The 57,671-nt window shown below is 38.5% G+C and carries 61 protein-coding genes and 2 riboswitches (2 of these 63 running past the window's edge); of the genes, 7 read left to right on the top strand and 54 right to left on the bottom strand.

Annotation, left to right across the window (positions count from 1 at the left end):
• The 12 genes from B1NLA3E_RS02390 to B1NLA3E_RS02335 form a co-directional block, all read right to left on the bottom strand.
• On the bottom strand, positions 1–469 hold the 5' portion of the coding sequence (locus B1NLA3E_RS02390) for an ABC transporter permease (protein WP_083935039.1). The gene continues 296 nt to the left of window position 1, outside the view; only the first 469 of its 765 coding nucleotides appear in the window; the start codon lies at positions 467–469; its stop codon lies off the left edge, out of view.
• Positions 423–1,142: an ABC transporter ATP-binding protein gene (locus B1NLA3E_RS02385; protein ID WP_015592267.1), complete on the bottom strand. Its 720-nt coding sequence runs from the start codon at positions 1,140–1,142 to the stop codon at positions 423–425. Before B1NLA3E_RS02385 ends, B1NLA3E_RS02390 begins: the two co-directional genes overlap by 47 nt.
• A gap of 182 nt (positions 1,143–1,324) precedes the next feature.
• Entirely contained in the window at positions 1,325–2,176 is an 852-nt protein-coding gene (locus B1NLA3E_RS02380; protein ID WP_015592266.1) for a hypothetical protein, read from the bottom strand.
• A 742-nt stretch (positions 2,177–2,918) separates the two neighbouring features.
• Positions 2,919–3,359, bottom strand: coding sequence for a threonine/serine exporter family protein (locus B1NLA3E_RS02375; protein ID WP_015592265.1), 441 nt, complete (start codon positions 3,357–3,359; stop codon positions 2,919–2,921).
• A gap of 21 nt (positions 3,360–3,380) precedes the next feature.
• Positions 3,381–4,142 carry a threonine/serine exporter family protein gene (locus tag B1NLA3E_RS02370; protein ID WP_015592264.1) on the bottom strand — a complete coding sequence of 254 codons (762 nt, stop codon included), beginning with the start codon at positions 4,140–4,142 and terminating at the stop codon, positions 3,381–3,383.
• Between the two features lie 201 nt (positions 4,143–4,343).
• A complete protein-coding gene (locus B1NLA3E_RS02365) occupies positions 4,344–5,531 on the bottom strand; it encodes a CaiB/BaiF CoA transferase family protein (RefSeq protein WP_015592263.1) in 1,188 nt (395 codons plus the stop codon).
• Positions 5,532–6,054: 523 nt separating this feature from the next.
• Positions 6,055–6,978, bottom strand: coding sequence for a ketopantoate reductase family protein (locus tag B1NLA3E_RS02360; protein ID WP_015592262.1), 924 nt, complete (start codon positions 6,976–6,978; stop codon positions 6,055–6,057).
• Positions 6,979–7,190: 212 nt separating this feature from the next.
• Positions 7,191–8,528 (bottom strand): hypothetical protein, encoded by a 1,338-nt coding sequence (locus tag B1NLA3E_RS02355; RefSeq protein ID WP_015592261.1) that lies wholly within the window; start codon positions 8,526–8,528, stop codon positions 7,191–7,193.
• Positions 8,529–8,858: 330 nt separating this feature from the next.
• Positions 8,859–9,581 carry an amino acid ABC transporter ATP-binding protein gene (locus tag B1NLA3E_RS02350; RefSeq protein WP_015592260.1) on the bottom strand — a complete coding sequence of 241 codons (723 nt, stop codon included), beginning with the start codon at positions 9,579–9,581 and terminating at the stop codon, positions 8,859–8,861.
• Positions 9,578–10,234 (bottom strand): amino acid ABC transporter permease, encoded by a 657-nt coding sequence (locus B1NLA3E_RS02345; protein ID WP_015592259.1) that lies wholly within the window; start codon positions 10,232–10,234, stop codon positions 9,578–9,580. The genes B1NLA3E_RS02350 and B1NLA3E_RS02345 overlap by 4 nt, the downstream gene beginning before the upstream one ends.
• An 86-nt stretch (positions 10,235–10,320) precedes the next feature.
• Positions 10,321–11,145, bottom strand: a complete 825-nt coding sequence (locus B1NLA3E_RS02340) for a basic amino acid ABC transporter substrate-binding protein (RefSeq protein WP_015592258.1) — start codon at positions 11,143–11,145, stop codon at positions 10,321–10,323.
• Positions 11,146–11,474: 329 nt separating this feature from the next.
• Positions 11,475–11,801, bottom strand: coding sequence for a MerR family transcriptional regulator (locus B1NLA3E_RS02335; protein WP_015592257.1), 327 nt, complete (start codon positions 11,799–11,801; stop codon positions 11,475–11,477).
• Positions 11,802–11,986: 185 nt separating this feature from the next.
• Here B1NLA3E_RS02335 and B1NLA3E_RS23490 point away from each other — a divergent pair, with 185 nt between their 5' ends.
• Both B1NLA3E_RS23490 and B1NLA3E_RS25135 read left to right on the top strand, forming a co-directional pair.
• A complete protein-coding gene (locus B1NLA3E_RS23490) occupies positions 11,987–12,148 on the top strand; it encodes a Fur-regulated basic protein FbpA (RefSeq protein WP_015592256.1) in 162 nt (53 codons plus the stop codon).
• 79 nt (positions 12,149–12,227) lie between these two features.
• On the top strand, positions 12,228–12,365 hold the full coding sequence (locus tag B1NLA3E_RS25135) for a hypothetical protein (RefSeq protein ID WP_015592255.1): 138 nt from the start codon (positions 12,228–12,230) through the stop codon (positions 12,363–12,365).
• A gap of 93 nt (positions 12,366–12,458) precedes the next feature.
• Here the strand turns inward: B1NLA3E_RS25135 and B1NLA3E_RS02330 are convergent, their stop codons facing one another.
• Together B1NLA3E_RS02330 and B1NLA3E_RS02325 are read right to left on the bottom strand one after the other, a co-directional pair.
• Positions 12,459–13,826, bottom strand: coding sequence for an HD-GYP domain-containing protein (locus tag B1NLA3E_RS02330; RefSeq protein WP_015592254.1), 1,368 nt, complete (start codon positions 13,824–13,826; stop codon positions 12,459–12,461).
• 198 nt (positions 13,827–14,024) lie between these two features.
• A complete protein-coding gene (locus tag B1NLA3E_RS02325; protein WP_015592253.1) occupies positions 14,025–15,500 on the bottom strand; it encodes a S8 family peptidase in 1,476 nt (491 codons plus the stop codon).
• A 479-nt stretch (positions 15,501–15,979) separates the two neighbouring features.
• On the opposite strand from B1NLA3E_RS02325, the gene B1NLA3E_RS02320 reads away from it, so the two are divergent.
• Positions 15,980–16,999, top strand: coding sequence for a DUF5667 domain-containing protein (locus tag B1NLA3E_RS02320; protein ID WP_015592252.1), 1,020 nt, complete (start codon positions 15,980–15,982; stop codon positions 16,997–16,999).
• A 55-nt stretch (positions 17,000–17,054) separates the two neighbouring features.
• Here the strand turns inward: B1NLA3E_RS02320 and B1NLA3E_RS02315 are convergent, their stop codons facing one another.
• The 3 genes from B1NLA3E_RS02315 to B1NLA3E_RS25130 form a co-directional block, all read right to left on the bottom strand.
• The gene (locus tag B1NLA3E_RS02315) at positions 17,055–19,760 is read right to left on the bottom strand and encodes a tetratricopeptide repeat protein (RefSeq protein ID WP_015592251.1); all 2,706 of its coding nucleotides are present in this window, start codon (positions 19,758–19,760) and stop codon (positions 17,055–17,057) included.
• Between the two features lie 328 nt (positions 19,761–20,088).
• Positions 20,089–21,021 carry a dipeptidase gene (locus tag B1NLA3E_RS02310; protein WP_015592250.1) on the bottom strand — a complete coding sequence of 311 codons (933 nt, stop codon included), beginning with the start codon at positions 21,019–21,021 and terminating at the stop codon, positions 20,089–20,091.
• Between the two features lie 127 nt (positions 21,022–21,148).
• Complete coding sequence (locus B1NLA3E_RS25130; protein ID WP_187292143.1) at positions 21,149–21,310, bottom strand: hypothetical protein; 162 nt, start codon at positions 21,308–21,310, stop codon at positions 21,149–21,151.
• Between the two features lie 433 nt (positions 21,311–21,743).
• On the opposite strand from B1NLA3E_RS25130, the gene B1NLA3E_RS02300 reads away from it, so the two are divergent.
• On the top strand, positions 21,744–22,115 hold the full coding sequence (locus B1NLA3E_RS02300; protein ID WP_015592248.1) for a hypothetical protein: 372 nt from the start codon (positions 21,744–21,746) through the stop codon (positions 22,113–22,115).
• A 75-nt stretch (positions 22,116–22,190) separates the two neighbouring features.
• Here B1NLA3E_RS02300 and B1NLA3E_RS02295 read toward each other — a convergent pair whose 3' ends face one another.
• From B1NLA3E_RS02295 to B1NLA3E_RS02170, 26 genes are all read right to left on the bottom strand, one after another.
• Positions 22,191–23,039 carry a GHMP family kinase ATP-binding protein gene (locus B1NLA3E_RS02295; protein WP_051120115.1) on the bottom strand — a complete coding sequence of 283 codons (849 nt, stop codon included), beginning with the start codon at positions 23,037–23,039 and terminating at the stop codon, positions 22,191–22,193.
• A 24-nt stretch (positions 23,040–23,063) separates the two neighbouring features.
• Entirely contained in the window at positions 23,064–24,038 is a 975-nt protein-coding gene (gene cbiB, locus B1NLA3E_RS02290; RefSeq protein ID WP_015592246.1) for an adenosylcobinamide-phosphate synthase CbiB, read from the bottom strand.
• Positions 24,039–24,046: 8 nt separating this feature from the next.
• On the bottom strand, positions 24,047–24,748 hold the full coding sequence (locus B1NLA3E_RS02285) for an adenosylcobinamide amidohydrolase (RefSeq protein ID WP_015592245.1): 702 nt from the start codon (positions 24,746–24,748) through the stop codon (positions 24,047–24,049).
• A gap of 26 nt (positions 24,749–24,774) precedes the next feature.
• Positions 24,775–25,386, bottom strand: coding sequence for a histidine phosphatase family protein (locus B1NLA3E_RS02280; protein WP_015592244.1), 612 nt, complete (start codon positions 25,384–25,386; stop codon positions 24,775–24,777).
• On the bottom strand, positions 25,386–26,126 hold the full coding sequence (gene cobS, locus B1NLA3E_RS02275) for an adenosylcobinamide-GDP ribazoletransferase (RefSeq protein ID WP_015592243.1): 741 nt from the start codon (positions 26,124–26,126) through the stop codon (positions 25,386–25,388). The genes B1NLA3E_RS02280 and cobS overlap by 1 nt, the downstream gene beginning before the upstream one ends.
• On the bottom strand, positions 26,123–26,662 hold the full coding sequence (gene cobU / locus B1NLA3E_RS02270; RefSeq protein ID WP_015592242.1) for a bifunctional adenosylcobinamide kinase/adenosylcobinamide-phosphate guanylyltransferase: 540 nt from the start codon (positions 26,660–26,662) through the stop codon (positions 26,123–26,125). The genes cobS and cobU overlap by 4 nt, the downstream gene beginning before the upstream one ends.
• On the bottom strand, positions 26,653–27,765 hold the full coding sequence (gene cobD, locus B1NLA3E_RS02265) for a threonine-phosphate decarboxylase CobD (RefSeq protein ID WP_015592241.1): 1,113 nt from the start codon (positions 27,763–27,765) through the stop codon (positions 26,653–26,655). The genes cobU and cobD overlap by 10 nt, the downstream gene beginning before the upstream one ends.
• Entirely contained in the window at positions 27,765–28,313 is a 549-nt protein-coding gene (gene cobO / locus B1NLA3E_RS02260; protein WP_015592240.1) for a cob(I)yrinic acid a,c-diamide adenosyltransferase, read from the bottom strand. The genes cobD and cobO overlap by 1 nt, the downstream gene beginning before the upstream one ends.
• A 23-nt stretch (positions 28,314–28,336) precedes the next feature.
• Positions 28,337–29,095 carry a uroporphyrinogen-III C-methyltransferase gene (gene cobA, locus B1NLA3E_RS02255; protein ID WP_015592239.1) on the bottom strand — a complete coding sequence of 253 codons (759 nt, stop codon included), beginning with the start codon at positions 29,093–29,095 and terminating at the stop codon, positions 28,337–28,339.
• 27 nt (positions 29,096–29,122) lie between these two features.
• Positions 29,123–30,166 (bottom strand): nicotinate-nucleotide--dimethylbenzimidazole phosphoribosyltransferase, encoded by a 1,044-nt coding sequence (gene cobT, locus B1NLA3E_RS02250; protein ID WP_015592238.1) that lies wholly within the window; start codon positions 30,164–30,166, stop codon positions 29,123–29,125.
• The gene (locus B1NLA3E_RS02245; protein WP_015592237.1) at positions 30,147–31,682 is read right to left on the bottom strand and encodes a cobyric acid synthase; all 1,536 of its coding nucleotides are present in this window, start codon (positions 31,680–31,682) and stop codon (positions 30,147–30,149) included. Before B1NLA3E_RS02245 ends, cobT begins: the two co-directional genes overlap by 20 nt.
• A complete protein-coding gene (locus tag B1NLA3E_RS02240; protein WP_015592236.1) occupies positions 31,675–33,045 on the bottom strand; it encodes a cobyrinate a,c-diamide synthase in 1,371 nt (456 codons plus the stop codon). The genes B1NLA3E_RS02245 and B1NLA3E_RS02240 overlap by 8 nt, the downstream gene beginning before the upstream one ends.
• A gap of 33 nt (positions 33,046–33,078) precedes the next feature.
• Positions 33,079–34,200 (bottom strand): cobalt-precorrin 5A hydrolase, encoded by a 1,122-nt coding sequence (locus tag B1NLA3E_RS02235; protein WP_015592235.1) that lies wholly within the window; start codon positions 34,198–34,200, stop codon positions 33,079–33,081.
• Positions 34,197–34,973, bottom strand: coding sequence for a precorrin-4 C(11)-methyltransferase (gene cobM / locus B1NLA3E_RS02230; RefSeq protein WP_015592234.1), 777 nt, complete (start codon positions 34,971–34,973; stop codon positions 34,197–34,199). The genes B1NLA3E_RS02235 and cobM overlap by 4 nt, the downstream gene beginning before the upstream one ends.
• A gap of 1 nt (position 34,974) precedes the next feature.
• Positions 34,975–35,676 carry a precorrin-2 C(20)-methyltransferase gene (gene cobI / locus B1NLA3E_RS02225; RefSeq protein WP_015592233.1) on the bottom strand — a complete coding sequence of 234 codons (702 nt, stop codon included), beginning with the start codon at positions 35,674–35,676 and terminating at the stop codon, positions 34,975–34,977.
• 5 nt (positions 35,677–35,681) lie between these two features.
• A complete protein-coding gene (gene cbiE, locus B1NLA3E_RS02220; RefSeq protein ID WP_015592232.1) occupies positions 35,682–36,887 on the bottom strand; it encodes a precorrin-6y C5,15-methyltransferase (decarboxylating) subunit CbiE in 1,206 nt (401 codons plus the stop codon).
• A complete protein-coding gene (locus tag B1NLA3E_RS02215; protein ID WP_015592231.1) occupies positions 36,871–37,989 on the bottom strand; it encodes a cobalt-precorrin-5B (C(1))-methyltransferase in 1,119 nt (372 codons plus the stop codon). The genes cbiE and B1NLA3E_RS02215 overlap by 17 nt, the downstream gene beginning before the upstream one ends.
• A gap of 248 nt (positions 37,990–38,237) precedes the next feature.
• Positions 38,238–38,885: a precorrin-8X methylmutase gene (locus B1NLA3E_RS02210; protein WP_015592230.1), complete on the bottom strand. Its 648-nt coding sequence runs from the start codon at positions 38,883–38,885 to the stop codon at positions 38,238–38,240.
• 223 nt (positions 38,886–39,108) lie between these two features.
• Positions 39,109–39,882 carry a precorrin-6A reductase gene (gene cobK, locus B1NLA3E_RS02205; protein ID WP_015592228.1) on the bottom strand — a complete coding sequence of 258 codons (774 nt, stop codon included), beginning with the start codon at positions 39,880–39,882 and terminating at the stop codon, positions 39,109–39,111.
• Positions 39,879–40,802: a sirohydrochlorin chelatase gene (locus B1NLA3E_RS02200; protein ID WP_015592227.1), complete on the bottom strand. Its 924-nt coding sequence runs from the start codon at positions 40,800–40,802 to the stop codon at positions 39,879–39,881. The genes cobK and B1NLA3E_RS02200 overlap by 4 nt, the downstream gene beginning before the upstream one ends.
• A 45-nt stretch (positions 40,803–40,847) precedes the next feature.
• Positions 40,848–42,497 (bottom strand): precorrin-3B C(17)-methyltransferase, encoded by a 1,650-nt coding sequence (cobJ, locus tag B1NLA3E_RS02195; protein ID WP_015592226.1) that lies wholly within the window; start codon positions 42,495–42,497, stop codon positions 40,848–40,850.
• Between the two features lies 1 nt (position 42,498).
• Positions 42,499–43,212, bottom strand: coding sequence for a HoxN/HupN/NixA family nickel/cobalt transporter (locus tag B1NLA3E_RS02190; protein ID WP_015592225.1), 714 nt, complete (start codon positions 43,210–43,212; stop codon positions 42,499–42,501).
• Between the two features lie 128 nt (positions 43,213–43,340).
• Positions 43,341–43,531, bottom strand: a riboswitch (cobalamin riboswitch).
• Positions 43,532–43,647: 116 nt separating this feature from the next.
• Positions 43,648–43,848: riboswitch (cobalamin riboswitch) on the bottom strand.
• A gap of 111 nt (positions 43,849–43,959) precedes the next feature.
• A complete protein-coding gene (locus tag B1NLA3E_RS02185; protein ID WP_187292142.1) occupies positions 43,960–44,583 on the bottom strand; it encodes an exonuclease domain-containing protein in 624 nt (207 codons plus the stop codon).
• A gap of 237 nt (positions 44,584–44,820) precedes the next feature.
• A complete protein-coding gene (locus B1NLA3E_RS02180) occupies positions 44,821–45,222 on the bottom strand; it encodes a DUF3147 family protein (protein WP_041580228.1) in 402 nt (133 codons plus the stop codon).
• 12 nt (positions 45,223–45,234) lie between these two features.
• Complete coding sequence (locus B1NLA3E_RS02175) at positions 45,235–45,600, bottom strand: DUF3147 family protein (protein ID WP_015592222.1); 366 nt, start codon at positions 45,598–45,600, stop codon at positions 45,235–45,237.
• A complete protein-coding gene (locus B1NLA3E_RS02170) occupies positions 45,600–46,430 on the bottom strand; it encodes a formate/nitrite transporter family protein (protein WP_015592221.1) in 831 nt (276 codons plus the stop codon). Before B1NLA3E_RS02170 ends, B1NLA3E_RS02175 begins: the two co-directional genes overlap by 1 nt.
• 311 nt (positions 46,431–46,741) lie before the next feature.
• On the opposite strand from B1NLA3E_RS02170, the gene B1NLA3E_RS02165 reads away from it, so the two are divergent.
• Positions 46,742–47,686, top strand: coding sequence for a DMT family transporter (locus B1NLA3E_RS02165; RefSeq protein WP_442852649.1), 945 nt, complete (start codon positions 46,742–46,744; stop codon positions 47,684–47,686).
• 99 nt (positions 47,687–47,785) lie between these two features.
• Here the strand turns inward: B1NLA3E_RS02165 and B1NLA3E_RS02160 are convergent, their stop codons facing one another.
• Positions 47,786–48,373, bottom strand: a complete 588-nt coding sequence (locus B1NLA3E_RS02160; protein ID WP_015592219.1) for a hypothetical protein — start codon at positions 48,371–48,373, stop codon at positions 47,786–47,788.
• The gene (locus B1NLA3E_RS02155) at positions 48,354–48,794 is read right to left on the bottom strand and encodes a helix-turn-helix transcriptional regulator (RefSeq protein WP_015592218.1); all 441 of its coding nucleotides are present in this window, start codon (positions 48,792–48,794) and stop codon (positions 48,354–48,356) included. The genes B1NLA3E_RS02160 and B1NLA3E_RS02155 overlap by 20 nt, the downstream gene beginning before the upstream one ends.
• A gap of 160 nt (positions 48,795–48,954) precedes the next feature.
• Between B1NLA3E_RS02155 and B1NLA3E_RS02150 the strand changes: the two genes are divergently transcribed.
• On the top strand, positions 48,955–49,743 hold the full coding sequence (locus tag B1NLA3E_RS02150; protein WP_015592217.1) for an alpha/beta fold hydrolase: 789 nt from the start codon (positions 48,955–48,957) through the stop codon (positions 49,741–49,743).
• Positions 49,744–49,819: 76 nt separating this feature from the next.
• Here B1NLA3E_RS02150 and B1NLA3E_RS02145 read toward each other — a convergent pair whose 3' ends face one another.
• Both B1NLA3E_RS02145 and B1NLA3E_RS02140 read right to left on the bottom strand, forming a co-directional pair.
• Positions 49,820–50,392 carry a hypothetical protein gene (locus tag B1NLA3E_RS02145; RefSeq protein WP_015592216.1) on the bottom strand — a complete coding sequence of 191 codons (573 nt, stop codon included), beginning with the start codon at positions 50,390–50,392 and terminating at the stop codon, positions 49,820–49,822.
• Positions 50,393–50,415: 23 nt separating this feature from the next.
• Complete coding sequence (locus tag B1NLA3E_RS02140; protein WP_015592215.1) at positions 50,416–51,084, bottom strand: hypothetical protein; 669 nt, start codon at positions 51,082–51,084, stop codon at positions 50,416–50,418.
• A gap of 553 nt (positions 51,085–51,637) precedes the next feature.
• Between B1NLA3E_RS02140 and liaG the strand changes: the two genes are divergently transcribed.
• The gene (liaG, locus tag B1NLA3E_RS02135; RefSeq protein ID WP_015592214.1) at positions 51,638–52,495 is read left to right on the top strand and encodes a LiaG family protein; all 858 of its coding nucleotides are present in this window, start codon (positions 51,638–51,640) and stop codon (positions 52,493–52,495) included.
• Between the two features lie 112 nt (positions 52,496–52,607).
• Here liaG and B1NLA3E_RS02130 read toward each other — a convergent pair whose 3' ends face one another.
• The 7 genes from B1NLA3E_RS02130 to B1NLA3E_RS02105 all read right to left on the bottom strand — a co-directional run.
• A complete protein-coding gene (locus B1NLA3E_RS02130; RefSeq protein ID WP_015592213.1) occupies positions 52,608–53,546 on the bottom strand; it encodes a magnesium transporter CorA family protein in 939 nt (312 codons plus the stop codon).
• 15 nt (positions 53,547–53,561) lie between these two features.
• Positions 53,562–53,696, bottom strand: coding sequence for a hypothetical protein (locus B1NLA3E_RS25775; RefSeq protein ID WP_268870649.1), 135 nt, complete (start codon positions 53,694–53,696; stop codon positions 53,562–53,564).
• An 86-nt stretch (positions 53,697–53,782) separates the two neighbouring features.
• On the bottom strand, positions 53,783–54,052 hold the full coding sequence (locus B1NLA3E_RS02125; RefSeq protein WP_015592212.1) for a hypothetical protein: 270 nt from the start codon (positions 54,050–54,052) through the stop codon (positions 53,783–53,785).
• Between the two features lie 154 nt (positions 54,053–54,206).
• A complete protein-coding gene (locus B1NLA3E_RS02120) occupies positions 54,207–54,770 on the bottom strand; it encodes a ferric reductase-like transmembrane domain-containing protein (protein ID WP_015592211.1) in 564 nt (187 codons plus the stop codon).
• A complete protein-coding gene (locus B1NLA3E_RS02115) occupies positions 54,767–55,684 on the bottom strand; it encodes an FAD:protein FMN transferase (protein ID WP_015592210.1) in 918 nt (305 codons plus the stop codon). Before B1NLA3E_RS02115 ends, B1NLA3E_RS02120 begins: the two co-directional genes overlap by 4 nt.
• Positions 55,685–55,699: 15 nt before the next feature.
• On the bottom strand, positions 55,700–56,110 hold the full coding sequence (locus B1NLA3E_RS02110) for a hypothetical protein (RefSeq protein ID WP_015592209.1): 411 nt from the start codon (positions 56,108–56,110) through the stop codon (positions 55,700–55,702).
• 182 nt (positions 56,111–56,292) lie between these two features.
• A protein-coding gene (locus B1NLA3E_RS02105) for an amino acid permease (protein ID WP_015592208.1) crosses the window boundary here: on the bottom strand, positions 56,293–57,671 show its 3' portion. The gene runs 58 nt beyond the window's last position; only the last 1,379 of its 1,437 coding nucleotides appear in the window; its start codon lies off the right edge, out of view; the stop codon is at positions 56,293–56,295.

Here is a 57,671-nt window from a genome sequence, read left to right as displayed (position 1 = left end):
TCAGAAATGCTGCTAAGCTTGAAAAAATAGAATCGTACTGGAAAGTACTATCAAAGACCATGCTACTGATCGTTACACCTAACCACCCAAGTATGAGCTGGCTTCCGATAATAATAACAATCGCCGCCATTTTGGATATAAAAAGTTCGATTCGACTAATTGGACGAACAGGTAATAGAGTACCTCTTTCCCCCTCTCCGGTAAAAAGTTCCGCTGCGGCTAGAAAACAGAATAGAGGGAGTAGCACTTTTACCTGGAGATCAAGAATCGTGTAATTAATATTTTCGGAAGGGAGAGCCATCCAATCCGTGATAAACAGTTTATTTATCACCAACTTAAGAATAAATGGCAAAATCCCTGCCACAAGCAGAAGGAATTTCGTGATCCGCTTTGCTACCAGCTTTTCAACTTCATTACAGATATTAGCTAGCACTGGATTCATAACTGGCTTCCCCAATTTTTTTGACATAGGTTTCCTCTAATGATTGGTGGCTCGTGTCGGTTAAGGAAATTTTACCCCCAATTAAAAAGCAGAATCTATTACACAGTTTTTCCATTTCTGAAATGTGGTGGCTGGAAATCACAAAGGTTACTCCAGTGTTGTTAGCGAGTTGTTGAATTGTATTTCTAAATAGAAGCAAACCATCAATATCAAGTCCATTTGTCGGTTCATCTAAAATAACTAAGCGCGGTTTAGAAATAAGTGCTGAAGCAATTCCAAATCGCTGTTTCATCCCCGTTGAAAAAGAGGATATCTTTTCATATTTATAGGAATACAGCCCTGTTAACTCTAGCACTTCATCAATAGATGAACTTGGTAAATGAGGGTAGAAACGCAATACCATTTTCAAGTTTTGGTAGGGTGTCATATTTTCATAAGCAATTCCTTGCCCAACAACGGCACCAACAGGTCGAATCGCTTGCTTGAAATTCTTTTCAATATCGATTCCGAACAATTCTACCTTCCCACTGTCAGGTTTTACTTGACCAGTCATACATTTTAGTAGCGTTGTTTTGCCTGCTCCATTCGGACCCAGAATACCCAGAACATCTCCTTGATTAATCGATAAATCAATATTTTTAATGCCTCGTCCATTAGAATATAGCTTCGTCATTCCGGAGACTTCCATTGCTTTTTCCAAAACGTCACCCTCTGTGGAAATTTGTGTTGTTTTTGGCTGTTTTTTCGTAAACTATGTTGCTATTTTTCAAAAACGAAGTGTGGTTGATTTCCGCTCCAATCAACTTCTTTGTTACTGGTTTGATTTTCTCAAAACCTATTTAAAAGTCACCAATCTTTTGGAATTAAGCTTTTTTTAACTAGTTATTGTCCATGATTCATCTTAAGAACTTCAACTTTTTCAGTTGGGATCTGGACAGGTGCTACGGTTGTATGATTGTATTCAGATACGTCCAACTTAAGCCTTAACACGATTTCATGTGCCTGATCCTGCTTATCCTTACCAGTTACAACCATTTTTACTGTTTGTTGGTCAACATAATTTGCTTTATTCACCATGGCTGAAATATTAATTTGTTTTACCGTAATATCATGATCCAATTCAGGTATTGTTGGTTTAATGTGAAACTCTGAAACTTCTTGATTTCCACTATCCTGTAACAACACCGCATGTTTAATCAAAAGAGAGCTTAATGCATTTGCTGTTAGTGGGATTTCCTTACCCGTTAAATCAAGTTCAATGGTTTGACCACCTTTTTTGTTCTCATCTACGGTAATTTGCTGTTGAAGATTTTTGGTCATCACATCAATCAAGTTCTCTAAATCGTCTTGAAGCTCAAGATTGCCTTTTCCATGGATTTTTTTGGATGAATCCATTTTAAAAAAGATATCGTTCCCCTCTTTTTTAACAAACCAGTCTCCATCCTGTTTGAACAGGTTCATGTGGCTAGTTTCTGTTTCATTTGCAAGATCAGTTGAAATCGAACTAACCTGTTGTTCTACATCAGCTTTCATTAGAGAATTCATGGAAAATAGTGGTTTTTCGTTATCCTCAAGTGTAAAGCTGATTTTCATGGTTGTACTGTCGGCTTTATGAGTTTCCTTTAACGCTGACTTATATAGTTCATAACCAGATGTGTTTGCTGAGATAGAGTAAACACTTCCTAATAGTATTGCTCCACTTAGCCCGATAACAGCCAGATTTTTCTTGTTCATGTATTCGCTCCTCCAATCAATGGGATTCACTTACATGAACAGCCTAACCCTTATTTATAAATGTTATCTAAACAGATTCTTAAATATTTCTTAAATCTAAGAAATATGAATTTTGTCATATATAGAAAATAAAACAAGCAGGGAATTTAAGTTCAATCCCTGCTTGTTTTTATGATGTATTGGACTAGGATGTATCAAAGTTTTTAAGCTTTGGAATAGAGGAGAACCATAAATATCACGAGACTTTTCTCTATGATGCGATCGTGAAGGTTCGCGATGATTTTTCCTGATGATAAATCTGGTTGTTGTTTCATGCTGTTTACTTGATGACTTTTCATGATGGTTTCATGTTGTTTTACTTGATGATGTTTCTTGTTGTTTTACTTGATGATGTTTCTTGTAGTTTTTGCTTGTTGTTTTTGCTTGTTGTAATCCTGTTGTTTTTCTTGATGATTCTTGGTGTCATTCGTTGCTATATCTTGGTGTTTTCTTGATGTCTCAAAAGTTGATTTAAGCTATGATATTCATGAGATGCATTGAACTTGAGATGTTTGAATTACTAATTCTCTCTACATTTACAATATACAACTGTTGAAAATTCAAAACAATGCTTTTCACAGTTTTTTCACATTCAAATAGTGTTAATTATGAATAAGATGTGAACATCAAAATCACAACATTATCCCTGGACCTTTATCTCATTAACCTTTTAGCCAAAATCCATTTAATCGAAAAGTAATTGCTACCTTTTTGAATTTAGCTTTGAATTTCGAATGGTTTGGTTAACGACTTCTGAAAACACCAAGCCGATCGCGATTGCACCTGAAATCAAGGTTGCCTTTGCAGCTAAAGCCACTGCTAAATTATAGTTATTTTCCACAAAGTTGCGCATAGCGTCATAGGCCAGTCCCCCTGGTACAAGCGGAATAATTCCTGCTACGCTAAAAATAATTACGGGACTTTTATACCTTTTCGCAAATATTTGGCTGATTACAGCAATGAAAAAGGAGGCAGCTAGCGTTGCCATCACTACGTTTAATCCATTGTCTTCTAGCAGGATATAAACGACCCATCCAAACATCCCAACAAGACCACATTTAATCAAAGATTGCTTTGGTACATTAAAAAGAATTCCAAACGCCGCTGTAGAAATAAAGCTGGTAACCATCTGTTCAACTATCATGTTCCAAATTCCTTTCCGATTCTACATAAATGACAACACTACGGCAATTCCAGAACCAATTGCAAATGCTGTTAATACAGCCTCCGCCCCTTTGGACAAACCTGACACTAAGTGACCTGCCATTAAATCTCTAACCGCATTCGTGATTAAAAGTCCAGGAACTAAAGGCATGACTGAACCGATAATAATTTTATCCAGCTCATTTCCTATCCCTGTCTTTATAAATAAAAAAGCTACTAACCCGATGATGAACGAAGCTAAAAACTCAGCAAAAAACTTGATTGGAACCAATTTATGAAAAGCAACTACACTTAAATAGCCCAATCCTCCCGAAATCATCGACGGTAGGAAATCTGTCCAACCGCCTTGAAACATTATCGTAAAGCATCCACTTGCTACAGCCGCAGCAAGAATTCGAGCGCCTTGGGAAAAGGATAATTCTGAGGCTTCTATGTTCTTTAATAGGCGAACGGCTTCTTGAATATCCACATCACCACTGCTAATTCTTCTTGATACGGCGTTCACCAATGTCACCTTTTCTAAATCTGTTGTTCGATCTATTATTCGGATAAGCCTTGTTTTGGTTGGCTCTTTTCCTTCTGCCGAAAAAATAATTCCCGTTGGGGTTACATAGCTATGTGTCTCTTCAACTCCGAATGATTTGGCTATCCGCATCATCGTATCTTCGACTCGATAGGTTTCGGCACCGCTTTGCAGCATGATTTTTCCTGCAAGTAAGCAAATTTCCATTATTTCATAGGTTTGATTGATTTGGTTTTCCATTTTATCTCTCCACAATCTGGTATATTACAATAATATTACTAGTGTAGCCGAGTTTCAATGGTTCAACAACAACCAAGTACACAACTGATTGGTGCTCCACTTTTTTTTCATAAAAAAAATACTGTCGATAAATCAATCGACAGTCCAAGGTTTTGATTGTTCAGATCGTGCTTGCTTATGATAAGATAACAACTTCCTCGTTTATATAATTCCCTTTCCCCTTAATTTTTCCACTTGATCATCTGTTATATTTAATAACTCCTTTAAAATATTAACGTTATGTTCACCTAAAAGAGGTGGAGCAGTTTGAGCCGTTCGTTTTAGAGTTTGTTGTGAGGATTGTCTGTGTTCCTGCTGAACATTCTGCTCGTGGTCCGAGGTCAGATCGCCATGCATCAAAATTTGCTCATCACCCCAAGAAGAAGTATACACAAGGTCATTTATGTATCCTTTTACCTCACTTACTTCCAAGACAGGTGCAAGACAACAATCTACATCCCGGCTAAATATAATCCATTCTTCAAGTGTCTTTTGTTGAAATAATTCCTTGAGCTCTAGATAGACGGAATTACTATCATCAGTTCTGGAAAAATGGGCAGCAACCCAATCCTCTCGGTGGACTGCTAGGCAGAAATTGTGCCAAAACTTAAGTTCCAATGCTCCTAAACTCACATATCGCTGATCCTTTGTTCTATAAAGTGCATAGGAGATGATGTTACCGTTTAATACTGAAAGTCCATTTTGATAACCAGTCTCCGCTGCGACGATTGCATGATTTCCCATTAGAGAAGTCATCACATCTGTAATAGAGATAGAATGATAGCTTCCTTTTCCGGTAAGATTTTTCGAGACCAAACCGGCTAGGATTCTTTCATTTGCGGCAAATGAACCAAAATAGTCTGCGAATGTAATCGTTGGATGGGTAGGAGCACCACTTTCTCCTTTTAATTGAGCTAGAACGCCACTTAATGCCAAATAATTAATATCATGACTACCTAATTTACTCAAGTATCCTTGCTGGCCATACCCGGAAATCGAACAGTATACCAGATCAGGTTTTATCCCTTTTACAGTTTCATAACCTAGGCCAAACTTCTCCATTACACCAGGACGGAAGCTTTCAATCAGCACATCTGATTTTTTTATTAATTGGATGGCAATTTCTCTACCTGCTTTTTTCTTTAAATTTATGGAAATGCTTCTTTTTCCACGGTTCATCGCTCTAAATACTGGACCAACTTCACCCGCCTCGACTCCAGTTGTTCGCGCCGGATCCCCTGCTAATGACTCTACTTTTATGACATCTGCACCTAACTCTGCTAATCTTAGGGTTGCAAAAGGACCCGGAATATAGTTTGTAAAGTCTAATATTCTTACACCTGATAACATTGGCTTTTGTCTCCCTTTGTATAAAAGTTCTTCTATCTGCTTGGAAAGGATGAAAGGTAGATTCCATGATTACGATGATTAACTACCCTCCATTTAGCCAAAGATAGCGCTTACTGTTTATTGTACATTAAATAAGACTGATTTTTTAGAAAACTTTAGATATAAACATCGACAGTACTTGACACTTTTTTTCAAAAGACTGTTTTCTAAAAGATTGTGTTTTTGAACGAGTTTTGAATGCATACTATTAAAATGAAGCTGATTGGAGCGGAAGGTGCTCGACTCCTGCGGGAGTAGCGGGACAGGTGAGACCCCGCAGGCGTAACGCCGAGGAGGCTCACCGCCCGCCCCGCGGAAAGCGAGCACCTGGAGCGGAAATCCGCCCCTCCTCAAATAAATAAATAGCAACAAAGTTTACGAAAACAGCCTTTCAAAAAAAAAAAAGCTGTTCACAGAAAACAGCCTTTTCTCGTAATAGTTGGTTCATATTATGATCGTACCCTCGAGTCAGCCACTTTGCTTGTTATTCTTGACCTAACTGACTCTCGTATATTTTCAAATTTGCATAAACAACTTCTAAAACTGGTACTTGAATCTCATATTCTTTTGCCAGCTTAAGTAAGTAACCCTGTAAATGATCTGCTTCAATCGGCATTTTCTTTTCCATATCCCTTTGCATGGAGGATTTCATCGAATAACCCAACCCGTTCATTTTTTCCAATTGAATTGCTTCAATACTTTCAGCGATAGGTGCTTTAATTTTGAGCATAATTTTTGTAATCTCATTTAAAAGATTTGAGATGGTCTTCTGACCACCTGTTTCATCTCGAATTGGTCCGATTGGTGCCCGCATCAACGTTGTAATTCCAGACACCGCGGTAATGAACATATATTTATGCCACATATCTTGGATAATGGTATGACTTAAACGGATATTAGCCTTTGTTCCACTGAGCGTTTTTTCTAGTTTCCTCACACGCTCTGTTACTTCTCCATTGCGTTCCCCAAACATTAAGTCATGTGCTGGACTAGTCTGAATGACTTTTCCATTGCTATTAAGAGTGGTTTCAATAAAACATAAACCGCCGAGAACTTTTTCTGAACCAAATTCTTCAATTAATTTTTCAATATGATTAATGCCATTTAGAAGGGGAACGATCATCGTCTCGTCTCCAACAAATGGACGAATATTATCGATGGCACCCTGTAAATGGTAGGCCTTTGTTGAAAGAAAGATGACATCGAAATGGCCTGCATCATCCCTCGCGTCGACAGTTTTTACCTGAAGATTGATATTTCCATTTACACTCTCAACAATAAGCCCCGTTTCCTCAAGCTGTTGTTTCCTCTTTGCTCTCACAAGGAATGTGACATCCTCACCCTTTTCCATTAAACGGCCGCCAAAATAGCCGCCAATTGCCCCTGCACCAACAACTAAAATTCTCATTCAACATTCCCTCCTGCATCAATAGGTCCTTGTAATTATCATCCAAAAAAGTTCCGTTTGTCAGTTTCAGCAAACTCCGAACTCCTTTTTCCACTTCATAATATTATTATAAAATACTTTTAGAAGAAATTGTAAACAGGTCCTCATTTATCAATACATTTTTATTTTTCCAAAAAAAATACCCACACATATCATGTGGGTATCTATTAATATTAATTTGTCATTTTCTTAAATCCAATATATTTTATGGCTAACCCTAGTAAAAGTGTTAATAAACCAACTAGAGCAATATTACCTAAATTGGTACCAGTAATTGGTAGAATATTCCCTAATCCACCAATCACACTATCTGATTTTGTATCTAAATTTCCACCGGACTTACCAGGTTGATTTGAATTCTCACCTGAACTTCCATTTCCATCATTACTTCCGCCACCATTATTACCGTTGTCCCCAGTACCATTTCCTCCAGTGCAAGCACCTTTTACAAACTCAACTGGTACATGGAGTGAAGCAGCTTGTGATTCTAATACTGAAACGTCAATAAATGCATTAGACGTATAAGCATTAAAGGTATACTCATTGTCTGCAGCACAAGGTAACTTATCTAGTGCAATCTGTAACTTAAAATTAAATGCGGTCGGTGATAATACTGCTACAGAAAGAAGATCTTTATAATTCATGTAAACACTATTGGTAGCTGTATCAACATGAATTTCCTTAGCAGAAAAAGTTCCTTTACTTTCTAATACAGGTATTCCAAGTACTGTTAACCCTGGAGCATTATAAGATGCGGTTAATGACTTTTTAAAGTTTGGATCATTTAATAAATCTTTAAATTCTTCTGGCATTTTAAATACAACTTTTAAATCTCCCAGTACATCCAGGTTTAAGGTTGCATCAGCACTATAATTTAAGGTGATTTCTTTTGATTTTGAATCCAATTTTGATGGTGACCCAGTTAATTTTTGATTACTTATTACAGTTGCATTTACAAGACCTGAAGTCCCAGCTTGACCACCCGTGCCGTTTGGTAGGATTTCAACTTTAACTCCAGGATTTAATACTTCAACATTCCCTACTGGCGTTGTCACAGACACTCCCGGATTTAAAACACCAACATTTCCCACAGGTGTTGTTACTTTAACGCCTGTACCATCTGGTTGCACAGATACAGGTAAACCTCCTGGTACTACTGAATCCACAGTCGAAGTTACACCTGATACTACGCCACCTACAGCCTGTACTGCTGGTTGCGTTACACTAGTAACTGTTCCAACCGGATTTGTTACTGCACTCGCTACCGTACCAACTGGATTTGTCACTGCACTTGATACAACACCTGATACAGCCCCCACTGTACCTGATACTGCTCCAGTCACCTGAGATACTGTTCCAGTAAGTTCAGACGTTAAACCTCCACCTAATAATGAAGCCGATGTGTTTATTGGCGCAAGGGCCAAAGTTGTTGTTGCGAGAAGGGCAATGACTTTCATTGCCATAAAACTTCTCCGTTTTGCCGTTTTCTTTTTAAAAAATTGTTTGTTCACTTTACAAAACCCTCCCAAGTTCTGAATTTAGTGATATTTATCACTCAAATCAAATGATAGTTGTAGGATTCTGTCTAATCAAGCAATTCTTTGAAATCAAAAAATATTTTTATCCAATAATTGTATTAAAATTCTAAAATATGTCACAATTAGTTCCTTCCACTCAAATAATTTACATATTTTTACTGGAGTTTTAAACACTTCCTCCTATTTCCACAGTTATTTCCTTGTTAATCAAGAGCTTTTCCTTATCTCCATCTATAAAAAAAAGAGACTGGCGTCATTCACCAATCCCTTCATTTAAAAATAAAATTGATATGTCTAAATAATTTACAATACCTTGCTCAAGAAGGCCTTTGTTCTTTCCTGCTGTGGATTTTCAAATAATTCATTTGGTACATTTTCTTCAACAATATATCCGCCATCCATAAAGAGGACACGGTCCCCCACCTCACGAGCAAAACCCATTTCATGGGTAACAACGACCATTGTCATGCCTGTTTTAGCAAGCTTTTTCATAACATCAAGAACTTCTCCTACCATTTCTGGATCAAGTGCAGACGTAGGTTCGTCAAACAGCATAATTTTTGGTTCCATTGCCAAGGCTCTTGCTATGGCAACACGTTGTTTTTGACCACCAGATAGTGAATCTGGAAAGGCTTTTTCTTTATCTTCCAATCCAACTTTTTTAAGAAGTTCCATCCCTTTTTCATGTGCCTGTTCTTTAGATAAATTTCTTACCTTCATTGGTGAAAGCGTAATATTATCAATTACACTTTTATGAGGGAATAAGTTAAATTGTTGGAAAACCATTCCTACATCTGTGCGTACTTTATTAATGTCCGTTTTCTTGTCTGCTAGATCGACACCGTTAATAAATATATGTCCACCTGTAATTGACTCAAGCAAGTTAATACATCTAAGAAAAGTAGATTTTCCCGATCCAGATGGTCCAATAACCACCACCACTTCTCTCTCCTTAATTGTTACATTTATATCTTTTAAAACCTCATTATTTCCAAAGGATTTCTTTAAATTTTCCACCTTAATCATTCTGTATTCAACCTTCTTTCAACCCGGTTTAGCAAGAAACTTAAGGATAGAGTTAATACTAAGTATATCAAGGCTGCCATCAGGTACGGCTCCCACACTCGATAATACTGACCAGCCATTGCACGGCCCCAATACATTAATTCTGGTGCAGCAATAACAGCAGCAAGTGATGATTCTTTAATTAATGTGACAAACTCATTTCCAAGTGGCGGAATCATTCTTTTTATCGCTTGAGGCAATATCACATATCTCATCGCTTGAACATGGGTCATACCCAATGAGCGTGCCGCTTCCATTTGGCCATTATCAATAGATTGGATTCCAGCACGGAATATTTCCGAAATATAGGCAGCTGAATTTAAAGATAAGGCAAGAATGGCCGCAACTACAGCGTTTGTTTGCCCTGTGAAAATAGGAACAACCCCGAAATGAATCAATAATATTTGAACAAATAATGGCGTCCCGCGAAAAAAAGTTATGTAAAGATTAAACGGGAATGCTAGAATTTGATTTTTCATCATCTTCCCTAACCCAATGATTAAGCCTAAAACCGTTCCAATAAATATCCCCGCCAATGAAAATCCGATTGTTAGAAGCGTTCCTTTAAAAAAGAAAGGAGCATATTCTACAATGATGTCTGTTCTAAAATCCATTTTCCACCCTCCTTTTAGCGCAAAATTGCGCAACACCTATTAAGAGTTACGCAATTTTTGTTAACCTTTAAATTATTGACGTATTCTTATTTTTGAGCTTGTAGTTTTTCTAAATCTGGTTCAGTTCCAAACCATTGTTTATAGATTTTTGTATAAGTTCCATTATCAAAAACGGCTTTTATCGCATCATCAATTTCAGTTTTTAATTTGCTACCCTTTGGTAACATAAGACCATAAAATTCTGCGGCAAATGCATCAGGATCCTCCACTACCACTAGCTTGTCCTTTGGATTGTTCTTTGCATATTCCTCAACAACCGTATTATCTGCTACAACTGCATCAGCACCACCGCTGTTCAATTCCATTATAGCCAAGTTATTATTTTCGAATTTCTTTAAGTTTGTATTATTTTTCCCTAAAATCGATTCAGCTGCTTCTTGTCCAGTTGTTCCATTCTGTACGGCCACTCTTTTATCTTTTAAATCCGCAGCTTTTTTAATATCACTACCTTGTTTCACCAAAATCTTATTTGTTGATAAAAAGTAGGGCGATGAAAAGTCGTAACTTTGCTTTCTTTCATCATTTATAGTAATAGCGGAAACAGCGAAATCTGCACGTTTACCCTCTATTTCCACAAAAATAGGGTCCCAGCCAACGTGTTCGATATTTACCTTATACCCTGCTTCTTTTGTAACTGCATTAACGAAATCAACATCAAAACCAACAATTTTACCCTTGTCCATATATTCAAAAGGTGCGTAGGCAGCGTCTGTTACAACACGGAGGGTTTTCTTTGTCTTTGTAGCTCCATTCCCTTTGTCATCCGTTTTGTCTTTACTTGTTCCACAAGCTGATAGAATTAACGAAAATGAAAATAACATGACAATCATGAGCACTAATTTTTTTCTCATTTGTAAAATCCCCCTAATTTCTTTTGTATCCCCACACCCAATTACTGAATATTTTAATTAATTATTCATTTTATATTCGACATAGTTTATTATAATTCCTCCTGTTTATTTATTCAATATATCGCATAAAAAAACTTTACTAATCTACTATTCCAAAATAAAAACCATCAGGATTCCCCCTAAATCCCCATGGTTTATTTACCTAAATCTCTAAAAATAAACTATTATATTACTTGATATAATAGTATTTACCTTAATTTCCTGTGATTTATTATTGGGGGTCAATTCCCTGTATTTAATATACTGTGATAATTTTTCCAATTTTCAATTTATTCTTTTTGTATTCCAAAACGAGCATTAATTTGTCCTTTTATCATTTGTTTACGTATCTTTCTATTTTCTTCTTTTTTCATTTCTCTTATCATTTCCTGTCTGATTTCATTCGTCTGAATTCCTTCCTCGCGTTTATTGGCAATATCAATTAATTTCTCAACATCATCAAAGGAATATTTTCGATTTCCCCGTTCAGACCTTTCTGGAAAAATCAACTTTCGTTCCTCGTAATATCTAATTTGCCGCTCAGATAAACCTGTTAATTCGCTAACTACACCAATTGTTATGACTTTTCTATTTTTATACGAAGGTTCCATGGTCATGGTTGATCTCACCCCAGATAACTGTTTTTTACCAAATTATAACTGAATGTTCACAAAATTAACACCTCTATGTTATATTTCCTAACAAAAAATAAAAACCCCGTTAGGATATTTAACAAATTAACTGCGTTTACATTGGTATTTCGATACAATGCACTTAATAATCCAAAAGGGAAGTGTTGATTATGCCTCTTTTACGTGACGCAGTGGAAAATGTGCGAAATATATTTATTAAAAGGCTAATCCAAGCAGGTGCCTTTAAGCAGTCAGACCAAGTTCTTCAGAAACTAACATTAACTGAGTTAATCCATGAATATAAAAACTTTCAAAATGAATGTAAAAAATGATTTGTTTTAAAAGCACATTTCGCTTTTTTCTAATCAAATCTTGAATGTAATCTAAATATAAAGAAGGGAGTTAATTAAGATGATTACGAAAGAGGCCATCGACCTTGCAAAAAAAATAATTGAGATTGATATTTTGCGAGATGAAATCTGGGAGAACTTGGCGGTATTAGCTGGTGATAAGGCTCATGAGCTTTTAAGGAGTATTCAAAATAGCTAGTCTTACACGCAAACAAAAATCCCCTAAAACTAGAGGATTTTTGTTTTGTTAAATTACTGGATTATTTTATTGTATGTTGGAAATGCAGGGGAGCTAATCGACTTCTTTAGCGTGTCTTATTAAAAGGTTTTTCAAAACCCTGTCATGATCAAACTCAGCTGAATTTTTGAAAAAGCCTGCACCTTTTTCGTTTGCGATTTCAATAAAGGCCTCTGCAACCTGTGGGTCGAAGTGGGTTCCACTACATTTTTGTACCTCTTTCATTACTTCTTCTAGGCTCCAACCCTTTTTATACGACCTGGTCGAAAGCATGGTATCGACTGAATCACAAAGAGTAACAATTCTTGATTCTAACAATATCTCCTCCCCTTTTAGTTTACGAGGGTATCCTTCTCCATTGTAATGTTCATGATGTTGTCCGATTATAACGGCAACTTTTTCCATACCTTTTGTTTGCTTCATGATTCTTTCACCGATTAGAGTGTGAGTTTTAATAATTTTGAACTCCATATCCGACAAGGGACCAGGTTTTTGAAGAATTTTTTCACTAATCGCCAGCTTTCCAATATCGTGGATAAGTGCTCCCCTTTTTAAATCGTGAAGATCTTCTTCTGGGACCCCTAATCGTTTCCCAATTTCCAGGGCATACTTGGAAACACTTGCTGAGTGACCAAACAAGCTGTTATCCCTTGCATCGATAACCTGCGATAAGGTAAGTAACAACTGTTCATTATTTTCTTTGAGAAGATCATTAAAGCCCTTGAGTTGATCAACTTGCTTTTCCTTTTCTTTACTAAACAAATACATGTTATAACGCATTAAGAATAATGGCAAAACAAAACCGATTAGTCCGTAAATATAAAATAGGTCATAAACGACCGCAAGTAAGAGACCGATAAATGCCACCAACCCATAGCTTACAATGACCCAATCCAAGGAACCTTTGAGCACATTTCTAAATTTTTCACCTGTAGCAAAGGATATTACAGCCCCTATTGTTATAAGATCTAGGAAAACAAAGGTAAACATAGTTAACAACAATGGACCGATGTTTTCAGGGTTTAACAGATTGGTATTTTCTACATGGAGGTTAGCCCAGACTAAATAACTTAAATATGTAATGTTTACTGTTTGGCTGATATTAAATACAAATTTATATAAGTCTTTGACAAGAGGAAATATAATAATTACCAGGCCATAAAAGAAGGAAAAAACAATTATTTCTAGAGGGTTAAATAAAATTATCCCTGCTAAAATAACCGCTGACCCTGCTGAAATATTTACTTCTTGGCCTTTAATAGAAAAAGCAATTAAACTTTTACCTTCAAGAAAACAACCAAAAACAAATAAGGGCAAAATTTTAATAAAAGAAAAAGAAAAGTCTCGGAACATAACATTGGTGAATATTAATATAGTTAATATAATATGAGCAAAAATATATAACTTTGCTTTAAGTGTCATGCTCCCATTCCCTTCAGAAATTGAATTATTTTAGGTAGAACGATATTCTATCTAAAATAACAAAATTCGACTTTATTCTTATACTATCACTAATAGTAACTACTTTTTATAATAATTATAAAAGAAAATTCGACATTATCAAGATAATTATTCAATAAAAAAACTGTCAGAAGAATTCTGACAGCTTTTCAAAACATTTTAGTTATTAAGAGATTGACCTATTGAATCCCATTGAGATTTCCATGACAGTTTTGCCCAGTCTACATTATGCCAACTTAATTTAAGCCATTCTAAACTATGCCAACTTAATTTTGAATAATCGACTGTATTTCCAGAAGGATTAATATATTGAGATTGTTCAAAATTATTATAATTACTAAGGTTTAAATTATTTAAGTAATCTTTATTCTTTGCTAACCCAATTGCTTTTTCCACATCAATAATATTCGAACCAGCTGTTGCAGTCGGTTGGGCAGTTTGAGTAAGCAAGTATTTTATTTGGTTTGGTGTTAAATCTGGATTTGCTTCCAGTAACAACGCGATAGCCCCAGTTATGACTGGTGCTGCCATTGAAGTACCACTCATTTCAATATAATTGTTATTATATACAGCTTCTGGATGTTCTTTCGCAAGGATGGCTGTTTCTGATGATAGGTAAGAAACAATATCCACTCCAGGAGCGTTTAATTCTGGTTTAGTAACACCCTCTGGGGTAACTCCAAATTTCGACCATGAAGCCAACTTAGTTAAACTAGCTGAATATTCGCCTTCTCCATCCAATGCTCCAACAGTTATAACAAACGGGTCATTTGCTGGAGCGTAGTTAATATCACTTTGATTATATTGGTCATTTCCTGCTGCTGTAACAACAATTACCCCATTTAACCATAATTGTTCAACTGCTGCGCTAATAGGGTTATCTAAGTAAGATTGAGAGATGGTTGAAGAAACTGATAAATTAACGACTTTAATATTATACTCATCTTTATAATCAAAAACCCATTGTAATCCTAATAGTAGATCCACTTCGTCGACATATCCACCATCAGTGCCAAGCTTAACACTGATAATATTTGTGTTAGGGGCAACTCCTGTATGGATACTATCACCGGAAATAATTCCAGCAACGTGTGTTCCATGCCCGTACAAATCAGTAGTCGTTGTCGCATCTGGATTAATAGCAACAGATTTCGTAACATTTAGTTCGTTGATAGCTCCAACACCACTATCTAAAACAGCTACTGTTACACCAGTTCCGGTATATTGGACATTAGTTGCCTTAATTAATTCATTATGAGTGTTTCTTTGACCAAGTGCTTTCCCGATGACATTGTCTTCCCCAATTTTTTGGGTGGTTGATTCCACTCGGTGACTTTCACTTACATTCGTAATCCCATTCTGTGCCTTAACTTGATCAAGCCGATCTGCCGGAACCCTTGCTATGTAGCCATTGATCAAATCAACTTCCTGTTCAATTGAACCGCCAATCGATTTAATATAATCTTTTGCATCAAAACCTGATTTTGCTTGGAAAATGATTTCTTTTGAGGCGGATTCTGCATGAACCGCTTTCTGGTTTATAGGTAGATTCGTAGAAGTAGTGACACCATATAATAATCCTGTAGACATTGCCACTGCTGCGCTCATCGACAACAGTTTATAAGAAAGTTTCATTCAATTCCCCTCCTTTTTTAAATAATTGGTCCATAACATTTCAAATAACCTCTCGCCCAACTCCTTTCAAGAGTTTTCAAATTATGTATTCTTTTATAAAAAAATCTATTTTAAAAGAATATTTTAATTTGTGCAGGATCATTTTAACCTACTTTTCCAACGTTTGTTGATAACAATATCGAAATTTTTAGCAAATTTGGAAGGTTTTTGTTTTTACCTATAGTTTATATATTTAACTTCTTTATTTTAGTAATTTGGTAGTATCTATTTTTGGATGGTTATGAGGTAATCTTCCATTTCGACTAAGTGTTTTAAAATGTCATTTCCTGGGGAATAAGGTGGTTTTATAGGGTTTCTCAGACTTGACCCTTTTCAGATTATTTATTAATTATTTTGCTTGCCCCCCCAAAAATTAAATGGGCTTCGTAATCATTTAGTGGAAGTTGCGATCGCAAAAATAACTTATGAGGTGAGTAAAAATGAAAATAATATCTAGCCAAGAAATTAAAAAAGTTGTTAAAGGGGCCTTAGCTATAGTCCTAGCCAGCACCTTCACTTTTTCCTCATTAGCATTTGCTGATGACAATAATACGGATCCAGCAACATACGATACCGTTGATTTACAAGCAGTACAAACACAACTAGAAAGTACACAAACTGAAACCCCTTCTGTAATTCCTGGAGATTTCTTTTATTTTGCTAAAATTGCTTTTGAGAAAATTAAATTAGCAGTTACTTTTGATAACTCAAAGGAAGCTGAACTTATGGCCACATATGCATCTGAGCGTCTTGCAGAGGCTGGTGCTTTATATGGTGAAGGGAAAGAAGCTGAAGCACTTAAAGTTATTCAGGCAGCTATCGAATACATTGAAAGTTCACAAAGTATCGTAGATGAAACGAATCCTGCGGAAACAATTGACCAAGACTCTAAAGTGGATGATGTTACTACAACAACTGACGAAAACACTGCACAAGATTCAAATGCAACAGTTGGAGAGGCTTCAGATGAGCAGAATTCAAATACAGAGGTTGAAGATACACTGAGACATAATATTACTGCTTTAAGTGCTGCCATGGAGCATGTTGGAAATGACAAGGCAAGAGCTTCTTTACAAAAAAATATCGATAAAACATACGCAAAAATCGCTAAAAAAATTGCTAAACTTGAAAAAAAATACCACAAAGTTGAAGATGAAAATCAAGTAACTGAAGATGCTCCAGTTGTAACACAAACAGAGAGTCCGGACGTCACAGTTGAAAATCCTGTTCAAACTGATAGTACAGACACAAGCATTGATTCCGCAACACTTCCTGAATCAACTACTTCCACTGAAGTTAAAGAGGATACAGTCGTACAATCTGAAGTGAGCAAAAATGAGCAGGATCATGGTAAGCAGGCCCAGCAGCAAGAGCATATCGAGAAAAAAGAGCAGCCTAAGGGCCAAAGCGCTGAAGTTAGCCAAAAACAGAAGGAAAATAAGGGAAAACAAAATAAATAAAAAAATATACTATTCAACAAAAATCCCCGGATTTCTATATCCGGGGATTTTTGTTTTATTGTCTTTGATAACGCAATTCACTGCCGGCTAACATAACCCATTCATACTGACGCAATCTAATTTGGAAAAATGTCATTGGATCATTGTAAATTTCTGGATTAGAACGCATTTCCTTTAATAATTTTCGATTAGCGGAAATCTCCTCATTCGTTTCTTCCACTAATTTACCGAGGACATCATTCGGATTTTGGAAAAACATTGTCATATCTCGTTCTAATCCATTTTCAAATAGTTCTATTTGGAGGATAAGCTTAGCAGCAATTGATACCGCAATCTCATAGTAATCTTCATGTTCAATATAGTTCTTATATTTGTTTGACAGCATCGACTTATTTTGAGAAAGAACCCCAAGAAACTTCCCAGCACTTTTTAGTAAAACCTGAGATGGAGTCATCCTTAACAAGATGTTAACTTTATCTAAATGCACATTGCTTGTCATTCTAGTTACATCTCTTCGCCAATCATCCAACACTTTTAAATCGCAAAAAAACTGAATTCGCTCCTCTTCAAGCAAAACATTAAAAGCATCTCCAAGCTCATCTAAGAAAGCTTGGCTTTTTATTAATTCATTTTTTGATTCCTCTATCCACGCTTGAAGTGTGTCATGGAATTTGGGAAGAACAATTTCCTTCATGTACGAATCGATCCGTCTATTCATTTCCTCATTTAACTCAAGGTGAATTTTCCGAAAATCACTGTTTTCATTTATGACTCTAGAACATTCCTTCAATAACCTTGGAATCGTATCAATCACTTCATGCTGAATATCTTCCTTTGCTTTCTGGAAGGAATTTTTGACCATTCGAATGTTTTCCAACTTTAAATCACTCAGTTGATGAATCGCCCCATTATACTTTCCATTCATCTGTTCATTCCATTTAACTGAATTCACTAAGCTATTTTCCAATTCTACTCGTTTTTCTAACAGTAAACTGATTAGCTTCTTTACAAAAATGAGTACTTTCCCTGCTCGTTCTTCTTCTAGATGCTGTTCGCAAACTGTCTCTTTTAAGAATTCACCTAGATGGTTAAGTTCACCCCATTCAGTATCATTAAGTGAGATCGTGAACAGTTTAGCTGCTGGAAAATAATTTTTTATGATCGATGTAAGATTTTCTGTTTTTCCTTCACTGCTTTTCATTAACAAGAAATGGACGGGCAGATCCGGTTTGTTATTTTGAATTTGGATAAAAACTTCGCGATCATTTCCAGTAAACGGCTCTTTATCATTAACTAAAAACACTAAGCTATCCGCCATATATAAACCTTCGCTATTTCCTCCATTAAGGTCAAGCGCATTGATCAAAGCTAAAGAATTTTCACGTAAAAAAACATTTGACAGCTGAACTTCTCGCCAGTTCGCTTCTCCAGTCGGTTCACTTAACTCATCTATCTCTCTTTTATATGAAGCAACCTTTATTAACTCTGAATCGTTTATTTCATAACTCCCCTCAATGTCATGGTTTGTATACATAACATTTGATATATTTGCATCTAAAGAAGGTTCACCTAAGATTTTATGAAGGAAAGTAGCCCTGCCATTTCCTGAATCGCCGGCAATTAACAGGTTCATAGTTTTCACGTCCGCTAATTTTTCAATAATCCATTTTAGCTTGGGACTTACCAAAATACCTTGACCTTCTGCCCAGGTGACAATTGTATTAAAAAGTTCCAAACTATCCTTTAAAATCGTTTTACTATTTTTAGATTGGTAAATTGAGCTTTCTGCTTCATTAACCAACTCACCACTTATACTTGAAGGGAATACCTCACTCCATGCTAATAGGGCTGCTGCGGCAAAAGAAATATGATCAGGATCTGCTACTTTCAACCAATTTGCAAGGAAGCTTGGGATGAAATCGGAAATCTCTTTGATTAAGTACTTTCCATCCAGCAAATAAAAATAGGTCTCATGATACAAAATAGATAGTTCCTGCCCTAAACCATTTTTCTCTATTTCGCTATTCTCAAACAAACGATTAAACTCTTTGAGCCAGGTAAAATAGACTTTCTCCTGTTTGTAGTTTTTCCAAAGTGAGGAGGCCATCCGGTCAAATCGATTGCTATCTAGGTTCATTACCTTCGTCAAAACTTCAGAAAAATATTCTGGTTTCACAGACTTTGTATGCCCCATTTCAATATAATCAATCACCGTATCAACCCATTGCATTTTCTCCGTTCGAATCACTTCATTCACAGCAAGATCAAGTGCGTTTTCCCAATCTTGCTGCTCTTCAAAAAACATCCTGGCTAGAGTAGAAACATTCGGATAATCAGGATTAATGGATACTGCTTGTTTAATCATATGAACAGCTGATTCAACTTTACCTTCTTGGATAAAAAGTGAAAATAATTGAATGGCCAATTCAGTATTAAGAATTAAAGAATCAGTAATAATCGATTGATAAATCCCTTCGGCGGTAGAGAATAATTCAAGCTCTAAATAGGCATCCGCCATGTTCTTCTTGGCCCAAGGCTCTAGCTCATTATTTATGCTTTCCCATTTAAAAATAGCTGTTTCAAAATCTTTTGCTCGGAAATACACTTCGCCCTGTGCAAAACGGATTTGGGATAAATCCGGTAATTTTTCCGCTTGCTCTTTCATGTAGACTTCTCCAAGAACCTGAACAGGGTGGCGGTTATCATTAGGCTCCAGAAAATTTTCATAGTACGACTTTTTTATTAATTGTTCCTCGAACATAATATTTTCCCCCGGGTTACATATTTCAAAGTTATTTTATGTATCGTTTTTGTCCCTCATTACTTTTACTAAGCTTGTATATTACCAGATTACTATTTCAACTCTGCATTCATTTTTAATACACGCATGTAAAAAAATGGGTCTTTCATTATAGAATAGATAATAAATCATTCGGTGTACAATAATACGGTTTGACGGTATAACCTTTGATTTCGGGAAAACTGGTATTCCGAAGGGTTATTCCCTATTTTTCAAATAAATCAGATTTTTATTTTATCGAAAAAAACAGAGGGATACCTGTATGGCTTTCCCCTCTCCTATTTAAATTTCATGCTTTTCGCGGAAGATGGTCAAGGAAATTCTGGTAAGCAAAGCCTCTAACTTCTTCTTCCTTAAAATGCTTAAGTAATTCATTAATCAAGTTTTGTGTTTTTGAAGCATCCTCAAGATCTTTTACAAACGAACTGATACCATCAAAATCAGAGCCTAAACCGATGTGTTTAACTCCTCCAAGCGAGCAAAAATGATCAATATGGGTTATAAGATCTGGAATGGTCGCTATTCCGCTTTCTTTTATAAAAGGAGGGTGATATACCACGTGAACCGTTCCACCCTTGCTAAACATTTCAGTTGCTTGTTCATCTGTTAAATTTCTTGGATGATTACAAAGTGCTTTAGAATTTGAATGACTAGCAATTGGGTAACGGGATAGCTCCATCACGTCCCAAAATGCTTTCTCGCTAAGATGAGAAACATCAGTTAATACCTGATGCTGATTATTGAGGTGGACAATCTCCTTTCCAAACAGAGTTAATCCCCCACCGCGAGGTTCACCAGCTCCGTCTGCAGCTAAATTAGCCGTGTTCCATGTGAGACCCACCGATTTGATTCCGAGTTGATAAAGGATACGCAGCTTAGATAAATCATTGCCGATTGCATCCACACCTTCTAAGGTTAACATGGCCCCGATTTCCCCATCTTTCAACTTATAAAAATCAGTCCATTTTTTGATATGTTTCATTTCCGGGTTCCTTCCAAGCACTTCCTGATAAAAATAATCTACTTGTTCAAGGACAACCTGGAATTTTTGTTCTTGTTTGATTTCTGGCTCAATAAAAATAGCAAAACACTGTACCTTCACGCGTCCTTTTTTTAACCGGTTTATATTCGTATCGAGCACTGGGGCGTCAGCAAATCTTAACGAACCTTTCCCTTCCCAGAGCTTTAGTAATGCGTCACAGTGAAAATCGATGACTTCCATCTATATCCCTCCTGGGTTAACATCCGATTCCGTTTTTTCTATATTATTACATAATTTTATTTAATCATATTTTCAGAAAAATAAAAGATGTCTGCCCCGGTGACTTTTCCCGAAGCAGACGTCTTTTTTACTTTTTTATCTGATTTTTGGTGATTTGATCCTTTTTGCCTGAAGCCAATTTTTCTTCTGTTACTGGGAGGACTTCCGCTCCATTTACCAGATTCGAGGATTGGATTGTCAGAGGATGTAAATTGTTATTTGGGGCACCTTGTTCGTTCCATTTTCCCATATGATCCTTCCTTTCTTGTCTCTGCTTAGTATGATGAGGAATGTGAGAAACATACATCCGAAAAATTTCTCCATAGTCTTTTTTTGTTTGGCTTTTTTCGTATACTTTATTGCTATTTCCAAAAGAGAAGTGTGGTTGATTTCCGCTCCAGGTTGCTCGCTTTCCGCGGGGCGGGCAGTGAGCCTCCTCGGCGCTAAAGCGCCTGTGGGGTCTCACCTGTCCCGCTGCTCCCGCAGGAGTCTCGCACCTTCCGCTCCAATCAACTTCTTTATCAGCGGTTTTCTTTACACAAAACCAATTTAAAAAACAACAATCTTTTAGAAAAGAGCCTTTTGTTTTTATTACCTTAATGGTGAAAATGTAATATTTATCATGTCGGTTTAATAAAATGGTAATGCATATGTTTTCCATAACACAAAAGGAGGGAAATATTATGGGTGCGAGGTTTATCAAGATTTCAGTTGTATACTTTGTAATCGCTATTATTCTTGGGATTTTTATGGGGATTATTCACGAGTTTGAGTTAACTTCAGTCCACGCTCATTTGAATCTTTTGGGCTGGGTTTCGATGGCACTTTTTGGCGCTATTTATCATTTTTATCCTGAGGCAGGGAAAACGAAGCTTGCCACCACGCACTTTTGGTTGCATAACCTAGGGGTGCCGATTATGCAGGGTGGGCTTGCCTATTCCATTATTACTGATAATGATTCGGCTATTATCGTGGTAATTGTGGCGTCTTTAGCAGTTGTTTTAGGTGGGATTTTGTTCGCGATTAATGTGTTTAAGCATGTAAAGGCGGAATAAGTATAACAAAAACATTGTTTAAACACGGGGTGCTTACAGGCTGTCATGAATTTTTGGCAGCCTTTTAATCTTGTTCTATACACGTAGTAAAATATTAGGATTATCAATAATTATTGATATTTCCTTTAAAATCCGCGAATATTCTTCCTCTATATTAGGTCTTTCAGGATCAAATATTATTCCTAAAACAGTCCCGCTATGACCAACTATGATTCCAGCATCGTGGAGATTTGCCACTTTTTCAAATTCAAGAAAATGCTGTTTAGGCAAAATTCTTTGGTTAATACGTGCACTAATTGTGCTAGCAGAGCATATAGCAGATAGATCATTATTTTTTATACCAAACTTTACGAGATCATATGCCTCCATAAATTTCCGCTTGTCTCTCAGGTCATACGATTTTTGGAATTGATTAAATTGAATTGTATCAACGACTCCTCCAAGATCCAAACCAATTAAACCGAGTGCTGGCAGTGTTCCTAGCTTCTCAATTAATTTGCCTTTAATGTAGTCATATGCCACTGTACCTTCATACATCACTGCATCGGTTGGTTCAATGTTACTTGCAATGGCCGAAATGATTTCTTCAGTAATATTCAAATTGAAACTATCGGCTGTTGCACGAATAGCCGCGACGATGTCAGCGGAACTACTTGCCATTCCTTTACCGGGCTCTATATTTGAGTCAATAGTGAGGATACCACCACCTTTTATTTGGAATAGCCTTAATAATCTATTACATGCATCGATTGCTTTGATATTTTTCTGAGATCCAATCACATGAGAATATGAGGTATTAGGAATAAATGTTGCATCACTTTTTAATGCATTTATTGGTAAAGAAACTAAAAAGGGACGTTCATCAAGAATGCCTTGCATTAATTCTCCAAATGTACCATTACAACTTCCCTTTCCTACACGCACAAAGATTACCTCAGTTCTCCCGAATTATCCTAAACCTATGTAAATATGAAATATCAATGAAAGGATGATAAAAAAAACCGTACAAAGCATCGAAGTAAGTTTCATAATTTTTACTGTTTTAATAATATCATTCGCTTCAAGCAGTCGGGTTGGTTCGCCCATTTTTGCCCGATTAGAGGCAATACCTTGATAAAAATTGGTTCCACCAAGCTGCACTCCTAAGGCACCCGCCACACCAGCCTCTGTGATCCCACTATTTGGACTCGGATGAAGCCTAGCATCACGTTTAATCATTCTCCATGCATTCCTCACGGCTAATTTTTCCAACCAACAAGCACCTAAAAGCAATATAGCTGTAAATCGAGCTGGAATATAATTCAACACATCGTCCAATCGTGCTGAAGCCCAGCCAAGGTTTTGATATTTCTCATTCTTATACCCAACCATTGAGTCTAAAGTATTTGTAGCGCGGTATGCCATTGCAAGAGGAGCACCCCCAATAAGAGCAAAAAATAAAGGAGATATAATCGCATCAACAATATTTTCTGCAACTGTTTCCACTGTTCCCCGTGAAATCTCGCTTTCATCCAGTTGCTCCGTATCGCGTCCGACAATCATCGCTAAGCTCTTTCGGGCATTGTCTATGTCTTTATTTTTCAAAAATCGGTAAACTTCCATTCCGGCATCCCCAAGACCTTTTGTTGCAATGGTTGTTGAAATTAACCAAATTTCTAAGGCAGTAGCAGCCAAAGGATGAATAAAACTAACTACATATAGTATAAATTCAACAATTACATATGTTCCACCAACTATGATTAACGGGAACAACAGACCTGCAAACTTAAGAAATTTCTCTTGTTTTACAATCTTTCGAATCAAACTTTCCAATAAACTAATCCCTTTACCAATGATCACGACGGGATGTAATAATATTCGAGGATCACCGACGATTCGATCAACTAAATAGGCTATAAAGATATAAATTGCATTAGACAGCATCGTATCACCTAATCCTCCAAATTCCTTATTACTTCACAAGTTGCATTATATACAAGGCATCCAATTGCATTTCCAATTGATGTTGCTACACCCGAGTATTGATGAGTAGGATACTTCACTTTGTTTTGACTTACCGCCAAAACTACCGAATCAGTAGTAGTTCCTGTCGCAATATCTCCGTCCTCATCAGTAATATTTAAGTCTTGCAAAGCTGCAGTTTTCGCTTCTGTGGCTGTAATGATCCCATTTACCATTGCTGAATGCGAGAGACAGCTATCTATAAATAATAGCGTATTTATCGTTCCAACCTCATAAGCTGAGTAGGTCTTTCTTTTTTTCCCAGCCTTAGCAGCATTTCCAACCCCGGCCGTCACGCAACAAACGATGCGGAACTCATCGCCAATCATCTCTTGAATCGATGCAATATGAATATAGGCTGCCGTTTGTAATCCAAGTGAATAAGTAACAGGGTAGCCCCATTCTGCTAGCTTTTGTTCCATCAATTTTGTTGGATCACTTGAGGAATAATCGAGCGGAACCTTCCAGTTCACAAAATGACTAACTTGTTTCATTCCACCACCATACACCGCACTGCTTATCGTTTCCAGTGGCGTTGAATGGTGAAACAACAGATAATCCTGTTTTTTCTCAATCAGCAGCTCTGGCCAAACAGTAGACTGATAGGTATTCTTATTTTTGAAGGGTTGCATTTTTTATTCCCCGCAATCACTTACTTCTATGTAACGAACTTTACTGTACTAAACTCTTGTGTTTGCTTATCATATTGAACGACTATTCCAGTCCCGTGTTTAATCCCTTCAATATTCCAAAACTGTTTTGGATCACCCTGGAGCCACTTACTCCTAAACCACCGGATCGGACCACCATGACAGACAATTAAAATATTTTCAACATCACCTGCTTGATGCAATATCTGTTTTAACCAAGTATCAAAACGCGCCCCAAGAGCGAGCAGGGTTTCACCATTAGGAGGAGAAACCTCAAACGGATTATCGACCCAAGAAGTCACTAGAACTGGATTGGTCTCCATGATTCGTTCATACGTCATACACTCCCAGTCCCCAAAATTCATCTCTCGAAGTGAGGGTACTGGAGTGGGTGGATTGAGCAATAAACTAGTCCTAATAATTTGTGCAGTCTCTTGAGCTCTTTTTAAATCACTAGAGTAAAATGAGGTAATATTTTCACTAAAATAAACCGGAAATTGCTTAGTGAAATTTACAATTTGCTGCCTTCCTAGGTCGTTTAAGGAAGGATCAGTATGTCCCAGATAACGATTAGCAGCATTCTCATCCGTTTGTCCATGTCTAACAAAAATAATTTGCATTACATTACCCTCCAAATCGCTAAAGACACAAACAGAAATACAACTTCACTCCACTCGATTAGCGCGCCATAACAATCGCCTGTGAGCATGTCCAGTTTTTTATAAATATTGAAGACTAATAGCCCACTAAAGATTGCCGTACATCCTAGTACAAGAATCCCATTTATATCTAGTAAATAATAACTCATTGCGGATATTGTTGTAAAATTCAAAATTATAATTGGTAAAGATAAATAAGTACGAAGCCCCTCACCAATTCCCCCTTGCTTACGATATGGGAAAAAGCGGATGGCCATGATGAGCAATAGCCGTGCGACTAGAGGACTGATTAGGAGTATAATCGCTAAACCCTGGCGCAACAATTCATATACTGCCACCCATTTACCGGCAAGTAAACAAATACCGGCAATGACGCCCATCGCCCCAACTCGGCTGTCTTTCATGATTTCTAATATTTGCTCCCGACTGCGATTGCTCCCAAATCCGTCGGCTAAATCCATCCAGCCGTCAATATGTAAACCACCTGTCACCCAAATCCAAACAAGCACAACTAAGAAAGCTGTGACGGTTGTCGGAAATAGAAATTCTAGCCCCAGTGTGGCAAGATACAATAATCCGCCAATCACGAAACCAACCAATGGGAAAAATACCGCACTTTTATGCCAATCGGTTTTAGACGTTTGGAGTTGCGGTAATGGAATTCTTGTTAGAAACATGAGTGCGACAAAGAATGCTCTCATGGCTTTAGCCTCAGTGGTAACCCCGATAACACAGCGTAGGCCTCATCTGCCTCTTGTGCTATTAGTTGATTGCATTTTCCAAGGGTATCATGGAAAAATCGCCCTAACGGCGACATGGCTACTCCTCCTAGACCAACCTCACTGGAAACGACGATGATTTGTTGAGGCGCTTTTTTAACAAAAGAAAGCCATTCAGTCACCTCATTCAAAATATCCTGCCGCTGTTTTCCGTTATGAAGTTCCTCCTCAGGAATCCTCATACATCGATTTGTCAGCCAAGTTGAAAAACAATCTACTAAAACGACATCATAATCTCTGTACCTAGCGCAGGCAGAAACAAGCTCATACGGCTTTTCAATAACACCCCAATCATTCGGGCGGCGTTGTTGGTGCGCCTTTATTCGGGCTAACATTTCGTTATCCGTGTTTACTCCAAATGCAACATACAAAACAGGTCGACCGAACTTCGTGGCTAGATTTTCAGCGAACTCACTTTTCCCAGACCTGACCCCTCCTGTTATATAGGTTAACGACATTTTCCCCAATTCCTCTCTTCAACAACTTCTTGTAAAGCGGCAAGGAGTTCATCATTTTCTTGCTTTGTTCGAACGGCAATCCTAAAATCATGATCACTTAACCCTGGATACATCGAGCAGGAACGAATCATGACTCCTTTTTGGCCCATTTCCCACTGGAGATCACCGGTAGTAATCGACTCCGGTAATCGTACTAATAGAAAATTGGCTTGTCCCGGAAAAACAAACCAACCAAACTTCTCTTCGATTGAACTTTTAAGGAAGGTCCGTTGTTCCGTAATAAGAGATATTGTCTTTGCTTCATAATCAATTTCATCCAAACAAATTTCTCCAGCCACAAGCGCCATCTGATTAACACTCCACGTTACTTGTTTTGCTTGTAATCTTGAAATAATATCGGGCTGCGATAAAGCATATCCAAGACGCAACCCAGGAATCGCATAAAACTTAGTCATAGATCGGACGATAATAAGATTTTTGTATTTTGCTAATTTTGGAAGCAAGGTAATTTGCTGTCCGTTCGGGAGAAAATCAATAAATGCTTCATCGATCACTAAATAGGTGCTTGTCTTTTCAGCATGCTCAACGATTTCCACAAGTTCATCTATACTGTAAGTTACCCCAGTAGGGTTATTCGGGTGCCCGATAAAGGCGAGATCTACTTCACCAAAAAGAGCAAATAAATCGGCGAGTTCCGGTTTAAATTGGTGCTCTACCCTACCATAACATGCCTTTATTTTTGCACCGAATGCAGTTGATAGTTTTTCATATTCGGAAAAACAAGGATACACCACACCCACTGTTTTTGGTTGTAGCGCTAGAATAATTAATGCCATACATTCCGCAGCTCCGTTACCAATAACCAGTTGTTCTTCCATAGCCCCAAGTCTTTGGGCAAGTTTCGTCCTTAACCCGCGCTGGGCTGGGTCCGGATAATGAACGATCGTATCAAGTTGGTCGCGGAGAGCCTGCATCACCCGTGGAGGTGGTCCCAGTGGATTAATATTTGCACTAAAATCTAACCGAGGCGCAGATCCCAATCCGAATTCGCTTTGTGCTGTCAGAAGATCTCCGCCATGACCATATTTCTCAATCCATGCCATTAAAACTCAATTCCTTTCACCGCTGGAACCCCATCCTGGTAATAATGCTTTATTTCTGTCATTTCAGTCACTAAGTCAGCATTTGCAATAATCTCTTCCTTAGCAGACCGACCAGTAATGATGAGGTGCATGGCCTGGGGGCGGTTTTGGATTAACTCAACAACCTCGTGTAATGGCAGAACATCCTCGACTGGAAAGCTATTGATTGCCAGGGCATTGTTTAATTCATCTAAAATGACTACATCGTACTCGCCGGAAAAAGCCTTTTCCTTTGCGAATGCCCACCCCTTTTGGAGTGCCGCTCGATGCTCTTCAGGAGTTTTCGTCCATGTAAATCCAATTCCGACTTGATACATTTCGATACCGATTTTGGAAAACATTGTTTTCTCACCAGACATGCGATTAGGTGACTTAATGAATTGAATCATGACTACTCGCTTCCCCTGGCCAGTTGCCCGAATCGCAAGACCTAACGCCGCAGTTGTTTTACCCTTGCCATTTCCGGTGTACACAAGCACTAGCCCTTGTTGTTGCGATTTTAAGCTCATTGTTTCTCCCTACCTTCGTCCAATTACCCTTCAAACTCTGGAAACCATTTGATTTTTTCTCTTAAATTAACGACTTCCCCAACAAGGATGATAGCCGGATGTGTAATTTGAGCGTTTGCCACTACATCCTCGATGGTCGCTAAATTGCCCGTAACGGTCTTTTGTTTTTTAGTTGTGCCCCATTGAATAACAGCTACTGGTGTTGCTGCACTTTTCCCATGGGCAATTAGATTTTCACAAATATTACTTAAATTCCCAATCCCCATATAAAAAGCAATTGTATCAATACCGCTGGCAAGTGCTGACCAGTTAATATGGTCCTCGTTCTTTTCGGCGCGACCGTGCCCTGTCACCATCGCAAACGTCGAAGCAAAATCACGATGGGTGACTGGAATTCCGGCGTATGTTGCGGCAGCAATCCCTGATGTGATCCCCGGAACAATTTCGTAGGGAATGCCTTGCTCTGCCAATATTTCCGCTTCTTCGCCAACTCGACCAAACACACAAGGGTCACCACCCTTTAACCTAGTAACGGTCTTCCCTTTTTGGGCTTGTTCCACTAAATGCACATGAATTTGCTCTTGAATGATGCCATGCATACCAGGAAGCTTTCCAACAAATATTAGCTCGGCATCAGGTTTGGCATACGATAACAATTGTTCATTTACTAACCGGTCATAAAGGATGACATCCGCTTTTTGAATGCATTCCATTCCATATACTGTGATAAGCTTTGGGTCTCCAGGACCCGCTCCTACAAGATAAACTTTTCCGTTAGTCATAGACGAGACTTCCCTCCTTTTTGCATCCTATTCTTTTCCAGACACACCTGCTGAAGAGAATGTCGCCATTTCTTTTAACATTAACACTGCTGATTGTAAAATAGGAAACGCTACCGCTGCTCCGGTTCCTTCTCCTAAACGGAATCCTAAATCAAGAAGCGGTTTTTTACCGAGCATATTAATAGCGATTTCATGTCCTACCTCAACAGAACGGTGACCGACTATCATATAATCTCTAGCATTATTACTAATTTCCGTAGCAAGCAAGGCTGAAACCGTACAAATGAAACCATCAACAAGAATCGGAACCTGATTTTCTGCTGCCGCAAGCATCGCGCCAGTCATCGCCGCAATTTCTAATCCCCCCACTTTCGCTAATACATCCAGTGGATCATTTCGATCAGGGTTCCTTGCCTCGATTCCTCGTTTAATCACAGCTTGCTTATGGTTGATTTGGTCAGCTGCGATTCCAGTTCCAGCACCAACTAGCTCCGTGATGTCTTTTCCGCTTAGCACTGCTAAAATTGCACTGCTTGGAGTTGTGTTGCCAATCCCCATTTCACCAACGATCAGGCATTTAGCCCCTTGCTTAATGATATTTTCAGCACGTTCATAACCAACGGCAATTGCTTGTTCTGCTTCTGCTCTTGTCATGGCATCCTGTTCGCAGAAATTTCTTGTACCTTTACGGACCTTTTTATTAACTAGTCCCTCATCATTCATGTCTGATGCTACTCCAACATCAACAATTTCAAGTTCAGCACCGATCTGGCGGCTAAATACATTGATTCCAGCGCCACCTTGAAGGAAGTTTATCACCATTTGCGCCGTTACTTCCTGCGGATAGGCGGACACACCCTCTTCAACAATTCCGTGGTCACCCGCAAAGACAATCACGCCTGGCGGGGTAACTGTAGGGAAGGCTTCTCCGGTAATTTCGCCGAGCTGGATTGCGATTTCTTCTAATCTACCAAGACTTCCAAGCGGCTTTGTTAACGTATTAATATACTCGGCAACCTTTTTTCCATTTTCTCTATTTACTGGTTGAATATCAGCGAAACGTTTGTTCATTGTTTTCCATCCTCCTATTTTGATATTCTTGCATTTTCTGCTCAATTAGGTCCATTTTCACATGGTTTCTGACATGGTCAGCCAACTTGTCGAACGCTTCCTCTCGCAACTGATTGAAAGAAATCCGGTCGTAAATTGGGGTTAGCCCTTTTCTGTGGCGAATCTCATTTAGTAGTACTTCCCGAAAATCATCATTATGAAAAATCCCATGGAAATACGTACCGACAACCGTTTCATCACTATTTTTACAGCCATCCTTACCGGCTTCTGTTGTGATAAGCTGACTATTTTCTTCCTCAACTTGCGAGACTCCCATATGAATCTCGTACCCTTTTATATTAAATATTTTACCACATGAGGATAACATACCCTCTGACTGAACTGTTGTTTTATCATTTGTAATCGTTGTGGTTACCGGTAACAAACCTAGACCGTCCGTATATTCAAGTGTTGACTCTATTCCAAGTGGGTCAGCAATCGTACGCCCTAGCATTTGATAGCCACCACAAATACCGAAAATATTTGTTCGTTTCTTATTATGTAAATCCACTATTCTTTCAGCTAGACCACTTTCTCGTAAAAATTGAAAGTCTTCAATCGTATTTTTACTCCCTGGCAAAATAATCAGATCTGGCTCTAACAACTGATCGACACTTGTAATAAACCGAACATGACAATCAGACTCTACAAAAAATGGATCAACATCGGTGAAATTAGAGATTTTCGGATATTGGATGACAGCTATATCCACATCCTTTTCTGTATTTTTCTGTGCCGTATATTGTGATAATACAACTGAATCCTCGGCATCAATATTCAAATTTTGCAAATAGGGAATCACGCCAAGGACTGGTTTTCCTGTATAATCCTCTAACCAATCTAGCCCCGATTCTAGCAGACTAATGTCGCCACGGAATTTGTTAATGATCACCCCCACAACACGGTCGCGATCCTCCGGTTCCAACAGCTGCAAGGTCCCGACAATGCTGGCAAATACGCCCCCTTTTTCAATATCCCCTATTAAAATAACCGGTGCATTAGCCATTCGTGCTACTCTCATGTTCACTAATTCACGATCATTAAGATTGATTTCTGCAGGACTGCCTGCCCCTTCAATCACAATTCGCTCATATTGTTCTGAAAGGTTGTGGAACGAGTCTTGAATGATTTGAAATCCCGTTTCAAAAAATTCCTGCCGATAAACTCCGGCTTCCATATTTTTATACGGTCTCCCATGCACAACAATTTGTGCTTGATTTCCGCGATTTGGTTTAAGCAAAATCGGATTCATATCTGTAGTGGCCATAACCCCCGCCGCCTCCGCTTGAACGCCTTGAGCGCGGCCAATCTCTTTTCCATCAACCGTGATATACGAATTTAACGCCATATTTTGTGACTTAAACGGCACTGTTTTCCAGCCATCCTGAGCAAAAATACGACAAAAGGCTGTGACAATGACACTTTTTCCAGCGTCCGAATGTGTTCCTTGAAACATGATTGGCAGGGCTTTAGCCATTAGGATTTATCTCCTTACATTTCGTTATCCAGTTTTCTACCATTTCCGAGCAGGACCCAAAATGAAAATGAGTATAGCCAGCAATCAGGTTCTCCTTCATATATCCCTCTTGTTTCGTTCCGCGCATCCCTTTTGTTTGATAAGCGTAGTGAATGTCCGAGGTCGGCTGGAAGGTTGAATAATGAAATTCATGCCCCTTTGCCAGTAAATTTCCGTTTAATAAAAAGTTTCCTGTTGCCCCTGTTACTTCCCGATAACCAAGCGCAGCTAATTTTGATTGCATTTTTACCGTTCCAGGAATTAATCCAACCATTTCATATTTTTGGTGATTAGTTGTTTCAATTGCCTCCGTTAAAAACATAAACCCACCGCATTCAGCCAAGGTTGGTAGTCCATTTTCGATTGCGGCTTTGATTGATTGTTTTACTGCAGTTTGTTGGGCGAGTTCCTCTGCAAACTCCTCTGGAAATCCCCCACCAAGATATAGTCCTTGGATTCGATCTGGGAGAGTTTCTCCTGATAAAGGTGAAAACGGAACAATTTCTGCGCCATATGCTTCTAACATATCAATATTTTCTTGATAGTAAAAGTTAAAAGCCGCGTCTTTTGCAACTGCAATTCGCACTGATGGCTCTTGTTTTTGAACAAACTGACTCTGTTCGATTTCTAACGCTGGTGCTTGAGCTAACTGAAATAGGCGGTCCACATCAACTGTTTCTTGGACTAAAGAGGCTAATTTTTCGAAAAATGGCTCAAGCTCGCCTCGTTCCACGGACGGAACCAAGCCGAGGTGACGCTCTGGGATGGTGAGTTCATCATCTCTTTTTAAAAAACCAATAACTGGAATTCCGCATTCCTGTTCAATCGCCTTTTTCACAAGCTTGTAATGTCCCTCACTCCCAACCCGGTTTGCAATGACTGCGACAATATTTGTTTCCTCGTCAAAAACTTGAAAGCCCTTGACAATCGCCGCCGCGCTGCGAGCCATACTGGCACAATTGACGATTAGCACAACAGGGCTTTTGGAAATCATACTAATCTCTGCCGTTGTCCCCGAATTATTCGTTGGATCCTTCCCGTCAAAAAAACCCATCACACCTTCGATAATCGAAATATCTGCACCGGCACTACCTCGGTTAATGATTTCTTTTACCATTTCAGCATTTAGCATCCAGCTGTCTACATTTCTTGAAGGTCTTCCGGTAACAGCAGTATGATAGGTTGGATCAATATAATCAGGTCCACATTTAAATCCTTGAACGACGTAGCCTTTGTTTCTAAGCGCCGCCATTAGGCCGATCGTTACAGTCGTTTTTCCAACACCGCTTCCCGTTCCGGCAATTACCAGTCTCCGACTAGACATTCATGTTTCCTCCCCGCTTCATATCCTGCGCACCTAATATGGGATGACCGCGACGGATATCGTGACATTTCCCGATTTTTTCTTTACAAGAGTAAGCTGCTCGGCCCCACTATATAATCGTGCTGCCGGTTCACTTACCCCATAGGCACCTGTATATTTGAACACCGTCTCCGATGGCTGAGCACATTTCATCGTATTTAATTGACTAGGAGGATAATAGACAAACTCCCAGCCATATTTATTAACAATTTCAAGCAGACCGACTTCATCCTTTTTCAAATCAATTGTGCAAAGTGCTTTAACACTTTTGATTGAAAAATTAAGTTCAGCTAACGTCTCGATGATGACTGCTTCTATTTCCTCAGGTGACGTTCCCCGATTACAGCCCATCCCAATTGCCAGGACCTTTGGTCGATACAAAACTCCATTTTTAAGGATTTCAGCTTCTGTTTCGGTTAACAAACGATGGGTAATCACTAGTGCAGCCGAGTGTGACTTTTTTTGGGCCTGAGCAACCGATGGATAAACTGTAAATTGGTCTGGAAGTGGGCGGTCGTACGTCCACCACTCTGTTTCTCCCGATTCTTGCACGATCGCTACTTTCTCTTCATTAACAACCGCAGCACTGACCGGGGTTAATTTTTCCGCTGAATCCCAAACCCAGCCAAACCGTTTCCCAAACAAGTCAACCGGGATTGTTTGTTGAACATCAGAGGCCGTGGTAATAACGGGGCGCGCACCTAGAGCGGCCGCTACTTCTTGCGTTAGCTCATTGGCTCCACCGAGATGTCCTGACAACACACTGATTACATTTTCACCACGATCGTCTATCACAACAACGGCTGGGTCTACTTTTTTATCTTTTAACAAAGGGGCAATCATCCGAACAACAGCCCCTAAGGAAATAATGATGATTAATCCTTGGTACTTTGGAAAAAGGGCTGGAAAAAGTAGACGAACACTTCCCGTAAAGGTCTGAATGCCAAGTCCTTGTTCATCACCTTTCGTGAATTTATCCATATAATAAATGTCAGCGTTTTGAAACGATCGCCCTAGCTTTCGGGCGATGTCTGTTCCATGTTTGGTGATGGCTACAATGGCATAGTTTCCCTGCTGATTGATAGTTGGGAGTACCCCTTCTTTAAGAGTAATCATTTAACATCAATCTTCCGACGAAATCCATGGGTAAAATGTTTATCATATAGCTTGGAGCGATAATCCTTATTGTGAATATTTTCATCAAGAGCCCAGCCTGCTAAAATCATTGCTTGGCTGCGAATCCCGTTGCTACGCATATCTTCATCTAGCCTTTCTACCGTAGTACGGATAATCTTTTGATCGGGCCAGGTCGCTTTATAAACCACTACAACTGGAGTATCTTTACTCCAACCCGCATCAATTAATTCCTTGATGACCTTTTTTGTTAATGTGGCACTTAAAAACAAGGCAATCGTACATTGGTGTTCGGCTAAATCACGCAACTTTTCCAATTCTGGAACGGGAGTACGTCCTTCTGCTCTTGTTAAAATAACCGTTTGAGTTAAGTCTGGAATGGTCAACTCTGCCTCAGCAGCGGCGGCTGACGCAAACACCGAACTAACGCCCGGAATAATTTCAACGGAGATTCCTGCTTTTTTAACAAGGGCAATTTGTTCCATAATCGCCCCATACATCGCTGGGTCGCCAGTATGAACTCGAACCACCTTTTGACCCTGCTCAATTCGTTCGACCATGATTCCGACCATCTCTTCTAAATGCATTCCAGCAGTTTTCAAAATTTCCGCTGATGGTTTAGATTTTTTAATGAGTTCTTCACTTACAAGCGAATCGGCATAAAGAACAACATCCGCTTCCTGTAGCAATCTCAAACCTTTAACTGTAATCAAATCTGGGTCGCCAGGTCCTGCACCTATTATGTAAAGTTTCATCTTATTTTCTCACCACCATTAATGTTAAATATTCAAGCTCGACACCATCAAGCTCTGTTGCTTTCCATATAACTTCTTCATCTGAAGTAACCTTGGTTACCACTGATGCCTTATCAAGCAAATCCATGTCACGTAAAAGTTCTAGCATCGGCTCAATTACCTTTGCCACTTTGATAAAAATAACGCAGTCATTGTCCTGAAGCACTTTTTTCATCGCTTCATAGTCATCCCGTGCCGGCACAATCGCCACCTGTTCATCCCCATCAGCAAGTGGAATTCCCAGTCTTGAAGCTGCCCCATTGATGGATGAAATTCCTGGTACAACTTCAATCCTCACCTCAGGATAACGTTCCTGCATCAGACGCATCATGTGAATAAAAGTGCTGTATAATAATGGGTCGCCTTCCGTTACAAACGCGACATCCTTTCCTTGCTGCAGCTTTTCCCAAACGCTCTCAACCGTTTCATTCCACTTCTTGTCTAGAATGCCTTGGTCCTTTGTCATCGGAAACACAAGTCCGATTAGTTCCTTTTCTTCTGGTTTGAAATAGGCATCGATAATTTTTTGGGCGTAACTTTTACTTCCACGCTGTTTTTTAGGGTAAGCGACCACCGCTGACTCCTTTAATTTCCTAAATGCCTTTACTGTAATCAATTCTGGGTCGCCAGGGCCAACCCCTAGTCCGTATAATGTACCAATCATGGTTTTCATCCTTCCTCACGCTCTGCAGCAATGATGTAAATTGGATTTAATGCGTCAAACCGCGTCAAATTTAAGATCGGCTGACTTCTAGAAATTTGTACTAAGGTTATTTCCGTTTTAAAGCCTCGTTCTTTAAAGTCCGCCATTGCTTGAGCTAAATTTTCAATCGTGACAGCGTTCAAGACAATTCGTCCGTTTGGTTTCAAACGACTGCAGCATACATCTAAAATCCCCGCCATTCCTCCACCGGTACCGCCTATGAATACGGAATCAGGGTCAGGAAACTCAGCTAACCGTTCAGGTGCCTTTCCTTGGACTACCGTTGCATCGACACGAAACTTCGCTAGATTTTTGTGACAGTTTTCAAGATCTGCCTCGTTCTTTTCAATCGCATAGATACTTCCTTCACGAGCGACTTTACCTGCTTCAATCGCTACTGAACCAGTACAAGTCCCAATATCCCAAACAACACTGTTTTCCTTTAACTTTAGGGCGCTAATGCTTAATGTCCGGATTTCTTTTTTCGTAATCAAACCTTTTAATGGTTTCCGTTGAATAAATTCTTGATCCTCAATTCCAATCGACCACGACGGTCCCTCAGTTATTTTCTTTAAAAGAACCACATTTAACGGGGAAAACTCCTCGTCGGCCATATCCGCTAGGTTAAACCAACGACAACGTTCATTTGTTCCACCTAAATTTTCAGCAACAAAAGCCTTATATTCAGTCATTCCGAACGATAATAAATAGTTGGCTATTTTGTTAGGCGAGTTTTTTTCATCTGTTAAAATGGCGACCTTTCCTTTGCCGTCTATTCGCTGCGCTAACCCCTTCATACTCCGGCCATGAATGCTAGTCAGATAAGCATCCTGCCAGCTTTCACCCATCCTAGCAAATGCCAACTGAATCGAACTCACATTTGGATAAACCTCAATTGGTAGTTTACTAGCTAAGTAGCTACCTACCCCATAAAACAAGGGGTCACCGGAGGCTAGAATGACGACATTTCTATTTTCCGTTTGCAGTCTTTCTGCAAGTGAAGAAAGACTCCCCTCGATATTCACCTTGTCTCCGCTGTAATCGGGAAAAAAGGAAAGATGACGTTTGCCACCGATAAGTATTTCGCTCTCGTTAATCCATTCTTGATAAAGTGGTAACAGGCTTTGTTTACCATCATCGCCCATTCCAATCATTTTAATTGATTTCGTCATTTCGGACCGCCTCTCCTAAAAACTCCCCTTTTAGTGTATATAAAGAGGTGCTCACTTCGATGCCCCCGCCAGCTTCCTGTCGTGCAGACAAACAGCAATAATCGCAAAGTATTGCGAAAAATAGTAAATGGCCTGATGTGACCATCATATCGCCCACCTGCGATGCCGTATTAGCCTGGAGGATCTTTTCTAATAAAGGCTCTGGTGCGCCAGCTTCTGCTGCAATTTTTGCCAAAAAGGAAAAATCAACAGGTGCACTTTTGGAATGAACCATCATTACACCTTGAGCCACCTTGGAAAATTTACCCATCATTCCGACCATGGATACCCTTTTCACCCCAAGGCGTTTACACTGCTTAAGCGTAAAACCAACAAAGTCACCCATTTCGATAAACGCTTCTTTTGGGAGATGTGGAAATTGTTTCATTCCATACTTTTCACTGCGCCCACCTGTGGTAATGACAAGATGGTCACAGCGGCTTGCCCTGGCAACGTGAATCGCTTGGACAATACTTGCTTTATAGGCTGACGTCGAAAATGGGATGACAACACCTCGCGTCCCTAAAATTGAAATACCGCCAATAATGCCCAATCGTCCATTTAAAGTCTTTTTAGCAATTTCTTCTCCGTCTGGGACAGAAATGACGATGGTTATTCCTCGGTTGATTTTGAACTCCTTCAGCACTTCTTCTGCCGTCTCTTTCATCATCTTTCGCGGCACTGGGTTAATTGCCGCTTGACCAACCTGAATTGGCAAACCTTCTTTTGTGACTCTGCCAACGCCAATACCACCATCTATGGTAATTTCTTGTTGCGCTGACCATGTGACCGTTGCGATAATTTCCGCTCCATGAGTCGCATCCGGATCATCCCCGCCATCTTTGATAACGGTTGATGTAGCAGTTGTTTCTGTCACTTCGCTGTTCTCAATATGAAAAGTAACAAACCGACCAACTGGCAGATAGATGGTCGCTTCTGTTTGTATTTCTCCGGTAATTAATGCCGTTAACGCCGCTTTTGTGGCTGCTGTGGCACAGGCACCTGTTGTATATCCTTGTCTTAACTTTTTTGATTGGGGTGTGTCTAGCTGAGTTTCGGTCATCGCTTACCTTGATTCCTCGCTTGGTTCCATGATTTTTTAGAAAAAGAAATATATCAGGAAAAATAGGGAATATATCAGTAAAAAAAAGAATATATCAGTAAATTCTAGGATATATCAGTAAAAACACCTAATATATCAGTAAAAAATTCATTTTATCAGCAAACTGACTTATATTGGGAATTAAATCCTAATAGCACCCATTTCCAAGGGATATTTTTACAAAAATAGGTTTAAACTTCGGTCATCGCTTAACCCTGATCTGCAAGAAGTGTAATGGCATTAAGTGCTGCCACGGTAACGGTACTGCCACCCTTTCTGCCGATATTAGTGATAAACGGAATGTCTAACTTTGCCAACTCTTCCTTTGATTCAGCTGCAGATACAAATCCAACTGGTAAACCGATGACCAATCCTGGCTTTGCTTCGCCTTCTTTTATAAGACGGATAAGTTCTAATAATGCGGTCGGTGCATTTCCGATTGCAAAAATACCGCCATCAGCCTCATGGATTGCTTTTCTCATCGAAATAATCGCCCTTGTTGTATTCAGTCGTTTTGCTTCTACTACAACATCAGGATCAGAAATATAGACCTTAACATCTCCACCGAACTTTTCGATTCTAGTTTTATTTACCCCACTTTGAATCATTTGGACGTCAGCAACGACCCTTTTACCGCTTCGAATGGCATTGATACCCGCTGTGATTGCATCACGGTGAAATAATAAGCTTTTTCCTAGGTCAAAATCAGCTGAAGCATGAATCACACGTTGTGCTACTCGGTATTGTTCAGGTGTAAATGGGTGATCCCCTATCTCCTCATCAATCATTTGAAAACTTACTGCTTCTATTTGCTGTGGCTGTACAGTTACCGGTTTAAATTCAGTTCGAAAATCCATTTAGGCCCAACTCCCCTTGTTAATATTTTTTAATTAGGCTCTGTTAAACTAGAATGTTGATTTCCGTTCCAGGCACTCGCTTTCCGCGGGCGGTCCGGGAGCCTCCTCGGCGCTTTCGCCTGCGGGGTCTCCCGTGACTCGCTTCTCCCGCAGGAGTCTCGCGCCTTCCACTCCAATCAACATTGTGCAAAAAATCAACATTGAGCTTTAACACTGCCTTTAATTAAGTAACGGTGACATAACAACGTTTTAGTGCTTCGACTACATTAGAAAAATTACGGTATACCTGTCCATAGTTGATTTGTGGACGGCCAATTAAGATTATTTCAATACCTAATTCCTTGGCTGCCGCAACCTTTTCATTTACAGACCCTATTTGTCCGCTTTCTTTGGTGATCATTAATGTAACGCCATACTGCTTATAAAGGGCAAGATCAAATTCCTTCGTAAACGGCCCTTGAATGGCGATGATATTTTTTGGGGGGAAGCCTAGCTTTTCGCATTTCTCCAAATTATCCAAACGAGGAAGCATGCGAGCTATAAGTCTAACTTCCGGGATGTTTAACAATTTCTCAGTAAAAATTTGTAGTGTTTTACTGCCTGTTGTCAACATAATGACGCCCTTTTTTAGGGAAGCAATTTCTGCTGCCTCCTGGTAACTATCAACAATCGTCAGCTTTTCATATTCGAATGTTTGGGAATCCCGTTCATACCGAATGTATGGCACATTTGCTTGTTTAGCAGCATACATTGCATTTCTTGAGGCCTCTTCGGCAAATGGGTGGCTCGCATCGACTACCACTTTTATCCCTTTTTCGTCTATTAATCTAGTCATTTCTGAATCGGTTAACCTTCCCACTCCCACATCGATGTCCGCTTGTCGTAATTCATTGGCTGCATTTTCAGTCACTACAGTGGAAAGCAAAGAGTACCCAGATTTCTTGATTTCTATCGCCAGTGCCCGCGCATCACTCGTTCCTGCTAAAACGAGAATCATCTCGGTAGCCCTACATTTTGTTTGTGGTCGTGATCATGGTGATGCCCGTGATCGTGATCATGACTATGCCCGTGGTCGTGATCATGACTATGCCCGTGGTCATGACTATGATGGATATGCTCCATTGCATCGATTCGATATTGACATGTATCGCAGTTCATTTTCACTTCATCCTGGAGCGCCTCTTGGACGCGATCCATTAAAATGGTTTCTAATTTTGGATGAAACCCGAAATAACCTGCTAATTTAAACTCTACCCCAGGATATTTCGTTTGAAATTGCCCAATCATTTTTTCGAGCCGTTTGATTAAAATACCTGTAAACAGAAAGTAAGGTAAAATGACGATTCTTTTTGCCCCGAGCTTAATGCAACGTTCTATCCCCTCATTAACAAGCGGATTTGTAACACCCATAAAAGCCGATTCTACTAATTCATACTTGGTTTTTTCCCAAAACAATCTGCTCATTTTATATAAATCACTGTTGGCATCAGGGTCACTTCCACCTCGTCCTAACAACAACACAGCAGAATTTTCAGCAGGCTTTTCAATATCCTCACCAATTTCTGATAGTCTTGTTGCTAAAATCGAGATGGTTTCCTCATGAATCCCAATCGGTCTACCATAAGTAAACTGGACCTGTGGGTATTTTTTGCGTGCTGCGTCTATTGCTGTTGGGATATGAATCTTTGAATGACCAGCCGGAAGTAGCATAATGGGAATGACCACAATATGACTAGCCCCTTTATTCACACATGTATCCATTCCTTGATACATATTAGGTAGCTCAAATTCTAAAAAGCTGGTTTCGACTAATAATGAATCGTCTAAGCGATCCCGCATGTTTCCAATAAATTGGCGTACTTGATCGTTCCCTTCCGAATCCCTGCTTCCATGCCCTACAAATAAAATTGCTTGCAAAATATTTCCCCCTTTGTACGATGGTTGGTGCACTTTGGTTATTAATTATTCACCACACGCTGCTTCTGCTATTTGTAGCTTCGGCATAATATCTACAAAAATAAAACCTTCTACTTGTTTTACCCGTTTAAAAAACTTATAAAAACGCTCATTTGGGTAGGCTCTATTGTTATAGTCAGCAATAATATTTTCAACAATGCCCACTATTTTGGAAGGGTCAATTCCCTCAGCCACGATTTGTCCAGGATGAGCCGTTCGACCGGCAGTTTTACCACCAATAAATAAATCAAATGCTCCTTGACGATAGACAATCCCAATGTCCTCTTTTACAGCACCGTAACACGCCATACCGCAGCCATTAAAACCAAGTTTGAGTTCTTTAGGAAGTTCCATTCCTCCAAGCCGATTTTGTAGTTCTTCTGCATAAGGAATTGGATCTCGCTTGTCCCCATCACAAAAATCGCACGCTTTGACCGTCAAAACATCACCTACAGGCGAAAGAATGAACCCGGCTTCGGTTAGGATTTTAATGATTTGATTAGGGTCTGAAGTGGGTACTTGAAGTTTCATATTGTGATCTTGGGTGTATTCGATAACCCCCTTTTCACCGACTACCTCTGCTAAAATAATCATTTGCTTTGCGGTGAACTGTTTATTGGCAACACCAGGGCTTACAGCTAGTTCGAAAATTTGATCAAACGTTTGATTAGTTGCGGAACGCTCTATTTGATCAAACGTTTGATTAGTTACAGAAAGTCCAATTTGTTCATGTTTTTCACTCGAAACAGCTTTCAAAGCTAGTTCTGCTATTTCTCTTAAAGAGACTTCAGCCTTATGTTCATTTTGCTGACCTATCGCTTGGCTAAACTGTTCAAGAGCCCATGGCTCGGCATCCTTTTGCAGACGTTGATGAAGCTTAAGTGGTTGCTCCGTTTGACCTAAAGTGTATTTCCGCTGATATCCTCTTGGTGTAATCATTAATCCTTCATATAAAAATGTTGCTGAATTTCCGATGATAACTGTTGTTAACATCCCAATCTCATGTTCTAGCATTTCTTTTAAGTTCGTGACAATCACTTGTTGGCGGTCACGATACGCACTTTTTACTAATCCGACAGGAGTTTCAGGCGAACGATATTTTAATAGAATTTTTTGGGCCTCTTCGATTTGTCTCGTTCTTCTTCCACTTTTCGGATTATAAAGAGCGATGACAAAATCAGTACTAGCAGCTGCTTCAATTCTTTTTTCAATTAAATTCCATGGTGTTAAATGATCACTCAAACTGATTGTACAAGCATCATGCATCACGGGGGCCCCGAGTAAGGATGCACAGGAATTAATGGCCGAGATACCTGGAATAATTTCAACCTCAACACCTGTCTCTTTTTTCCAGCCTTTTTCAATTAACACTTCATAGATTAGCCCTGCCATACCGTACACCCCAGCGTCCCCACTAGAAATAACCGCCACTTTGTTACCAAGTTCGGCCTGCTTAACTGCCTCCTGGGCCCGGCTCACCTCTTCAGTCATACCCGTGCTAATAATCTCCTGGTCTGTTAATAGACCTTCTATTAAGTCAACATACGTACTATAACCAATCACCATATTACTTTCTTTGATTGCTTCACGCGCCCGATCGGTCACATGATCAAAACTACCTGGTCCAAATCCAATTACCAGCAACTTTCCTTTCAACTCAAACTCCCCCTTTTATGATCTCAACGAGCATATTTAAACCTAGCCCCAAACTATACAGCCCTGTCACAAAGCCGAGCACAAGAAAAAGGTTCTTTTTCAGCCTTGCTTTCAAAAATCCCCAAGTCAGTAATATGGCGATGAGCATGGTTGAGATTAACAATCCTACTACAAACAAAATCAATTGAACTGTGGCTGTTTCAAAATTATTACCACCACTTACATTTGTAAGTACAGCTATTTGTGTTGGACTTTCTACCCCAATACCATGAATGGTTCCGATAATGGCTGCACTTAAGATACCTATTTTGAATGATGAAAGGTTTTTACCTTTTTCTATAAGGTTTGTTTTTTGTATTAATTTCCCGAAAAACTGGAAAACAATCTGTACCCTGCTTTTATATTTGTAATCTCCTTTTTGCCGAAACAACGAATAAATCATAAATCCCCCAAGAATAATCAGCGTAACGCATACTAATCCCTCCATCACTTCCCGGGTTGAGTCAGGCATTTCTAAACCTAAATAGATGGATATCAAGCCAATCAAGAACACTATTGTGCCATGCCCTAATGCATACATCACTCCGAGCGAAATTTGTTTCCGTTTTTTTTCCTCGCTCCCAACCATATCGGCAATCGCCGCAACATGGTCACCGTCTACACCATGTTTCATTCCTAATAAAATGGCTAACAATGCAAAAGTAAAAAGTTTCACTTCCCGTCCCCCCTTTAAAAGCCAAAAGCACCCCTACCAAAGTAGGGGTGCATAAATAAATACATACATACAAAACAGCATTGTATTGCATTCAATCAGCACTTCCACCCATAGGCCCGTAGGTTTACAGAAGTGTCTAGGTCAAGGCAGGTCTCCTGACTTTGGATCATCATATCATTGCGTCTTCCCAACAAATGTTAGTGACAATAGGCAATGATACTCACCATTACAGTGGCGGGTACCGTGACGGATTATTACCGTACTTCCCTTTTCACGCAATCCATTCAAGCGATTGCGCACCTTTTCCTAAACATTATTTAGTTGTTTCCAAAGGAATTAAAAAATCCATCCAACAAAAATTGGATGGATAAAACGAAAGCAAACATAGTTTCTTAAGTTGCTATCGTTTCACATCCTCAATCCCCGAAGAAGTTGAAACTCATTTCAATTAAGCTAGGTCTCCTGACTCGTGTATCGTCCTACTCAAGGACCTTCCCGTACAATATACCTCCTCAAGGAAAAGTATTTTTATACAGTGGTTCTCCTTTTTCGTCCACACTTACAGTTGCGGGGGCAGTTCTGGATTTTACCAGATTCCCTATTAAGCCGAATGGCACCTTAATTTACTACGAAAATATTAACTTTTTTGGATATTACAATTTCAAATTGAAACTATCATACATGTTATCTTAATATTCTCCATTTTTCAACAACTAAATGAATAATTTGGAAAATAGTTGTTTCATATCAAAGATGGATTCTCTTTATTTTGGCTGTTGCAGGTTGATATCTTCGCATCGGGCCATATTCAAGTGCCTCTCTCAGGTAGAGATCTCCATTTGGATTTGATTTTTTTAACAACTCCATTAAATAGGTAATATCATCAAGAGCTCTATGTGTTTGATAATCGGTAATATTATGTGCACTCAATAAGGTTAGTAGCTTACTATTCGGAAAACCGTAACCCTTCCATTTAATACTTCTCATCGTACAATACCAATTTAATTCATTCACTTCCGGATACATTCGATAAAGGAAACTTCGGTCGAAAGAAGCATTATGAGCAAAAACCGCATCTGATTGACTAAAGTACGATTTAATTTTCCCATCCAAAAAGCTTTTTCCAGCAACTAATTCAAATGGGATCCCGTGAACTCGGTAAGCATTGTCATAATTTCTAATGGCCGATGCAGATAGCGGTTCTCGTAAAAACGAGTCTTGGTCTAGAATGTCGATTATTTCGCCTGTTTCTTCTCGATAAGAGAATAAATTTAAAGCTATTTCAATTATTTCATCAGAATCTGGACCTAATCCAGTTGTCTCAACGTCAACCAACAAACCTACCTTATTCTGCTTTTTCAAATTCCTCATCCTTTAACCTTTAATATATATGATCATATAATAACTGTAGTTTATTTTACAGCGTTAGCCTATTTATTTTTAGGCTGTGTTAAATTAGAGTGTTGATTTCCGCTTTCAATCAACTTTGTGCAAAAAATCAACATTGAGCTTTAACACAGACTTTAAAAAAAGGTCTGAATCCAGATTTTGGAATCAGACCTTTTTTCTTTAATTGTCCTGCTCAAGCCGCTAAATGACTTGTGGACTTCATTTACCAAGCGCTTCCGCTTTTCCTATGAAATTGCTCCGGACTACACGGGTTTTTAGTTTATCTCTAAATAAGGCGATCGATATAGAGCTTCCAAGCCATAATGCCAGTCCTAAGATAATGCTTAACATCCATTGATGACTCATTTGTAAAACCAGTAAAACCGTTAAAACGCAAACAACTCCACCAATCATTCCAAATACTGACCCGCTAGCAATTCTTGCTGCCTTTTTTGACCCGGATGCAATCCCGACCATTAATACTGCGGTAAGCATTACAGCTGGAAACGCGGCAAAAATTCCCGCTAATATCTTCCATGGTGAAAATACCGTGACTAGATAGCTGAACATGACGGCAGTCCCGCCAAGTAAAAATCGAATTAACAAATCATGTTTATTCATGATTCCCACCTTTTAAAAAGTATGTGATGTGAGGAATACGACCACAATCGATACGGCAAACCAGCATAAAACGGTTTGAACAAGCCCAAGCTTCCACCCTTGTCTCGGTAATATATAACCAGCAACAATCGCCACTAGAATATTAATCCCCATGCCAATCATTGCCCCTTTGGACAGAAGAATAGAATGACTAATCAACTCTTCTCCATTAAAATCCAAGCGATTCGTTAGTAATGCAGCCAGATAAACAGCTGGAAATGCAGCAAAGATTCCGCCTGCCTTTTCTCCAAGCTTCCTTGCCACAAGGGTGGCGACAACGACGGCGGTTCCACCTAGAAGGAACCTGATCAATAGGGCAGTGAGCGATACCCCAGTCATTACATTCCGCCTCTCTTTATGGCAGAAACATTTGATTTTTGTACTTGAGGCTCAATTTTCACAAGGCTTTTCTTATATGCTTGATAATAAGCTAGGGCAACAAAGACTGATCCCCCAACTGCATTTCCTAAAAAGACAGGAACGAAGTTATGAAGATATTCAATCCAAGTGAAGTGACCTGCAAAAATAGCCGCCGGAATGACAAACATATTTGCCACAACGTGTTGAAATCCAATTGCCACAAAAGTCATCGTCGGGAACCAAATTCCAAGAATTTTTCCCGTCATATCCTCTGAACCGTAGGATAACCAAACTGCAGCAGCAACCAGCCAATTGCAGCCAATTCCTGAGAAGAAAGCTTGTGCAAAAGTAACATCTAACTTATGTTCTGCGATACTTACCGTTTTTTCTAAAAAAGGAGCAGTTTCGGTGAGTCCAACAATATGACCAAAAACATAAGCTACAAAAATAGCTCCAATAAAATTACTAACCGTGATTAAAAACCAATTATAGATCAGCTGTTTTGTAGTTATTTTCCCTGCCAGCCTGGCTAATGGTACAGCCATCATATTTCCGGTTAATAGTTCTCCGCCTGCAATTAAAGTTAAAATAAGTCCGATTGGAAAAAGAGATGCTCCTAAAATAGAGCCAATCCCGGCAAAATCTCCTGTTAATGTAGCGGTAACACGAATAAAAAGCAGGTATCCTAATGAGATAAATGCGCCTGCCTGGAACCCCAATATTACAGTTTTCAACAATGGATATTTTGTTTTTTTCGTCCCATTCTCAACCGTAATGCTGGCAATTTGTTCCGGCTTGTAAAACGACATGTTGATCAGTTCCTTTCAAAGACCAGAAATAATATTTTAAATATAATTTTTTGTGAAGTACGTAACAGATATATTTACCCTTCATTATTTTAACTCATTTTATTTAAGCTTCCTGTGAACTTTTTGCTAATGTTTATGTAACGCTTACATTTCCATTTATACCACTTCGATGAAATTGATATCCTTGCTTTGCTGTTAGGAATGGATTGCCAGGTAATCTATTTCCAAAAATTTTCCCACCATATTAAATACTTTTATATTACAATGATTATTATCATGTAAAAAATCTCGAACTAACTGAATTGAAAGAAGTGAAAGTATTGGTAACACGAAATAAGAAATTGATTTACTTAACCTTAATTTTGGTTATGGCAGCTTGGGGATTAAATGTCATCGCTACAAAATTAATTGTAACAACCTTTATGCCAGTGACTGTGACAGCTTTTCGTATCTTTACTGCTGGAGTTTGTGTGTTTATCATTCTTGCCTTAATGAAAAAAGTACGACTTCCGTCAAAAAGGGAATTTAAATTTATCATCATCGGGGCCATTTTTAATGTTGTTGGCCATCATTACTTTTTATCGATTGGACTTAAAACCACGACTGCCTCGAATGGTGGACTTATTCTAGGATTGGGACCTTTATTAACAACTATTCTAGCAATTATCTTTTTAGGAAGCTCGATTACGATGGCTCGAATTGTTGGCGTAATACTTGGGTTCACAGGAGTAGCCTTAGTGGTTTTGAAAAATGGAAGTATCGGTTCGGTGTCAATCGGGGATCTTTATGTATTTCTGGCAATTCTTTCACAGGCAATCAGCTTTATTTTTATCAGTAAGATATCCAGATCCTTAGATCCAAGGCTTATGACAGGTTATATGCTTTTAATTGGTTCTGGGGTTTTATTTCTGATTAGCTTAGTGGAGGAGCCAAACGGTCTTAACAGTTTAGCGGAAGGGTCATTTAACATCTGGATGGTATTTTTTGCTTCTGCTTTTATTGCAACCGCACTAGGTCATATGGTCTACAACTTTGCAATAGGCCAAATTGGGGCTGCTGAAGCATCCGTTTTTATTAATTTAAATCCATTCTTTGCCCTCATCAGTGCAGTCATCTTCTTAAATGAACAAATTGTTGCTACCCAGATTATTGGCTTCCTATTAATTATAGCAGGCGTTCTGATTGGCTCAGACATCTGGAAAGTAATCATCAAAAACTCACGACAAAGAAAAAACAAACAAAGAATAAGTGCCTGACCCCCACTACGTTTATGCGGTAACGCACCGGGGGTCAGGCACCATATGTCGCGATAATACGCTAATGTACTAAACAACCAAGGCTAAGCCTCAGGTATTTTATTTAATGCTAGTTAGTATTTTAAAGCTTTCTTCAAAGCGATTAAGAAGGTTTTTTTGGCTGTCACGAGCTAGTTTAGCATATTCATTCGTAACCTTTTGCCATCCGCCTCTTCTTTCACGTGAATATTGGATGAATGATTCACTGTTTTCTTCGATTCCTTTTTCAAAACGATCTAATAGATCAAAAGTAGATTTAATTGGTGTTAATGCGATTTTTTCAAAGCGAGTTGACACGTCGTTTAATTGGTCTGTCAGCTCAGAAAAGTTTAATTCATCTTTCACGCCATTCTTACTTGCAAAATTGCTAACCCCTTTAACAATCTCGCTGTTTGTTTCTTTTGATTCACGATATATACTGCTTAATGATTTTCTGAACTCTTGATTTAATTTAATCACTTCTTTAAGAGATTTCAGATAAGCATCTTCACGATCTTCGCTAAATTGGTTTGATCTCTCTAAACTTTCTTCATATTGATCCCAAACTGTTTCAACAAATAATTCCGTCGCATTTGTTTCTGCTTTAGGCTCAGTTCTTTTTTGAGCTGTTTTTAAAACCTCTACTTGTTCATTCTTCTTCGGATTCATTATGATTTCTCCCCTTGTCCGCATTTTTTTCCCTATTGTATCCTTCTGTTTTAAAAGAAGGGATATAGAGCTCAAGAAAACTAGAATACATGTTAAAAAATTGGTCTAACATAGATTGGTAACCTTCTAGTTGATTTGCATAGCCCTTCAAGTATGAAACACCTACTGAAGTAATCGTGTAACGCCTTTTTGCCGGGCCAGCACCGGTTGTATCCCATTCTGATTTTACTAAATCTTCTTTTTCAAGTTGACGTAACAGCCGATATAAGTTGCCTTGGTCAATGGTATGAAAGCCGAATGCTTGCAGCTTCTGATTTAGCTCATATCCATGAAGAGACATTTTGCTAAGAAGCAATAATATGAACGGCATTACAAAATTTTTCGATGGCTGAATGGCTTGATTTTCATTATCTTTTGCCAAGTGCTTTCCACCTCCACTTGTCTATATATGTATTTTACACCTATAGGCAATTTTCTGTCAAATTAAACATATATATAAATTAATAATATTTTTAAAATTGATTACTCTTCACAGGAAACGGGAATAAGGTGTAATAAAAATCAGTTGGAGGGGTTTAACATTGGAAAATTTCCTCACAAGTAATTCTGGTATTCCTTATTTACGGCTCGGCGCGGGTGCTGGTGAGCCTTTAATCCTTATTCATGGTCTTGGAGAAATGAAAGAAGGCTGGAACGATCAGTTTGAACTATCCGATCAATATGACCTCATTATCCCAGATTTACGTGGACACGGTGATCATAAAAATACAGAAGGAATCTCGATGAGAAATTTTGCTGATGATATACTTTCAATCCTAAAGGAACTTCAAATTGAAAGCGCTCATATTTGTGGATTATCAATGGGAGGCCTTGTGGCTCAAGAGATTTATCGCTGTGCACCTAAAATGTGCCGGTCATTAATATTGGTCAGTACCTTTCATTTCATGCCTAAGCATTTAGGCAAACTACTTTATAAATTGCGCAAAAATCGAGCCTCGTCCATTTCTATTGAAGAACATAAGCTTATTGCAGCACGTATATGTTTATATTCCCGAACAGAAGAAAATTGTAAAAAGTTCTTAAATTATTATCGTCCTGATAAAGAAGCCTATATTAAATCGGTTGAAGCTTGCATGAAAGTAAATAATTTTTCATTATTACCTACAATCAATATTCCTACCCTTATCATTGGTGGTCAATACGATTCTGTTACACCTGTATGGGTTCAATTATTAATGCATAAACAAATAGTCCATTCGGAATTTGTCATCATGAGGAATTCTGGCCATGTAGCAAAGCTTGAGGCTAAGGATTCATTCAACCGGGCACTGCGAGGGTTTTTAGACAAGCAAAAGCTTGCTGCTTGTTAAATAGAAAAAATTTAGGGAAGGAACAAATCTCCTTCCCCCCATAATTTATGGCTTGTCCTATTACATATAACTGGATTTATTTCGGTTGGGCTGAGGTGGACCCTGCTAGGATTGATGCCTTTTGGTCACCCTTGTCAATTAAGCTTTTTAGCATTTCAAATTCTTCTTTAAAGCTATTCAATTGTGCTAATTCCTTTTTCATGTCTTGAAGGTCGGATTGAAATACTTTCGTTTCCGCTAGCTCCTTCTTTGTTTTTACTAATTCTGTTTTTAATTGTTTGGTTAACTTAATAATTTCTTTTGAAACCTCTACAACACTTTCAATATCTTTATTTGTCACTTTGATAGAATCCTGCAAACTCCAGATTTGTTCTTCTAGGGATTCTATTTTTTCCTCAGTTTGAATATGAAAGTTAGCTAAGTTCTTCAAATCATTTTTTGTTGGTAAATTAAAGATATTTGCCAACACTTCTTGATTTTTTCTAAAGAATTCAAGCTGACGAGCGAGAGGGTCATTTCCTCGTTTTATTAATTCCCCATATTCACTATTATTGGTTACAAGGTATATGTAATCATTAATTTGTTTTCCCCAAATCTCACCAAAGTACTTAATTATTTCATATGGATCGTATCCATTTTTGCTTGGCACCTTTATTTACCTCCTAATAAATTTTATATATTTGTTAACTCACTGGATTTTTCCATATATTTTTGAAAAGGGAAAATAGCTGTTTTGAGTTGTTTCGTGAAGAGATTAACAAAAACTTTTTGATTTTCATATAAAACATTTGCAGTTTGCTTAACATTATTAATATATTGTTCTCTACTATCTTTTCGAAGAGCCATATATTGCTCAACCGTTTCCAGATATTTATCAATGGTCTCGCCTTTCGATATAGCTTGAATGGGAGTGATGAAGATTGATGTTGTTTTATTTTGGATATCATCCATTACTTCGTTAATTTCATGGTAAGACTTCTTTGGGAAAAACTGTTGCATCGAAGTGGTCGTCATAAGCAACTCTTCACGAGCGGTTCCTTCCCATTCACGTAACTCTCGATTAAATTGCTCCGTAATTAGGTTCATATTTTCCCGATTCTGATTGACTCTCTCCACATACTTTCTTGCAGCATTTAAAAAAACCTCATCATGATAATTTAATCTTTCAACCCATGAATCTAATTCTTGAAATGCATTCTTCCATAGTAATCCTAAACTTGATAGCTGACCCTCGTTTGATTGTTGATTGCTATCAACCTCTTGGTTTTCAAGGTTAAGATTGATTTCAGCACCTTCAGTAGCTTGGTTTTCTTTTTTAATTCCTTTATTTCTTTTTGACATGTTCTTTCCTCCATTTCATTGACTGATTTACACTCGTTTTTTTGAACCAATTTTATATAAACTTTTCATTATGACTCCAAAATAAGCCGTTACCCTACTTATTTGATAGAATTAAATATAGAATATTGGCACAATTTAAATTATTATCACAAACTTGGCTTTTGTAAACCTTTCTTTCTCGACAAACACCCACAATTTTACATATAGTTGGACAATTAATTATCTATCTTACACAAAATACCCCATAGCCATCATATTTTCATTTGAATAGTAGATAAGAAAACGGTGGAACATTGTCGAAAAAAATCCGCCTTCCGGTGGAGCTTCCTGTAAAATTCACGGTTTTCTTTCTCAAAATTCCTTTGATGCAAAGAGATTATTTCATTTTATAGTGTGGATATGACCTTTTTAAAACATCCATAATCCGCCTCAAGTCTTACCTACAATTCGTTCTTTAGTTCATTGATGGAAGATTATCAGATGATATATGATTTATATGAGGATTTTAGTAAGAATAGATACTCTAATATATTGAAGGGACGGAAAATGAGGTATGAAAAAAATTCTGTTTATTTTTTTAATCCTTATTGGACTATATGTAGTTTTTCACAATTTCTTTGATTTGGATTTGTTTAATTTAGGGGGCCAGGATCATCAGGGTGTTATTTCGGATAATATTAATCAGATTGATATTGATGTATCAAGTGTTAGCACAAACATTATTCCAGAAAACAGAAATAATATTAAGGCGGATTTAAATGGTAAGGGAAAAGTTATCATTAATCGCAATGGCAATAAAATAACTGTGTCTGCAAAAGTAAATTGGTTCGATTGGTTTAATTTTTCAAACAAAGCTAAATTAAATATTTATATACCGGAAGATTATCATCGTAATATGAGAATTAATTTGGGATCTGGAAACCTAACCTTTTCTGGTCACTCGCAAAATAAGCCAATGAAATTGGATGAATTATCGCTAGATATAGGTTCAGGGAATGTGGAACTCAAAAACTTAGAGGTTAACCAATTAATCCATGATGAAGCATCGGGGAATGTAGCGGTGAGCTCCTTAACAACAAAATCTGGTTCATTTGATATTAGTTCCGGAAGCCTTGACATCAAGCATTATTCCGGTGCGATCGATGCCCAATTATCCTCTGGAAGATTAGACTTACAAATAGATAAATTAAAGGATTCTGTTGATATAGAAGTTAGTTCAGGGCAAGTCCAATTGGATCTTCCAAATCAGGCGGACTTTACCTTAAATGGTAAAGCAAGCAGCGGCACCATTTCTTGTGATTTCCCCCTTAACAGCAAAGAAATAAATACTAAAACAATCAATGGAAAACACGGTTCAGGAAAGAACAAAATCAATCTTACCGTTTCAAGCGGAAGCATCAAAATCTATTAACAATAAAGCAGGGCGCTGTTTTTTTCTCGCCACTTTAATGCGGTAGCACAAAAAATGGTGCCTGACCCCCGATGCGTTAACGCGGTAGCGCATCAGGGGTCAGGCACCTCTTTTAAAAGAATTTCTTTTTCCAAAAAACAAAGGTTGTTAGACTTGATAGAAAAACAACTATTAAAATTATAAATGTAAATGCATGTCGTTGGTGCTGAAACGGTAAGTCAACGTTCATACCGAAGAAGCTGGAAACCATTGTCGGCAAAGCTAAAATAATCGTGATCGAAGTCAGAAATTTCATTACCATGTTCAGATTATTAGATATAACTGATGCAAAGGCATCCATCATTCCACTTAAAATCGAACTATAAACCTCCGCCATTTCGATTGCTTGCTGAGTTTCAATGATCACATCTTCTAATAGTTCTTTATCCTCATCATACATTTTTAAATGGCTCAAACGCAGAAGTTTTTCTAAAACTATTTTATTAGATTTTAGGGAAGTGGTAAAATAAACTAAACTTTTTTCCAGCGCTAATAATCCATAGAGCTCCTTGTTTTTCATTGATTGATGGAGCCCTCTCTCGATTTCATCCGTTTTCTTATTGATCTGTTTCAAATATCTTAAGTAATAGGTAGAAATTGAAAAAAGGATTTGCAAGGAAAATCGCGTTTTTTTATTCGTAAAGAAACCTTTAATTTTATTTTGATAAAAGTCTCCCAAAATTGGAGTTTCTTTTAATGAAACTGTGATAAAGCAATCATCTGTAATGATCATCCCAATTGGTATCGTTTCATAGATTGGGATTCCGGTATCATCATGTGTAATATATGGAAAATCGACAATAATCAATACGTTATTGTCTTCCCGCTCGATTCTTGATCTTTCCTCGTCATCAAGTGCATCTTTAATAAAGTCAACAGGGATATTTAGTTTGTTTGCAACTAGATTAATCTCTTCCTCATTAGGTGAGGTCATATTGATCCAGCAGCCTTTTGTTATTTCTTCCAATTTCTCAATCTTTTTTTCCCCGTTTGCAATGTAAAATTCAATCATCTAAAAACCTCCTCATTAGCTGGAGGAAGCAAACGTACCTTTTAAAGAGTTGATATGATTGATTTTATCACTCCTGCTACAAAAAAAGATAAATCCGACTTCCTCGTTTGGACTGTTCGGTTCAGGGTCAGGAGAACCTTGACTACTCAAAAATATCAACTCCTTCGTATTGTTTGTAATCCATCATCTATCTTATACCCTAAATAAGAAAAACTGCAATAATAAATTATCACAGTTTAAGCATCTATTGGATCACGTCCATTTAACCTATCTTCAATTCGATTTATCAGTTGTTCAATGCTTTCAAATGAAAAATTAACCTCAGAAAAGACCTCCCGTAAATTTAAGACATACACAGGATGATCATTTTTTATTCTTTCATCAAAATGGGTTGTTGAAGTAACAGACCAGTCCCCGTCCAACCAAACCGCAATTCGCTCGACACTACCGTCCCAAATAACTTCCTTAAACAAATCTTTAGCCTGTAATTCCAGGTCAACTTCCATTTTTACCCCCCCGAAATAACTTACAATTAAATTATAGACCAACTAAATAAAATTGCCAAGATGCTTACCAAGAGAATACGCAAAGATTCTTTAATACGTTAATTTGCGTTAGAGCACCTGACCCCCAGTGCTGTAACGCGGTAATGCGTGACGATTATGCGGTCGATACTTTTTTGGCTGATTTACTCATTCTCAGCACGAATAATCCAGCTACACTGGCTCCTGTAATCATGTAAAGCCACGGGATCCCACTATTTTGAGCGTCTGACCCAAGGATAACTCCATGAAGGAGGGCAAGAACGTAGGCCGGAAAGGAAAGAAAATGGATGGCTCGCCAAAATTTCTTTCCTAGAATCTTGACCACATCGGAAGAAAGCATAATGAAAAATAGGATATAAAATGATATTATGCCGAGCGAAACTAAAATAGTATCATTATTTGATGCAAATGGAACAAAAATTTCTGTTAGGCTAAACTGAGTATCTGGATCAGAAACTAATACTAGCCCATGAAGAAGTCCAAATAACAAGCCAAACCATCCCGAAAATTGATGGACTAAATGGAGGAATTCTTTATTTTTTGGATTAACTGACGGAAAGCTCTGCAACATTCCCGCCATGATCGCCAAGAATAATAAGACGTAAGATGTTAGCCCGGCTGCCTTTGTGATACTCCAAACTGATGGAACACCGCCCAAAACACTTAGAAATTCAGTCATGTTATCCCTACCCCCTTCATGCAATATTTTTCTAATTTCCCGCCCATTACTAGAGAAAAATCACTTTTTACACCTAAGTAAGCAAGCTTAGGCGCTCGTTCTGCAAGCCATTGTTTCCCTTTGTCCTCACCAAGAATCAGTAGACATTTTGCAAAAACCTCTGCAGTCGTTAAATCAGGAGCTAACACAGTAACTTGAATCAAGTCAGAGTCCCCGCTTTTTAATGTTCTTGGATCGATAATATGATGGATGCTTTCCCCTTCTGTGTTCTGCCAACGGCGCTTCATCGCACTACTTGTTGCGATGCCAGCATCGCTTCCGATATTAAAACGAAACACATTCTGATTGGGGTCAATTGGGTTAGCAATCTCTACCTCCCACTCTTCCTTCCTATTTCCCCACAGGACAAGATCACCACCAGCATCAATTGCACCTGAAGTAATACCGTTACCCCGTAGTAACTCAGATATTTGCTGGGCTGCCCAGCCTTTTGCAATTCCACCAAGATCCACAGCTATACCGTTTGCCAAAGTTATACTTTTCATTCTTGAATTAATTTCAACGGAATATTCCGTAGCTATTTGGTTAGGATTATATAATCTACTCCGCTTAGTTTGGATCATTTCAAAGCTTTTGTCATACCCTAACTCGCAGATTATTTTACCAATATAAGGATTAAATATTCCACTTGTTTTCTGATAAAAGCTATTGGCTGTATTGATGATTTGAAATAGGAAATCTGATGCAAGAAAGGGATACCCAACAGACCGATTAAGCTGGGAGAGTTCACTATCCTCCTTAAAACGGCTAAGCTTTTCCTCTGTAAAATGGAACATTGACTCCACTTTTTCTGCAGCGACTGTTGGAAGCCCATGAGTACTAATTTTGGTATTCATAGCGCGAAATGAATGCATTTCTTAATCCCCCTCCTACGATGCTCTGCCATTTACGCGATTGCTATCACTAAAACCTCCGCCATTGGTACCAAATTGGTTTTGATTAGAATCACTTGAGTTTCCGCTCTCGCTTTGATTAGAACCATTTTCAAGATCCCCACCCCAGCCTGGATTTTCTTGACTGTTAGCATCGTTATCTTGGAAGCGTTTCCCCTGATTTGTACTTTCATCATCGCCATTATACCCTCCACCCCAGGAAGGATTTTCTTTTACAAAAGGATTTTGCTTGGTACTGTCACTTTGTTTTCCTTGCTGATTAGAATTATTTAAAGAAACCTGTTGGCCATCCGTAACGTCTGATTTTTGCGTCAATCCTATAAACCCTGTGAACATAGCAACACTTGAAAAACCAACGACCCATTTTAAAACTTTATTTTCTTTCATTTTTTAATCTCCTCCTGAAATTGTAATCATGAAATAAGCTTACCCACAAAAAATGAATAATTTATGTCTATTGTTAGAAAAAAAGTTTAAATATTTAAGATTATTAGTCTTATTTTCCACGGACGAAAAGGATTGAAGCCTTAAAATTCCCCCAAAAAAATCCACCATAATCATGGTGGAAGTCATTCTCTCTCTTTCTCATTTTCCTTGCTAGGTAAAATTTCTTCAGATACCTCTAACCCAAAATTCGGCTGAAGTTTTCGTGGGGAAACGGGAGATCTCTGATTTTCCCCACTTGGCTGAAACCGTTTTTTTCTTATTCTTAAAACACCAAAGACAACCGAAAAAAAGACCACTAATGTTAGGCCTGCCGCAAGCCCTGCTCCCTGGCCTTTGACGAAAGGCATGCAAACGATAACCGCAATGAGACTGATTAATGCAAACCATGAGGTGTATGGATAACCAGGCAACTGACAATTACCAGTACAACCGTTTTTCTTTCGAAATCGTAATTGGGAAGCGACAATTACCGCATAAGTAAAAAGCAATGCAAAAGCGCCTGAGCTTACTAAAAACGTATATATATTCGCTGGTAGCAACAGTCCCATACCTAATGAGGCAAGCATTCCAATACCTGACAGCAAAATGCCCCGATAAGGAATTTCTCCTTTTCCTTTAATAAAAGCTGGTGCATCCCCTTCTGCCGCTAATGACCGAATCATTCTTCCTAAACCAAATGTTGAAGCTAACATCGTCGAAAGAATGGCAGATACCAGGACAAAATTAATGGAATTTGCAGCCCAGCCAACCCCCTGCCTGGTAAGAGCAGCAACAATGGGACTTACCTTGGTATTAAGGCCAGCAGTCGGAATGAGTGGCAGTATGACTGCAATGGTTCCAATATATAGGCCAACTAACGCTAGTACTGTTAAAAAAATGGCCTTTGGAATTGTTTTTTTGGGATTTTTCGCTTCAGAAGCAGCTAATCCTATAATTTCAAAACCAGCATATGTAGACATTACCATTAACATACTACCTGCAATGCCGCCAAAACCTCCCGCAAAAATCGGCTCTCTCGCCAACTCCCCAATTCCCACTCTCGGACTTCCCGGAAAAAGGCCAACGATCAGTGCTACACCAATTAAAATAAAGCCTACAACCGCAAAAAATTTGATTGATGTAAGCCCACTCTCCAACTTACTTAAACGTTCGGCACCTAACAAATTTAATAGAGTGATACCGATGATAATCGCTGAGCCAAATAAACCAACTGAAATTCCGGGAAACCAGCTCCGAAGTAAAATAGATACAGCTGTCGCTTCACTTGACATTCCTATAACTAGACCTGTCCAATATACCCATCCAACTACAAATCCCAATCCCGGACCATAAGCTTTTTTAGCGAAGGTCCGAAAAGAACCTGGTGCCGGATCGGCAACCGTCATCTCAGAGAGTGCATATAGGATTATATATACGAGTGCTCCTCCTAATATATAAGCAACAATAACTGATGGTCCTGCAGCATGAATTGCTATTGATGCCCCAAGAAAAAACGAAGCGC

Origin of the sequence: Bacillus sp. 1NLA3E, assembly GCF_000242895.2 — a bacterium.
Lineage (GTDB): Bacteria > Bacillota > Bacilli > Bacillales > Cytobacillaceae > Bacillus_BU.
This window is presented reverse-complemented; position numbering and strand designations above follow the sequence as displayed.

Excerpts from the sequence above, each read along its gene's own strand:
- B1NLA3E_RS02380 (WP_015592266.1), bottom strand. The coding sequence starts at position 2,176 with ATGAACAAGAAAAATCTGGCTGTTATCGGGCTAAGTGGAGCAATACTA.
- B1NLA3E_RS02375 (WP_015592265.1), bottom strand. The coding sequence starts at position 3,359 with ATGATAGTTGAACAGATGGTTACCAGCTTTATTTCTACAGCGGCGTTT.
- B1NLA3E_RS02370 (WP_015592264.1), bottom strand. The coding sequence starts at position 4,142 with ATGGAAAACCAAATCAATCAAACCTATGAAATAATGGAAATTTGCTTA.
- B1NLA3E_RS02365 (WP_015592263.1), bottom strand. The coding sequence starts at position 5,531 with ATGTTATCAGGTGTAAGAATATTAGACTTTACAAACTATATTCCGGGT.
- B1NLA3E_RS02360 (WP_015592262.1), bottom strand. The coding sequence starts at position 6,978 with ATGAGAATTTTAGTTGTTGGTGCAGGGGCAATTGGCGGCTATTTTGGC.
- B1NLA3E_RS02350 (WP_015592260.1), bottom strand. The coding sequence starts at position 9,581 with ATGATTAAGGTGGAAAATTTAAAGAAATCCTTTGGAAATAATGAGGTT.
- B1NLA3E_RS02345 (WP_015592259.1), bottom strand. The coding sequence starts at position 10,234 with ATGGATTTTAGAACAGACATCATTGTAGAATATGCTCCTTTCTTTTTT.
- B1NLA3E_RS02340 (WP_015592258.1), bottom strand. The coding sequence starts at position 11,145 with ATGAGAAAAAAATTAGTGCTCATGATTGTCATGTTATTTTCATTTTCG.
- B1NLA3E_RS02335 (WP_015592257.1), bottom strand. The coding sequence starts at position 11,801 with ATGACCATGGAACCTTCGTATAAAAATAGAAAAGTCATAACAATTGGT.
- B1NLA3E_RS23490 (WP_015592256.1), top strand. The coding sequence starts at position 11,987 with ATGCCTCTTTTACGTGACGCAGTGGAAAATGTGCGAAATATATTTATT.
- B1NLA3E_RS25135 (WP_015592255.1), top strand. The coding sequence starts at position 12,228 with ATGATTACGAAAGAGGCCATCGACCTTGCAAAAAAAATAATTGAGATT.
- B1NLA3E_RS02330 (WP_015592254.1), bottom strand. The coding sequence starts at position 13,826 with ATGACACTTAAAGCAAAGTTATATATTTTTGCTCATATTATATTAACT.
- B1NLA3E_RS02325 (WP_015592253.1), bottom strand. The coding sequence starts at position 15,500 with ATGAAACTTTCTTATAAACTGTTGTCGATGAGCGCAGCAGTGGCAATG.
- B1NLA3E_RS02320 (WP_015592252.1), top strand. The coding sequence starts at position 15,980 with ATGAAAATAATATCTAGCCAAGAAATTAAAAAAGTTGTTAAAGGGGCC.
- B1NLA3E_RS02315 (WP_015592251.1), bottom strand. The coding sequence starts at position 19,760 with ATGTTCGAGGAACAATTAATAAAAAAGTCGTACTATGAAAATTTTCTG.
- B1NLA3E_RS02310 (WP_015592250.1), bottom strand. The coding sequence starts at position 21,021 with ATGGAAGTCATCGATTTTCACTGTGACGCATTACTAAAGCTCTGGGAA.
- B1NLA3E_RS25130 (WP_187292143.1), bottom strand. The coding sequence starts at position 21,310 with ATGGGAAAATGGAACGAACAAGGTGCCCCAAATAACAATTTACATCCT.
- B1NLA3E_RS02300 (WP_015592248.1), top strand. The coding sequence starts at position 21,744 with ATGGGTGCGAGGTTTATCAAGATTTCAGTTGTATACTTTGTAATCGCT.
- cbiB (WP_015592246.1), bottom strand. The coding sequence starts at position 24,038 with ATGCTGTCTAATGCAATTTATATCTTTATAGCCTATTTAGTTGATCGA.
- B1NLA3E_RS02285 (WP_015592245.1), bottom strand. The coding sequence starts at position 24,748 with ATGCAACCCTTCAAAAATAAGAATACCTATCAGTCTACTGTTTGGCCA.
- B1NLA3E_RS02280 (WP_015592244.1), bottom strand. The coding sequence starts at position 25,386 with ATGCAAATTATTTTTGTTAGACATGGACAAACGGATGAGAATGCTGCT.
- cobS (WP_015592243.1), bottom strand. The coding sequence starts at position 26,126 with ATGAGAGCATTCTTTGTCGCACTCATGTTTCTAACAAGAATTCCATTA.
- cobU (WP_015592242.1), bottom strand. The coding sequence starts at position 26,662 with ATGTCGTTAACCTATATAACAGGAGGGGTCAGGTCTGGGAAAAGTGAG.
- cobD (WP_015592241.1), bottom strand. The coding sequence starts at position 27,765 with ATGGCATGGATTGAGAAATATGGTCATGGCGGAGATCTTCTGACAGCA.
- cobO (WP_015592240.1), bottom strand. The coding sequence starts at position 28,313 with ATGAGCTTAAAATCGCAACAACAAGGGCTAGTGCTTGTGTACACCGGA.
- cobA (WP_015592239.1), bottom strand. The coding sequence starts at position 29,095 with ATGACTAACGGAAAAGTTTATCTTGTAGGAGCGGGTCCTGGAGACCCA.
- cobT (WP_015592238.1), bottom strand. The coding sequence starts at position 30,166 with ATGAACAAACGTTTCGCTGATATTCAACCAGTAAATAGAGAAAATGGA.
- B1NLA3E_RS02245 (WP_015592237.1), bottom strand. The coding sequence starts at position 31,682 with ATGGCTAAAGCCCTGCCAATCATGTTTCAAGGAACACATTCGGACGCT.
- B1NLA3E_RS02240 (WP_015592236.1), bottom strand. The coding sequence starts at position 33,045 with ATGTCTAGTCGGAGACTGGTAATTGCCGGAACGGGAAGCGGTGTTGGA.
- B1NLA3E_RS02235 (WP_015592235.1), bottom strand. The coding sequence starts at position 34,200 with ATGATTACTCTTAAAGAAGGGGTACTCCCAACTATCAATCAGCAGGGA.
- cobM (WP_015592234.1), bottom strand. The coding sequence starts at position 34,973 with ATGAAACTTTACATAATAGGTGCAGGACCTGGCGACCCAGATTTGATT.
- cobI (WP_015592233.1), bottom strand. The coding sequence starts at position 35,676 with ATGATTGGTACATTATACGGACTAGGGGTTGGCCCTGGCGACCCAGAA.
- cbiE (WP_015592232.1), bottom strand. The coding sequence starts at position 36,887 with ATGACGAAATCAATTAAAATGATTGGAATGGGCGATGATGGTAAACAA.
- B1NLA3E_RS02215 (WP_015592231.1), bottom strand. The coding sequence starts at position 37,989 with ATGACCGAAACTCAGCTAGACACACCCCAATCAAAAAAGTTAAGACAA.
- B1NLA3E_RS02210 (WP_015592230.1), bottom strand. The coding sequence starts at position 38,885 with ATGGATTTTCGAACTGAATTTAAACCGGTAACTGTACAGCCACAGCAA.
- cobK (WP_015592228.1), bottom strand. The coding sequence starts at position 39,882 with ATGATTCTCGTTTTAGCAGGAACGAGTGATGCGCGGGCACTGGCGATA.
- B1NLA3E_RS02185 (WP_187292142.1), bottom strand. The coding sequence starts at position 44,583 with ATGAGGAATTTGAAAAAGCAGAATAAGGTAGGTTTGTTGGTTGACGTT.
- B1NLA3E_RS02180 (WP_041580228.1), bottom strand. The coding sequence starts at position 45,222 with ATGAATAAACATGATTTGTTAATTCGATTTTTACTTGGCGGGACTGCC.
- B1NLA3E_RS02175 (WP_015592222.1), bottom strand. The coding sequence starts at position 45,600 with ATGACTGGGGTATCGCTCACTGCCCTATTGATCAGGTTCCTTCTAGGT.
- B1NLA3E_RS02170 (WP_015592221.1), bottom strand. The coding sequence starts at position 46,430 with ATGTCGTTTTACAAGCCGGAACAAATTGCCAGCATTACGGTTGAGAAT.
- B1NLA3E_RS02160 (WP_015592219.1), bottom strand. The coding sequence starts at position 48,373 with ATGAATCCGAAGAAGAATGAACAAGTAGAGGTTTTAAAAACAGCTCAA.
- B1NLA3E_RS02140 (WP_015592215.1), bottom strand. The coding sequence starts at position 51,084 with ATGTCAAAAAGAAATAAAGGAATTAAAAAAGAAAACCAAGCTACTGAA.
- liaG (WP_015592214.1), top strand. The coding sequence starts at position 51,638 with ATGAAAAAAATTCTGTTTATTTTTTTAATCCTTATTGGACTATATGTA.
- B1NLA3E_RS02130 (WP_015592213.1), bottom strand. The coding sequence starts at position 53,546 with ATGATTGAATTTTACATTGCAAACGGGGAAAAAAAGATTGAGAAATTG.
- B1NLA3E_RS02125 (WP_015592212.1), bottom strand. The coding sequence starts at position 54,052 with ATGGAAGTTGACCTGGAATTACAGGCTAAAGATTTGTTTAAGGAAGTT.
- B1NLA3E_RS02120 (WP_015592211.1), bottom strand. The coding sequence starts at position 54,770 with ATGACTGAATTTCTAAGTGTTTTGGGCGGTGTTCCATCAGTTTGGAGT.
- B1NLA3E_RS02115 (WP_015592210.1), bottom strand. The coding sequence starts at position 55,684 with ATGCATTCATTTCGCGCTATGAATACCAAAATTAGTACTCATGGGCTT.
- B1NLA3E_RS02110 (WP_015592209.1), bottom strand. The coding sequence starts at position 56,110 with ATGAAAGAAAATAAAGTTTTAAAATGGGTCGTTGGTTTTTCAAGTGTT.